This window comes from Intrasporangium sp. (assembly GCF_035688975.1).
Lineage (GTDB): Bacteria > Actinomycetota > Actinomycetes > Actinomycetales > Dermatophilaceae > CALMNV01.
This window is the reverse complement of sequence record NZ_DASSMH010000131.1, coordinates 1-51125: the sequence shown is the minus strand read 5'-3', so window position 1 is coordinate 51125 and position 51125 is coordinate 1. Positions and strand designations below refer to the sequence as shown.

Genomic DNA, 51125 nt, shown 5'->3' with positions numbered 1-51125 from the left:
CGAGCGCGGTCTCCAGCGCATCGACGGCAGGCGCGAGGGCGTCGTACATCGTCTTGTCGCCGGGCGCGGCCTTGCCTCGATCGACGACGCCACCGAGCCCGGCTCGCAGCGCCACTGCGACGTCGCGTGCCGAGACGGTTTCGGCGGCCGCTCCCAGGGAGGCGCCCACCCGCATGAAGAACGTCCCGAACAAGGGCCCGCTGGCCCCTCCGACCGTCGAGACCAGCGTCAACCCCACCTTGGTCAAGAGCGCTCCCGCAGCCGGCGGCCGGCTTTCATCGAGCGCGGCCACGGCAGCCTTCATGCCCCGGTCCATGTTCGACCCGTGGTCGGCATCGCCGATCGCCGCGTCGAGCTCGGTCAGGTGCTCGCGGTTCTGCTCGATGAGCGCGGCAAACCTGCGCACCCAGTGCTCGAAGACCGCCGTGGTCACGTTCTCGCTCATGTCAGGCGCCCCATCTCAACGCTGAAGTGTTGACAGGAGCGTCCCAGAGCGACAGCAGCTCGTCATCGACCCGCAGCAGCGTGATCGACACCCCCGCCATGTCGAGCGAGGTGATGTGCGAGCCCACGAGCGACCGTGCGATCTGTACGCCGTGCCCGCTCAGGACCTGCTGCACCTCGTTGAACATCACGTACAGCTCGATGAGGGGGGTGCCGCCGAGCCCGTTGACGAAGGCGATCACGGGGTCGCCCTTGGCGAACGGCAGGTCCGCCAGCACCGGCTCGAGGAGCAGTGAGGCGATCTCCCGAGCGGGCGCGAGCGGGATCCTTTCGCGGCCGGGCTCGCCATGGATCCCGACACCGAGCTCCATCTGGTCCTCACCGAGGTCGAACGTCGGGCGGCCTACCGCCGGCACCGTGCACGAGGTGAGGGCCAGGCCCATGCTGCGACCGTTCGCATTGACCTTGCGCGCGATCCTCGCGACCTCGTCGAGATCGCGACCCTGCTCGGCGGCCGCTCCGGCGATCTTCTCCAGAAGCACCGTGGTCCCGACGCCACGGCGCCCGGCTGTCCAGGTGCTGTCCTGCACCGCCACGTCGTCGTCCGTGACCACCGAGACGACCCGTGCTCCGGTCTCCGCCGCGGCCATCTCGGCCGCCATCTCGAAGTTCATGACGTCACCGGTGTAGTTCTTCACGATGTGCAGGATCCCTGCGCCGCCGTCGACGAGCTTGGTGGCCGCGAGGATCTGCCCCGGCACAGGGGACGTGAAGACATCACCGGCGCACGCGGCGTCCAGCATGCCGAACCCGACAAACCCGCCGTGGAGCGGTTCGTGGCCTGAGCCGCCGCCGGAGATTAGCCCGACCTTGTCCTTCTTCGGCGCATCGCCGCGGTAGATGACCTTGTTGTCGTGGTCGACCCGCAGCTCGGGATGCGCACCCTCGATGCCGCGCAGGGCCTCGACGACGACGTCGTTCGGGTCGTTGATGAGCTTCTTCATGACGGTCTCTTTCGCAGTCGGCTGGTGAGGGAGGCGTCAGACGCTGGTGGTCTGGCGGGTGCTGGTGGGCTCGAGGACCGGATCGCCCAGGTCCACGCCGGGAGCGGCAGCGGCCCGATCGGCCGGCGTGCGAGTGAGCACGCCGTAGAGGAGGGCGGCGACGACTCCGGCGAGCAGCTCAGCCACGAGGTAGACCGGGAGCTGGTTCCACTTCACCGCACCGCCCGCGAGCTGCTGGACGAGCATGGGACCCACGGTACGAGCAGGGTTGATCGAGGCACCCGTCGCCGGAGCGACAGGGATGATCGCCGCGAAGACGACCAGGCCGATCGCCACGCCGGCGAACCCCGCGGCCGCCTTGCGGTGGATGACGCCGAAGATCGTGAACACGAGGATGAACGTGCCCACGAACTCGGCGGTGAAGGCCTGCACCCAGCTGATGTCTCCGTAGGACGCGACGCCCAGGCCGACCTCGCTCGCCTTCCTCCCGAGGACGCCGAGGATTGTGGCCGCCCCGATGATGGCACCGACGACCTGCGCGCCGATGTATGCCGGCACCTGAGCCCACGGGAACTTGCGGGACACGGCAAGGCTGAGGGTGACTGCCGGGTTGATGTGGTTGCCGCCCACATGCCCCAAGGCGTAGACGGTGGCAACGACGACGGTGCCGAACGCCAGGGAGATGACCCCCAGGTCGGCCATTGTGAACGGCGCGTTGCCGTTGACGATGAGGGTGGCAGGGACGGACCCCACCCCGATGAACACCAGGAAAGCCGTTCCGATGACCTCAGCGCCCAGACGCTGGAGGAGGTTCGTCTCGTCAAGCATGCCCTTGCCCCTTTGCAAGTAATCTCGAAGATCATTCGATAATGTCGAATGTACTTTGGAGGCTACACGTGTGATTCACTAGAGAGCAAGGGTTTTCGTGAAGTGGGTCTCAGCGGAAGGGGCAGCCGTGATCCAGTCGGTCGACCGCGCCATCCGGGTACTCAGCGCACTGCAGGGCGCGCGGAGGATGAGCCTGTCGGAGCTCGCTGCCCGTCTCGAGCTCGCTCCCTCGACCACCCATGGCATCGTCCGCAGCCTGGTCGAGCACGGCATGGTGGTGCAGGAGCGCGGCTCCAGCCGCTATCAGCTCGGCCCTGCCGTGCTGCGGCTCGGCAACGTCTACCTCGACACCCTCGAACTGCGGTCGAAGGCCATCCCCTGGGCTGAGGACCTCGCCCGCCGGACCGGCCTGGCCGTCCGCACCGGGGTCCTGCTCGTTGACGACGTCGTGATCATCCACCACGAGCCACGGCCCGACGGCAGCCGTCAGATGCCCGAGGTCGGCATCGTCATTCCGGCCCATGCAAGCGCCCTGGGCAAGGCCCTGCTCGCCTTCCTCCCTGAGGACGAGAAGCGGGTGCTGACCTCCGGAGAGCTGCGGAGCATGACGGGCGAGACGATCACCTCCGCGGACCATCTTCGCGAGGTGCTGGAGGTGATCCGGTCGACCGGCATCGCCGTCGAGCAGGACGAGGCCGTGCTCGGCGAGAGCTCGCTGGCGAGCCCCATCTTTGACTCGTACGGCGAGGCCGTAGGGGCGGTCGGTGTCGTGATCCCCTCCGATGGGGACGTCCTCCGCCACGAGGCGCGCGACCTGGTTCGCGACACCGCGCGATCCGTGTCGCGAGAGCTGGGCGCCCAGGCGTGGCCTCCCCGCCCGCCTGGCGACAACCGAGCGCGGGACAGGCCGCTGGGCTGACACGCACCGACCTTTCCCGGGCACCGCGCCCCTGACGAACAGGGGCGCGCTACAGGGAACGCCGTCTCATGCCTGCCTGCTTTCGCTGGCTGCGCCTGCCAATGCCAAAGGCCCCGTCCCACCTGGGGAAAGGGCCTCTGACCTGCTTCTTCTTTGGTAGCGGGGGCAGGATTTGAACCTGCGACCTCCGGGTTATGAGCCCGGCGAGCTACCGAGCTGCTCCACCCCGCGTCGGTACAACCACAGGTTACGGGATTCCCCGGGCCAGTCCAAATCGGGCGCCGCGCCCGGGCCCGCCGGGTCCATGCGGTGCGGTCAGGGTCCGGTCGTGCTCCCTGGCGACGCGGCCACCGCGCGGCGCAGGGCGTCCCGCAGCTTGTCCTGGGCCGCGCCGTATGCCGCGAAGTCGCCGGACTTCAGCGCCGTCTGTCCCTCGGCATACGCGGCCTGCGCGTCGGCGAGCGCCTTGCGCAGGGCGGCCACGTCGGGCGTCGCGCTCGCCGTGGGCGCAGGCCGCACCCCGCTCGACGGGGTGGGGCTCGGCGTCGGCGTGGTGCCGGGCGTCGGGGTGGAGCCTGGAGTCGGGGTGTCCGGCGTGGCCGCCCCGGTGTCGCCGGCCTGCGCCCCCGAGGAGCCGCCGAAGAGGTCGTTGAGCGCGTCGTCGAGCGAGCCGGCCCAGGCGATCTTGTCCCCGAAGGCGACCGCCACAGCCGAGAGTCGCGGGTAGCCGCCGCTCGCCTTGGCCTGGACGTAGATGGGCTGCACGTAGAGCAACCCGCCGCCGACGGGCAGGGTGAGCTGGTTGCCGAAGGTGACGGTCGCGCCCTGCGACTGGGTCGTGCTGATGAACTGCGCGAGCGTCAGCGTGAGCTCCGGGTCCTTGGAGGACACGGGCGACGTGCGCATGTCGTTGTAGACCTGCCCCGGGCCGTTGACGGTGCCGCCAGTGGTCTCCAGCAGCCGCAGCGTCCCGTAGCCGGCGGCCTTCTTGCCGGACTCCGTGCCGGCGTCGCCGTCGACGGCGAGGAAGCCGGAGAGCACGTTGCGGTCACCGGTCGGCATGAAGGTCGAGGTGAGCGAGAAGGCCGGCTGCGACTGCCCCGGCATCGCGAGCGAGAGGTAGTACGGCGGCTGCACGAGCGGCGTCGTCTGCGTCGGGTCGGCGGGCACCTTCCAGAAGTTCTGGCCGCCGTAGAACGACGCCGCGGAGGTGTCGTGGTACTTCGTGAGCAGCTGCCGCTGCACCTTGAACAGGTCCTCGGGGTAGCGCAGGTGCGCCATGAGCGAGCCCTTGATGGCCGCCAGCGGCTTCACGGCGTCGGGGAAGACCTGCATCCACGCGCGCAGGATCGGGTCCTGCTCGTCCCACTGGTAGAGCGTCACGGTGCCGTCGTAGGCGTCGACCGTGGCCTTGACCGAGTTGCGGACGTAGTTGATCTGCCCCGCCTTGACCGCCTGGACGGACTCGCGGGTCTGGGTCACCGAGTCCTCGGTGGCGACGTCGAGGGTCGTCGTCTGCGAGTAGGGGTAGTTCGCCGTGGTCGTGTAGCCGTCGAGGATCCACAGGACCCGCCCGTCCACGACGGCCGGGTAGGCATTGCCGTCGAGCGTCAGCCACGGCGCGACCCTCTGGATCCGCTCGCGCGGCGTCCGGTGGTCGAGGATGCGGGACTGGTTGGTCACCGCGTCGGAGAGCAGGAAGTTGATCTCGCGGTACTTCAGCGCGTAGGCGAGCCGAGTCGCGGCGTTGAGCGCCACGCCGCCCGTGCCCGCATACGTGTAGTTGATCGCCCCGGTGCCGGCGGGGTCGGGGTAGTCGAACTCCTTGAGCGTGCTGCCGCCGACGACGGAGTACTCGGGCGAGGACTCGCCGAAGTAGAGCCGCGGCTCGTACTTGCCGAGGGCGCCGGTGCTGCCGATCTGCGACTCGAAGAAGGTGGGCCGGCCGTCGGCCTCCCGGGTGTTGCCCTTGGCCGCGACGACGCCGTAGCCGTGGGTGTAGACGGTGTGGTCGTTGAGCCAGTTGCGCTGCCCCTCCGGGACGCCGCTGAGGTCGAGCTCGCGGGCGGCGATGACGGTGTCCGTCAGCTCGCTCCCGAGCTTGTAGCGGTCGACGTCGAGCACGTCCGCGAACTGGTAGTAGCCCTTGGACGCCTCGAGCTGCTTGAACGTGGGGCTGACGATGTTGGGGTCGATGAGCCGGATGCCGGGCACGGTGTCGGCGTCGCCGCGCAGCTGGCCCGGGCTCGCCGTCGTCTTCGTGTCGTAGCGCTCGACGGAGATCTTGTCGAAGTCGTATGCCGCCCGCGTCGCGTTGATGTTGCGCTGGATGTACTCCACCTCGAGCGACTTCTCCGACGGCTTGACCTTGAGCGACTGGACGAGCGCGGGGTAGATGCCGCCGACCGCCACGACGCACACGGCGAGGGCGGCGACGCCCACGAGCGGCAGCCGCCACGAGCGGGTCCAGATGGAGCTGAGGAAGAGGCCGGCGCACATCACCGCGGCGACGGCGAGGAAGGCCTTGGTCGGGATGACGGCGTGCGCCTCGGTGTACTGGATGCCGGTCATGCGCGTGGACTGCGCAGTGGCCAGGTTGTAGCGGTCCATCCAGAAGGCCACCGCCCGCACGAGCACGAGCGCGGCGAGGATCGCCGTCAGGTGCACCCGCGCGGCCTGGGTCGAGCGCATCTTCGCGCCTGCGACGATGCCGCCGTAGAGGTAGTGCGTGAAGGCAGCGGCCACGAGCCCGAGGACGAGCACCATCGTCAGGAAGGCGATGACGAAGTTGATCCACGGCAGGTCGAAGACGAAGAACGCGATGTCGATGCCGAACTCGGGGTCCTTCGCGCCGAAGGGCGAGCCGTTGAGCCAGAGCAGGAGGGTGTCCCACTGGGTCGCCGCGCTGAGACCGGCGAAGAGCCCGAGCGCGAGCGGCGCCGCGATGGTCGCCGTGCGGCGCATCGGCTCGACGAGCTGGCGGTAGTGCTCCATCGCCTGGGTCTCGGGGGACGGCGCGTAGATCGGGCGGCTGCGGTAGGCGAAGTGGATGCTCGACCACACGACCGCCGCGGTGACGAGGCCGCCGAGGACGCCGAGGATGAGCTTGGTCAGCAGCTGGGTGGAGAAGACGCCGGCGAAGTCGACGGACTGGTACCACAGCACCTCGGTCCAGAACTGGGCGGCGATCGACACGACGATGACGAGGGCCCCCGCGATGACCAGGCTGGTCACGAGCGGGCTGCGAGACGCCGTCAGCCGGCGCGCTCCCCCGGGGCCCCGCCGACCGCCGGCGGCACCGCTTGCGCCCCCGTCGCCGAAGTTGCCCCTGCCGGGCCCGAATGGGTGGTCGCTCACGTGTGGTCGCCCTCAGTCGCTGGTGCTGGCCGTATGCCGCAACCATAACCCCGGGCACGGACAGCCCAGGTGGGCGGCATACGGCACGATGAGGCCGTGGACGCGAAGCCCGTCATCGACCCTCTCGCCATCGCCGCGCTCGACGCGGAGCGGCACGTCGCGGCGGCCGGGTGGGACCAGCCGGCACGGCTCTTCGCGCTCGTGCGCACGGCCGACCTGCTCGCGCGCGAGCCCCACCTGCGGGCCCAGCTGGGCCCGGCCGACCTCGCCGACGACGCTCTGACCGCGGTCGAGCAGGAGGGGCTGCCGGCGACGAGCTCGCTCGAGACGCTCCTCGGGCGGATCGCGTGGCCCGACGAGGTGGACGGCTGCGCCCTGGCGGTCGAGCGCCTCGTCGTGCCGCCGGAGGCCGAGCGGGACCTGCCCGACCGTCCCGCGGACGCCGTGGAGGCGCTGGCGGCCCACCCGGACCGCAAGGACGTGCGGCTGCTCGTCGCGGTCCTGCGCGACGGCTCCTCAATGTGTCTGCTGCGCCAGCGCGAGCACGACTCCGACGACGCGGTCGCGGTGGGCAAGGACCTCGCGCCCGGGCTCGTGCAGGCGTTGCGGGCCACGCTCGAGGCGTGACCCGGCCCGGTCCCCTCAGCAGCGCGGCAGGGACGCCGTCTGGCCCTTGGCGATGCCTTCGACCGCGGCCCGGGCGTCGGCGAAGCTCGCCACCTTGTAGACCTCGATGCCCGCGGGGACGTTGCCGATCACCTGCGCACAGTTGGCCGCCGGCGCGAGGAAGTAGTCGGCGCCGCTGGCCCGCGCGCCCACGAGCTTCTGCTTGATGCCGCCGATCGGCCCGACCGCGCCCGTGTCGTCGATGGTCCCGGTGCCGGCGATGTCATGGTTGCCGGTGAGCGAGCCGGCCGTGATCTTGTCGAAGATGCCGAGCGCGAACATGAGGCCGGCCGAGGGGCCCCCGACGTCTCCCGCGCTGACGGTGACGGTGACCGGGAAGTCGTGGTCGAGACCCAGCAGCACCCCGAGGGCGGTGCGGCCGCCGGACCCCTCGATGGTCTGCACGGTGACCGTGACCGGCCTGCCGGCGCGGGTCACGTCGACCGGGACGGAGGCACCCGGGCGGACACGCTGCAGGGCGCCGCGCACCGCCTCCGCCGACGTGGCCGCCACGCCGCCGACCCGCACCAGGCGGTCACCGGCGCGCAGCAGCCCCTTCGCCTTGGACGTGTCGAGGACGCGCGCCACGACGATGGACGTCGGCACCCCGTAGCCCGCGGCGCGCAGCGCCACCGCGGTGGCCTCCTGCTGGGAGCCCTTCATCTCGATGGCGTTCTCCTCCTCGACCTGCTGGGAGGTCGCCCGCGGGTCGAAGACCTCGTCGACCGGCAGGACGTCCTGCGCCGGGTCCACCCAGGCGCCGAGGACCTTCCACAGGTCGACCGGGTAGCCGGGGCCGCCGGAGACGGACACGGTCGTGAAGCGCAGCGCGCCGTCGGTCGGATACGTCTTCGCGCCCGCGACCGTGAGGATGGGCGTCCGCGCACCTCGGCTCACCCGGTCGCCCAGCGTGTCGATGGCGGCACCGGGGCTCATGACGGCATACGGCAGGTGGACGACCGAGCCGCCGACAGCCACCACGAGCACGAGGATGAACAGGACGAGGGCGACGAGCCTGCCGCGCGACGCAGGCCCGTCGTGCGGCCCGGCGCCCCGGAGTGGGGTCGGCGCGGCGACGTCCGGCGCGGCCCGGCGCATCGTCCTCACGGCAGCCCGACCCACTCGTCCCGGCCGTCGCCGAAGTGCTGGTGCTTCCAGATCGGGATCGTGGCCTTGAACTCGTCGATGAGCTCACGGCACACCTCGAACGCCTCGCCGCGGTGCTCCGCGCTCACCCCCACGACGACGGCGATGTCACCGACCTCGAGGTGGCCGACCCGGTGCACGACGGCGATCCGCACGCTGCGGCCGTCGCCGGCCAGGCGCTGCGCGAGGGCGCGTGCGGTGTCCGCCGCCTGCGGGTGGGCGCTGTAGTCGAGGTCCGCGACGGCCGAGCCGTGGTCGTGGTCGCGCACGGTGCCGATGAACAGGCAGATGCCGCCGGCCCGCGGGTCGGTGACGCACCCGAGGACCTCGTCGACCGACAGGGGTGTCTCGCGGATCTCGGCCAGGGTCACGGTCACGCAGGCATGGTATGCCGCGCCGCTGGCTCCCACGTGCGCGCCCGACGGGCGGCCGGGAACCAACGCGACGGATTCGTGGTTGTCTTGGGGTAGTCCGAACGAACGAGGGAGCACCATGTCCGACGACCGCGACCCGACCCCGTGGAGCGGCGGGGAGGAGCCGTTCCGCCTCCCGGAGAACGTCGACCCGAGCGACCTCGGCGCGATGCTCGAGCACATCCTCGGTGAGACGGCGAGCAACCCCGAGCTCGCGGAGGCGATGCGCAGCATGGGGGTCGACCCCGCGGACCCCGCCACGCGAGCCGCGATGAAGGCGCAGCTGGGCACCTTCCTCGCCGCGCAGGAGACGCCCACCGGCGCGCGCGACCTCGCCACGGACGTCGCACGCAAGCACGTGATGGCCGCGGAGGGCAACGACCTCCACGACGCGGCGGCAGGTCGGGCCGTGGCCGACGCCGTTGCCGTCGCCACCCTGTGGCTGGACGAGCACACCGCCCTCGCGACCCCGGCGTGGCGCGCGGCCGGACTCAGCCGGGCCGAGTGGGTCGAGGCGACCATGCCCCGGTGGTTCGAGCTCATCGAGCCGGTGTCGAGCGGCGTCACCGCCGCGACGACCGCCGCGCTGCGCAAGCAGCTCGGCGAGCTGGGGCCGGAGGCCCTCGGCGACGCGCTGCCCGCGGGCCTTCCGGAGGGCTTCGACCCGGCCTCCATGGTGGAGCAGTGGGCGCCGATGCTGGGCAAGCTCAGTCGGCAGATGTTCGCGGCACAGCTCGGCCAGGCCGTGGGTGCCCTCGCCACCGAGATCGTCACCGCCACCGAGGTGGGCCTGCCGCTCACCGAGCCCGGCCTCGTGGCGCTGCTGCCCGGCAACGTGACGTCGCTCTCGACGGCCCTGGAGATCGACGAGCCGCAGGTGCGGCTCTACCTCGCAGTGCGGGAGTCGGCCCGGGTGCGGCTCTTCGCCGAGGTGCCGTGGCTCGGTCCCCAGCTGCTCAGCGCCGTGTCGGACTATGCGCGCAACATCACCATCGACACCGACGCCATCGAGTCGGCCCTGACGACGATCGACCCGACGGATCCGGAGGCCCTGCGGGAGGCGTTGCAGGGCAACCTGTTCACGCCCCAGCCCACCCCGGCCCAGCGCTCGGCGCTCGAGCGCCTCGAGACCCTGCTCGCGCTCGCGGAGGGCTGGGTCGACCACGTCACGGACCGCGCGACCGCCCGGCACCTGCCGGCGTCGGCGGCCCTGGGCGAGACGATCCGCCGCCGCCGGGTCGGGGGCGCCGCGCAGAAGACCTTCGCCGGCCTCGTGGGGCTCGAGCTGCGTCCGCGGCGGCTGCGCGACGCGGCCAACCTCTGGGCGGCGCTCGAGGACGCCGGTCGGGCCGAGCTGCGGGACTCCCGCTGGGCCCACCCCGATCTCGCACCCACGTCCGCCGACCTCGACGACATCATCGGCTACGTCGAGAAGTCGACCGCTGCCCGCGCCCTCGAGACCGGCACGGGACCCGAGCCGCTCGGCACCGACCTCGACGCGGTCCTGCGCACGATCCTCGACGACGCGGAGGGCGGGCCGGGCCGCGGGCCCGGCGCCGAGCCGGACGCCGAGCCGGGCGCCGAGCCGGACGCGGGCACGTCGCGGTAATGACACCTGCCGAGGCCCCGCGGGCCGCGGGCTGCGGGCGGGTGGACGAGGCTGCGGCATACGCCCGTCTGCACGCCGACGCGCGGGCGCTGCTCGAGGCGTGGGGCGCCCCGGGACCCCGCCAGGCGGCGCTGCGCGACGGGATGCTGGCCCACCTGGCGAGCCATCCGGACGCCATGGCGAAGACCGGCCCGCCGGCGCACTTCACCGGCAGCGTCCTGGTCCTCGACCACACCCTCGCAGCCGTGCTGCTGACGCACCACCGGCGTGCCCGGGCGTGGTTCCAGTTCGGCGGCCACTACGAGCCCGGGGACAGCTCGGTCTGGGCGGCGGCCCGCCGCGAGGGCCGCGAGGAGAGCGGCATACCCGACCTCGCGGTCCGGCCGGAGATCGTCCATCTGGACCGGCACCGGCTCGTCGGTGACTTCGGCCGGTGCCGCGAGCACCTGGACATCCGCTTCGCGGCGGTCGCGCCGGACGGCGTGGACCCGTCGGTGAGCGACGAGTCGATCGACGTGCGGTGGTGGCCTGTCGACGGTCTGCCGGAGGATACGCGGGACGAGCTGCTGCCACTGGTCACGGCCGCCCGCTCGGCGCTCGCCGGCTGAGCCGCCACGTCGACACGGCCCGGCGAAGCGGCCTGGCTGGGCTCGCCACGCACGGGAGAAGCGAGGATTCGTGCGGAGGGTGCTCTAGGGTTGAACGAGTCCAGCACCCGGTGGTGGGTGCCAGCAACGAGGAGACACCGATGGCTGACGAGACCTACAAGGGCGAGTTCTACTGCGTGAAGTGCAAGGAGAAGCGGGAGGCCGAGGGCAAGGTCGTCGTGTCGGACAACGGCCGGCGCATGGCCAAGGGGCAGTGCCCCGTGTGCGGGACCAACCTCAACCGCATCCTCGGCAAGGCCTGACCGGGGTCACCTTCGGCAAGGCCTGACCGGGGTCTCTCGGCACGGCCTCACCGGGTGCCCCCACGGGCGCAGGCGCATGAGCAGGGGCGCACCCGAGCAGGGGCGCCCCTGCCGCCGTTCGGGCTGCTGTGGATGAGCCGCCACGGGCCGGGCTGCTGCTGGGAGGCTGGAGGGGCGACCTCCAGGCCACCCGCCCAGCCGAGAAGGAGCCTCCCGTGCACCGCCGTCCCCGCATCAAGCCCTGGCTGCCTCCGATGCGGCGCCGGCACGGCGAGGTGCAGTTCGGGGTGGCGCCCGGCGGGGTGATCCTCTCCGGCGTGACCAGCGCGGAGGCCAGGCTCCTGGCCAGGCTCGACGGGTCGCTCTCCCGGGAGGCGTCGTTCGTCGAGGCGACGAAGGCCGGGGTGACGGTGGCCCGGTGGCGCGAGCTGTTGGCCCTGCTGGCCGAGCTCGACCTGCTCGAGCCGCTGGGCCGGGGGCACCCGGCCGCCGCGGAGTCCTCGGGCCACGTGCTCGTCGAGGGCGCCGAGCCGCTGTCGTTCGACATCGCCACGCTCCTGCGCCGGTGCGGCGTCGCCCGGGTCAGTCACGGCCGGCCAGCGGTCGACGTCGTCCTGGCCGACCCCTCCGGTCAGCGTCCCGCCGTGGCGGTCCTCGTCGGCACCGGCGCGCTGGACCCCCGACGCGGCGACGTGTGGCTGAGGCACGGCATACCGGCCCTTCCCGTCGTGCCGGTCGGGCCGCGGGTCAGCGTCGGCCCGGTCGTCGGCGCGGGCCCCACCACTCCGTGCCTGTGGTGCCTCGACCTGCACCGCACCGACCGCGACACCGAGTGGCCCACGGTGCTGGCGCAGCTCTGCCCCGGCGACCAGCCGCTCGTGCCCGTGGCCCCCGAGGTGGCCCTGGTGCAGCCTGCCCTCGCCTCCGTGGTCGCCGGCACCGTGGCGCTGCTCGCGCTGCGCCTCGTCGTGGGCGACCCCGCCCCCGAGGGGGTGTCCGTGGAGGTCGGCGCGCCGTGGCCACGCATGGACCACCGCCGCTGGGCCCGTCATCCCCGCTGCCAGCGGCACGAGTCGTGCGGCGCGGCCGCCAGCCGACCGGCGTGACACAGGCGCACTCCTGCGGCCGGCGGGTCTCGTCGGGCGTGCCCGCCCGGGAGGGCATGTCGGGCACCGGCGCGGGGTAACCGTGGCGCGGCACGCGATCCCACGACGGATGGATGGAGCACGATGATGAGAGCAGTACAGGCAACCCGGCCCGGCGGCGACTTCGAGGTTGTGGAGCGCGACGTCCCCCAGCCGGGGCAGTGGCAGGTGCTCGTGCGCGTCGGTGCCTGCGGCGTGTGCCACAGCGACGCGATGGCCCGGCACGGCATGGCAAGCGACTACCCCCGCGTTCCGGGCCACGAGATCGCGGGCACCGTAGAGACGGTGGGCGACGGCGTGACCCAGTGGCGGGTTGGTGAGCGGGTCGGCGTCGGCTGGTTCGGCGGCGCCTGCTTCACCTGCACGCCATGCCGGCGCGGCGACTTCATCTCGTGCGTGGAGGGTCGCGTCACCGGCCTGACCCGGGACGGTGGCTACGCCGAGCTCGTGCTGGCCCCGGCCGACGCGCTCGCCGCTGTCCCCGACGAGCTCACCGATGCCGAGGCGGCGCCGTTGATGTGCGCCGGCGTGACCTGCTTCCACGCGTTGCGCGAGAGCGGCGCACGCGCCGGCGACCTCGTAGGCGTCGTCGGCCTCGGCGGCCTGGGACATCTGGGCGTCCAGTTCGCCAACAAGATGGGCTTCGAGGTCGTCGCGATCGCCCGAGGCGCCGAGAAGGGTGAGTTCGCGCGCAGGCTGGGCGCACACCACTACGTCGACAGCACCAGCCAGGACGTGGCCGCCGAGCTCACCCGGCTCGGCGGTGCGACGACCGTGCTGTCCACGGTCACCGACTCGGCCGCCACGACCGCGGTGATCGGTGGGCTCGCTCCGCGCGGGAGGTTGGTCGTCGTGGGCGTGCCCGAGGAGGCGCTCCAGACGCCCGCCGTCGACCTCATCCTCGCCAGCCGGCTCGTGGCCGGGCATCCCTCGGGCACGGCGAAGGACAGCGAGGACGCCCTCCGGTTCGCGGCCTTGACCGGCATCCGGCCGTTGGTCGAGGAGATGCCGCTGGCGCAGGCGAACCGCGCCTACGACACGATGATGGCTGGCAAGGCGCGCTTCCGGATGGTGCTGCGGCCCTGAGCAGGCATGCACCGCGGGCTACAGTCGAGCCGAGAGCCGACGCCGATGCGGACCGAGAGGAGCGGCACGTGACGGATCTGCCGCGCAAGGCGGTCGTGCGCACGGCCAAGCTGGCCACCGTGCCGCTGGGCTTCGCCGGCCGCACGGCGCTCGGCCTCGGCAAGCGGCTGGGCGGCCGCCCGGCCGAGATCGTCGCGGCCGAGCTGCAGGCCCGCACGGCCGAGCAGCTTTTCCAGGTGCTCGGCGAGCTCAAGGGCGGCGCGATGAAGTTCGGGCAGGCGCTGTCCATCTTCGAGGCCGCCTTTCCCGAGGAGCTGGCCACGCCCTACCGGGCCATGCTGACCAAGCTGCAGGACAGCGCCCCGCCCATGCCGACCGCGTCGGTGCACGCGGTGCTGCGGACCGAGCTCGGCCCGCGCTGGCATGCTCGCTTCCGGTCCTTCGAGGACCGGCCCGTCGCGTCCGCGTCCATCGGGCAGGTGCACCGGGGGGTGTGGAAGGACGGACGCGACGTCGCGGTGAAGATCCAGTACCCCGGGGCGGGCGACGCGCTGATGAGCGACATCAGGCAGATCTCCCGCGTCGCGCGGGTGACGGCCGGCTGGATCCCGGGCATGGACCTCGGCCCGATCCTCGACGAGCTGCGCGACCGGATGGCCGAGGAGCTCGACTACCGCCTCGAGGCCAGCGCTCAGGGCCGCTTCGCGAAGGCGTTCGCCGGGGACCCCACGTTCGCCGTCCCGCAGGTGCTCAAGGGCACCGTGCACGTCATCGTCTCGGAGTGGATGGACGGCACGCCTCTGTCGCAGATCATCGCCAACGGCACTGTGGCGCAGCGGAACTCGGCCTCCCAGCTCTACCTCGAGTTCCTCCTGGCCGGACCCGCTCGGGCGCGGCTGCTCCACGCCGACCCGCACCCCGGCAACTTCCGGATGACGCCCGACGGCCGCCTCGGCGTCATCGACTTCGGCGCGGTCAAGCACCTGCCCCTCGGTATGCCGCCCGAGATCGGCCCGCTGCTCGTGGCCGGTCTCGACGGGGGCGCCGAAGCGGTGCTGGACGGGCTGCGCAGGATCGGCTTCGTCAAGTCCTCGATCGACATCGACCCGCGGCGGTTGCTCGCCTACCTCGAGCCGTTCCTCGCCCCCCTGCGGACCGAGGAGTTCACCTTCAGCCGCGCGTGGCTGCGTGGGGTGTTCGCGCACATCAACGACCCACGCCAGCCCAACTACGGAGTGGGCTTCAAGCTCAACCTTCCTCCGGAGTATCTGCTCATCCACCGGGTGTGGGGCGGCGGCATCGGCGTGCTCAGCCAGCTCGGCGGCACCGTGCGCGGGCGGGCCGCGATCCGGGCGTTGCTGCCGGGCGCGGACCTGCCGTACCTGGCCTGACCAGCAAGCCTGGACGACAGGCCGTCACCACCACGACTGGTCGAGCTTTCCCTCGATGGAGCGCACGTGGTCGCGGCTGCACTGCGCGCACACCCACGAGGCTCGACCGCCCTGCGTGCCGCGGCTCCAGGTGAGCCGCGCCGTCGCTGCCTCCTCGGCGCTGGGCATCCGGCCGCAGACCGAGCACATGGGCTCCGTGGCCGCCTCGTTCTCCATCCCGCCCCCCGCGCCAGTCCCCGTCCCGTCCCCGGCATCCATGGTGACCTCCGTCTCGCTGGGCCGTCGCCGTGCCTCAAACCACGTCAGGCCGCGGTCCCTCCCGCACGTCAGGCCGCGGCCCCTTCTCCACACTAGGCGCACCATCAACTGGCGGATCAACTGGCGGACGGTGTCGCCCTGACAGCACCATCCGCCAGCTGATCCGCCAGCTGATCCGCCTGCTGATCCGCCGTGAGGCGCGAAACGCGCCGGACCGCGGGTGACGTCTCGTCACCCGCGGTCCAGGACCTCGTGGTCGCGGCGGTGGCGTGGTCGCCATGGTCGCGGCGCCCGTGGCGGTCGCGGCCGGTCACCGCATCTCGTGCCGCCGGGCGGCGCGGATCTCCTGGGCGATGACTCGGGCGCCCCGACGCATGCCGGTGACGTCCCGATGGCGCAACCGCTGCCGCATCCGCTCCCGGGCCAGCATCTCCAGCTGGTTCATGATGCCCTCCCTCCTTCGTGTCGTGGCTTTCGGGTCTCTGTCTTCATGGACCCTCTGTGGTCGTGGGCCCTCGTCGCATGGGTGGTGCTCAGGCCGCCACGGGGTGCTTCCGCGGACGGCCCCGAGGTCGCTTGCGGGCGACGACCGCGCCGTGGACGAGCAGCTGCCCGCCCCACACGCCCCAGGGCTCCTCGCGCTCGAGGGCCCCGGCCAGGCACTGCGCCCGCGCGGGGCACGGGCCGCAGAGCGCCTTGGCGAACTCGACGTCCTCCGGCCGCTCGGCGAACCACAGCTCCGGGTCGTAGTCGCGGCAGGGGATGGTCTTCCCCAGCCGCGAGGCGTCGGCGCCGAGCTCCAGCAGCTCGCGCAGCTCCATCGTCCCCACCTCCGGGTCCGGTCTCGTCGTGTCGGGCGTCCTCAGGTCCGCGCCGGTGCCACCGGTCTCGGTCCTGCTCGGCATTCGGGGGGTCATGGTGGTCCCGTCTCTGTCGGGCGCCTGCCGGCGCCTGTCTGCTGAGGCGATGTGCTGGGCCTGCGGGAGCCTTCGGCCGGGACTCGTCCCGGGAAACGCGAAGGCCGCAAACCCGGTGATGTCGGGTTCGCGGCCTGGATTGGAGGGCCTCAGGTCTGCGGGTCAGACGGGAGGCCTCCCCTGGCGGGAGCGAACGACATCTGTGGTCGGGTAGTTCGGGCCGGCGAGCGCCGCGGTCCACGTGATCGGGGCACCGACCGCCGCGAGGGCGGGGCCGAACGAGGCGTCGGCGGACACAGTGGTCCCCCGGAACGGCGCGTGGCTGACCGCGACACGGACGGGGCTGGCCATCCGCGGACGCGCGGACGCGACGCAGCGAACTGCGTTGTGGGTCATCGTCGTGATGCTCATTCGGCCAACCCTCCTTCACGGGTCGCGTTCCCCAGCCGGTCGCGAAACCACTGGGCCTGACAAGAGACGAGGCTACTGGCCAGCCTCCGGCTGGAACAACTGGTTTTTCGGAGTTTTCGCAGGCCTTTTCTCGCGCGGGGCCTCAGGGCGCCGATTCGACTGTGGCAGAGGGCCCTCGCACGACAACTTCCGGCTCCTCGCTCGCCAGCACGGACAGCACGTCGGCCCCGTAGAGGGCGAGCTTGCGGGCACCCACGCCGCTGATGGTGGAGAGCTCGCCCTCGTCCGCCGGGGCCCGCTCGGCGATGACGGTGAGCGTGGCGTCCGTGAAGACGACGTATGCCGGCACGCCCTGCTCGTGGGCGACCGCGAGCCGCCACGCCCGCAGCCGCTCGAAGGTCGCCTCGTCATACGTGGGAGGGCAGTCGTCGCACCGGCCGGTCTTGCGCTGGCTGGCCGTCGACAGCGGCGTGCCGCACCCCCGGCAGGCCACGAGTCGGGCCGCCTTGGGACTCGAGCGCCGCGCCCCGGACGGCCGGGCCTCCGCCCGGACGCCCTGGCCGAGCAGCTGCGCGGCAGGGGCGAGGAACCGCGAGGGACGCCGGCTCTGGCGTCCCCCGGGGTTGCGTGCCGCGGCCCAGGAGAGGAAGAGCTGGCGGCGGGCCCGCGTCAGCCCCACGTAGAGCAGCCGGCGCTCCTCCTCGATGGACTCCGCGCCCTCGGCCACCGAGATCGGCAGCAGCCCGTCGGAGCACCCGACGAGGAAGACGGTGTCCCACTCGAGGCCCTTCGCTGCGTGCAGGCTGGCGAGGGTGACGCCCTGCACCGTCGGTGCGTGCTGCTCGGTGGCCCGACGGTCGAGCTCGGCGACGAGTTCGGGCAGCCTGGCCGCCGGCACGGTGGCCGCCAGGTCGTCGGCGAGGGCGGTGAGCGCGCTCAGGGACTCCCACCGCTCCCGGACCGCGCCGCCGCTCGACGGGGGCTCCGGCGCCCACCCAGCGCCGGTGATGACGTCTCGGACCAGGTCACCGAGCGGCTTGTCGCCGTCGTCGCTGCGGGCCGCGCCCCGCAGGAGCAGGATCGCGTCGCGGACCTCCTTGCGCGCGAAGAACCGCTCCCCGCCGCGGACGAGGTAGGGCACGTCGGCGTCGGCAAGCGCCGACTCGTAGGCCTGCGACTGGGCGTTGGTCCTGAAGAGCACGGCCACCTCGGCGGCCGGGTGCCCGCTGTCGACGAGCGCCTTGATCCGCGCGGCGACGGCAGCCGCCTCGGCCGGGTCGTCGGGTTGGCTCGTCAGGGTGGGCTCGGGGCCCGCCGCCCCTTGGGCGACGAGGCGGGTCGGGCCTCGACGAGCCGCCTCGACGCCGCTCGAGACGATGGTGTTGGCGAGGGCCACGATCTGCGGTGAGGACCGGTAGTTGCGCACGAGCCGCACGACCTTGGCCCCCGGGTGACGGCGCGGGAAGTCGAGCAGGTGCCGGGAGCTGGCGCCGGTGAAGGAGTAGATCGTCTGGGCGGGGTCGCCGACCACCGTGACGTCGTCGCGCTCCCCGAGCCACAGGTCGAGCAGTCGCTGCTGGAGTGCGTTGACGTCCTGGTACTCGTCGACGACGAAGTGCCGGTACTGCCCCCGCACCTGGCGGGCGATGTCCTCGCGGTCCTCGAGGATGCCGACGGTGAGCAGCAGCACGTCCTCGAAGTCGATGACGCCGCGGGTCTGCTTGACGTCGTCATACGCCTCGAACAGCCGGGCCATGGCGGTGACGTCCACGCCGGCCGGGTCACGGCCGGCCGTTCGCGCCGCGGCGGCGTAGCTCTGGGGAGTGAGCAGGTTGACCTTGGCCCACTCGATCTCCGAGGCGAGGTCGCGGATCGCAGTCCGGTCGAACTCCATCCTGAGGCGACCGGCCGCCTCGGCCACCGCTGGCGCCTTGTGGCTCATGATCTCCGGCGCGGCGCCGCCGACCGCCGCGGGCCAGAAGTAGTGCAGCTGCCGCAGCGCGGCCGCGTGGAAGGTCCGGGCCTGCACGCCGCGCACCCCCAGACCGCGCAGCCGGGTGCGCATCTCGCCCGCGGCGCGGGCGGTGAAGGTCACCGCGAGGACGCGTTGCGGCTGGTGCAGGCCGGAGGCGACGGCATACGCCACCCGGTGCGTGATGGCTCGCGTCTTGCCCGTGCCCGCACCCGCGAGGACGCAGAGCGGGCCCGGCGGGGCGGTGGCCACCTCGCGCTGCTCCGGGTCGAGACCCGAGAGGATCTCGTCGGGCCCGCTCAGGACGGGCCCCCGCGCCGCTGCCGCGCCATGAGCTCGCCGGCATGGTCGGGCACGTAGGTCTGGGTCTCCATGGGCGGACGGACGTAGCCGCGGGCCGGCGGGCGGTCCGGAATCGGTGGCACGGACGGCTCGATGGCCTCGTGCGGGATGGACGCGAGCAGGTGGTGCATGACGTTGATGCGCGAGGCGCGCTTGTCGTCGGACTCGACAACGAACCACGGCGCCCAGGGCTTGTCGGTGGCCTGCATCATGCGGTCTTTGGCCTCCGAGTAGTCCTCCCACCGGGTGATGGACTCCAGGTCCATCGGGGAGAGCTTCCACCGCCGCATCGGGTCCTTGGCCCGGGAGCGGAACCGCTTCTGCTGCTCGACGTCCGAGACCGAGAACCAGTACTTGCGCAGGAGGATGCCGTCGTCGACGAGCATCCGCTCGAAGAGCGGCGCCTGCACCAGGAAGCGGTCGTACTCGGCATCTGTGCAAAAGCCCATGACCCGCTCGACACCGGCCCGGTTGTACCACGAGCGGTCGAACAGCACGATCTCACCGGCCGACGGCAGGTGCTCGATGTAGCGCTGGAAGTACCACTGGGTCTTCTGCCGTTCGCTGGGGGCGGGCAGCGCCGCGATCCGGGCCCAGCGGGGGTTGAGGTACTCCGAGATGCGCTTGATGGCCGAGCCCTTGCCGGCGGCGTCGCGGCCCTCGAAGACGACGACGACGCGCTGGCCGGTCGCGCGGCCATACTCCTGCAGGACCACGAGCTGCGCCTGCAGGCGGCGCAGCTCCGCCTCGTAGAGCGCGGCGTCCATGCGGTGCCGGCCGGTCGCCGTGTGCTTGCCCATGCGACCATCTTGGCATCGCCCCCTCTCGGCCTCGCCCAAGGAGCACGCACATGACGGACGCCACCCCGCAGCGCGGATCGGTCGTGATGTTCACGACCAGCTGGTGCGGCTACTGCTCCCGGCTCAAGAGCCAGCTGGCCCGTGACGGGGTGCCCTTCACCGAGATCGACCTCGACGCGAGCCCGGAGCACGTGGACCTCGTCGAACGGCTCAACGGCGGCAACCGGACGGTCCCGACGGTCCTTTTCCCCGACGGTTCCGCGGCCACCAACCCGTCCCTCGCCCTGGTGCGTGAGCGCCTCGCGAGCTGACCCCTCGCGGTCCGAGACCACCGCGAGGCCAGCGCCCGAGGCCACCGCCCGAGGCCACGCTGCGGGCGCGTCACGCCCGGGCGCTCTCAGGCCTCGGGGGCGACGGAGTCGACGGGCCGGCCGAGCCAGTGCTCGATGATCCGACGCGCGATGGAGATGCCTGACGGCACTCGAATCGCCCCACGTCGCAACAGGCCCACGTAGTCGTCCCGGGTCACCCACCGCGCCTCGGCGATCTCCGTGGGGTCGAGGCGCAGCTCGGTCTGCCGGGTCCGCGTCTCGTATCCGATCATGACGGACGAGGGGAAGGGCCAGGGCTGGTTGCCGAGGTAGCGCATGTCCTCGAGGGCGAGGCCGACCTCCTCCGCAACCTCGCGCGCCACGGCGGCCTCGAAGGACTCGCCGGGCTCGACGAAGCCGGCGAGGACGGAGAACTGGCCCTCGGGCCAGTGCGGTGACCGTCCGAGGAGCAGCCGGTCGTCGGGGTCGAGCACCGACATGATGACGGCGGGATCGGTGCGCGGATAGTGCTCGCTCTCGTCCGCCGGGCACTGGCGGACCCAGCCGGCCTGCGTCGGCAGCGTCGGCTCCCCGCACCGGGGGCAGCGCGGGTGCGCGGCGTGCCAGTTCGCCAGCGCCACCGCGGTCGTGCAGATGCCGGCGTCGCGGTCGCCGAGGGCCGGGCCGAGCTGACGGAGGGTGAGCCAGTGCGGGGGGCCGAGGGACTCGTCGCTCGGGCCGATGGCCGCCACGTATGCCGTGCCCTCCTCGTCGCGCCCAAGGTGCACCACGAGGCGGTCCGCATCGCGCTCGTCCGGGGGGCGCAGCACCAGCGCGGGACCGTCGCTCACCGCGGCCACGGGAAGGAGCGCGCCCCGCACGTCGAGGACCCGCGTGGCCGGGTCGCGGAGCAGGTGGGGCACGATCTGCGGCTCGCGTCGCTCGTGGCCGACCCGGTCGAGGGTTCCCCGCGAGAGAGCCAGGTCCCCGAGAATCTCGTGCGTCGTCGCCACCGTCCCACCCTAGGGGGGCCACTCCGCCTACGGTGGACGGGTGACCCGCAGCCCCCTCTTCCTGGCCGCCCTCGCGAGCTCGGCGGTGCCGGGCCTCGATCCCGCCTTCGTCGCCGGAGTCCCCGTCGGGCCGGCCGACCTCTACGAGGTCGCCCACATCAAGGACAGCCAGGACCGGCGCTGGGTCATCAAGGCGCCCCGCACCCAGGCCGCCGGCGCCATGCTGGAGGGCATCACGGCGCTGTCGACGCTCGTCGGCCGCCGCCTCGACGTGGCCATCCCCATGGTGCGGGGACACGTCGTCGTCCCCGAGGGCCGGGCCGTGGTCTACCTCCGGGTGCCGGGGCGTCCCCTCGACTTCGCCCGGCTCCCGCAGGGCCCGGGCCTCGCCGGCGAGGTGGGCCGCACCCTCGCCCACGTGCACAACGTCGACATCACGCTCATGGAGGAGGCGGACCGGCCCGTCTACGACGCCGAGACCCATCGCTCACGTCGGCTCACCGAGCTCGATCGGGCCGCGGCGACCGGACACGTGCCGACGGGGCTGCTCGCCCGGTGGGAACGCTCGCTCGAGGACGTGTCGCTGTGGCGGTTCGCGCCGACGACGGTGCACGGCACCTTCACCGGGGACAACGTGCTCGCCACGTTCGACGACGACTCGGATGCCTCGACGGGTCGCGTGCGCGGACTGCTGGCATGGGAGCAGTCCCGGGTGGCCGATCCCGCTGACGACCTCGCCGCGCTCGTCACGCAGGCCACCCCCGCCGCCCTCGATGCGGTGCTCGAGGCCTACGCCCAGTCGCGGGTCGAGCGCCCCGACCCCAACCTGCTCACCCGCGGCCGCCTGGCGGCCGAGATGTCCCTCGTCACCCGCCTCCTTAGCGCCCTGTCGGCGGGTGAGCTGACCGTCGTGGAGCGGGTCGCGGACCAGCTTCGGGCGCTCGACGAGCGGACCTACGTCGAGGAGGAGCGTCGGGCCCGGGACGTGGCCGCCAGGCGGGCCCGCGAGGCAGCCGACCGCGCGCGGCGCGGGGCCGGGGCGGACCAGCACCCGGAGCCGGACCGGCAGGCGGAGCCTGACGGGCAGGCGGTGCCTGCCGGGCAGGCGGAGCCTGCCGGACAGGCGGACGGACAGGCGGGCCGGCAGCCGGCGCCCGTCACCAGCGTCGTGGCCGCCGTCCCCACGCCAGCCGACGACGCCACCCAGCCGCACGAGCCGTTCCCGAGCCGGCGGCCGGAGCCGGAGTCCGGGGATGCCGACCCGGGTGGGACGGTGCCGTCCGTCGAGAGGGGCGCCGCGGTGCCAGCCGGCGAGAGCGACGACGCCGTCGAGTCCGGCGAGACCGTCGACACGGCCCCGACCGTCGACACGGCTCCGACAGGGCCGGCGCCGGTGGAGTTCGAGGAGGGCGACGACTCCCTCGAGCAGGCGGAGCCCGGAGCCACGAACGGAGTCGTCGACCTGCACGAGGGCGCCTCGGTCTTCGTGCCCGTGACGCCGCCGCCGGGCGGAGCCGCTCGAGGAGCGTGAGGGCTCCTCGGGCCGGCGCTCCGGGAGCCGCGTCAGCCGGGAGCCGCGTCAGCCGGGCACCGCTCCGAGCAGCTGGACGAGCTGCTCCTCGTCCGGCACCGGCGGCCGCACCGTGACGCCGTCGGCGGCGTAGTAGAACGCCGCGTCCACCCGGCCCGGGTCGACGCCACGCAAGCGGGCGTAGGCGACGGCATACGCCCCCAGCTGCAGGGCGCGGACGGCAGCCTCCCGCCCGGTCGGGGGGGCGCCGGTCTTCCAGTCGACGACGGTCCACCCTCCGTCGTCGCGGGGGAAGACGGCGTCGATCCGTCCGCGGACCGCGATGCCGTCGACGACCGTCTCGACGGCGAGCTCGATCTCCTCGGGCACGCGGTCGGCCCACTCACTCGCGAGGAAGAGACGCTTCATTTGCGTCAGGGCCGAGGCACCGGCGGGCTCCTCGTCGGCGCTTCCCGGCAGCTCGAGGAGGTCCACGATCGAGGCCCGCGCGTAGTGCTCCTCAACCCAGGCGTGGAAGGCGGTCCCCTGCCGGGCGGCGACGCCCGGCGGACTCGGCATGGGCCGACGCAGGCCCATGGCGAAGACCTCGGCGTCCCGCGCCAGGGCCACGACCGAGGAAGCCGACAGGTGTCGCGGCACGTGGACCACGGGCACAGCGGGGGTCCGCCGTGCCGCCCGCTCGGCGAGGAGGAGGCGCAGGTCGTCGTGGCGCGGGTCGCCCGGTCGTGACGGTGACCCACCCGCCGCGGCCCGCTCCACGAGCCGGTCGACAGCCTCCTGCAGCCGGACCCGTCGGCTCGCCATCGGGTCGTGCGGCCACGACGCGCAGACCGGCTCGGCGAGGAAGGGGTTGCTCGGCGCGACGAGCTTGCCCTTCGGGCCCGCCACCGGGTCGGGGCGGTCGGCCCACGCGGACTGCGTCACGCGCTCGGCCAGCGCGTGGACCAGCTCGGTGAGGAACCGCGACGGTGCGCAGAGGCTCTTGCGCGTGGCGCCCCAGAAATGGGTCGACAGGAGCAGCTCGGACCGCGCCCGGGTGAAGGCGACGTAGGCCAGGCGTCGCTCCTCCGCGATGGCGTGTGCTCCGCCCGCGGCTGCGAACGCCTCGATCTGCCGGCCGAGCGCCTTGCGGTCCGCGGCCCCACGCCAGTCGAGGAAGGGCAGCCCGTCGCGGTCCCCGCGAAGGTCGTAGGGGACCGCGTCGATCCCGGTCAGCCACCCCTTGTCGGTGGGCGTGCCGGTCAGCTGCCACTCGTCGTCGACGAGGCCCACCGCCGACGCGGAGTGGTCGGGGAACACCGACTCGACGAGGGCCGGGACCGCGACGACGTCCCACTCCAGGCCCTTGGCCGCGTGGACCGTGAGGACCTGCACGGCGTCGCTGTCCGTCTCGACGTGGCCGACGTCGAGCCCGCGCTCCTGCTCCCGGGCGGCGTCGAGCCAGGAGAGGAAGCCCGCGAGCGTGGGCCGGTCGGCGCTCGCGGCATAGCGCGACGCGACGTCGGCGAACGCGTCGAGGTGCACTCGAGCCGTGGAGTCGGTGTGCTCCGGCCGGGACAGCACCTCCACGTCGAGCCCCAGGGCCCGCTCAGCCTCCGCCACGAGATCCACCAGCGGCAGGGCGGTGAGGTGCCGCAGGGAGCGCACGACCGCGGCGAGTGCGGCGAGCCGGTCGCGCGCCGTGGGACTGAGCCGAGCCCCCGACCGGGCCACCCAGCCCGGCGGTGGCAGCTCGTCGAGCGCCTCGACGAGCGTCGCCTCGTCGACGCTGTCCGCCGCGAGGTCCTCGACCGGTCGCGGCGTGTACACGAGGTGGGCGCCCTCGGACGGCGCGGCGTCGGCGCCCACGTCGAGCGGCAGGGCCTCCTGCGTGGGGCGCGGCCGCCCGTCGCGCCACGGACGGCTGTGCAGCTCGCGAGCCCAGGCCCACAGGCCGTCGAGGTCGGCCGGTCCCAGCCGGGCCACCGGACCGGCGAGCAGGCGCAGCAGGCGGTCGCCGCGGCTCGGGTCCTGCACGACCCAGAGCGCGGACACGAGGTCGCCCACCTCCGGGGTCAGGAGCAACCCGCCGAGTCCGACCACCTCGATGGGCAGGCCCTGCTCCCGCAGAGCCTCGATGGCGAGCGGGAAGTGGGCACGTCGCCGGCAGAGGAGCGCCGCCGAACGGCCGGTGCGGCGCCCGCTCGGGCTGCGCCATCGCGCGGCGATCCACTGGGCGGCGTGGCGCATCTCGTCCTCGACGGACAGGGCCCGGGCGACGGTGAGGGCGCCCCGACCGGCCCCGGGCCGGGCGGTCAGCGGCTCGACGTGGGCCGCCCGAAGGGGGCCCACCGTGACGTTGGCCGCGTCGAGGATGACCTCGTCGTTGCGCCAGCTCGTGGACAGGGGCAGGACGTCGGCCGGGCCGGCCGCGTCGGTGAACTCGTCGGGGAAGCGGGCCAGCGTCGTCGCGCTCGCCCCTCGCCAGCCGTAGATCGACTGGTTGGGATCGCCGACTGCCGTGAGCGTGACGGCGTCGGCGCCGCCGCCGAAGAGGGACCGCAGCAGCACGAGCTGGGCCTCGGAGGTGTCCTGGAACTCGTCGAGCAGGACGGCGCGGAACCGCTGCCGCTCGACGGCGCCGACGTGTGGCGTGGCGGCGGCGAGCCGGGCGGCGAGGGCCATCTGGTCGGCGAAGTCCAGGGAGTCGCGCGACCGCTTCAGCTCGAGGTAGCGCCGGACGATGGGCAGGACCGCCCGCCGCTCCCCCAGCGCCTGCAGGAGGTCTCGCACCGGCGTGAGCGAGCCCGTGCCCTCCCCGTCGGGCAGGGCGGCGACCGTGCCGAGGACCTCGTCGAGGTATGCCGTGACGTCGTCCGGGGTGAGCAGGTGCTCGGCCATCTCGCCGGCCAACGACATGACGCCACCGATGACCGTCGACTCCGCCTTGACGACCCCGCCCATCGGCCCGTCGTAACGGGCGACCGCCTCGGCCGCCAGCTGCCACGCCCCCGCCTCCGTGAGCAGCCGGAACTCGGGCTCGATGCCGAGCCGGAGCGCGTGCTCGCGCACGAGGCGGCCGGCATACGCGTGGTAGGTCGACACGGTCGGGGTGCCGCCGAGCACCTCGGCACCGGTGCCGTCGTCGGTCGGTGGGGTCCACAGGCCGACCCGGACCAGGCTGCGCAGCCGCTGCGCGATGCGTTGCGCGAGCTCGGACGCCGCCTTGCGGGTGAAGGTGAGGCCAAGGACCTGGTCGGGCTCGACGAACCCGTTGGCCACCAGCCAGATGACGCGGGCGGCCATGGTCTCGGTCTTGCCGGAGCCGGCACCCGCGACGACGAGCAGTGGTCGGGGGCCGGCCTCGATGACCGCCTGCTGCTCCGCGGTGGGGGCGGGTTTGCCGAGCGCGCGGGCGATGTCGAGCGCCGAGAAGCGGGGGCTCACAGCGCGTCCCCCTCGCGCTGCAGCGGGCAGCAGCCCTTGACGGCACAGGTCGCGCACCAGCTGCCGGACGCGGCCCGGAAGGTCGCCGCTCCCATCCCGTCCGCGGTGGCCTCAACGAGCCGACGAGCCCAGTCGGGGTCGTCCGAGCCCTTCAGCGCAGGCTGTTCCTGGACCGCAGCCCTTCGACCGGTCAGGCCGGCTCCCCGGCCGATCTGGGCCAGGGCCGCGCCGGCCGAGCCGGTGCCGAGGTCGGGAAACGCACCGGACTCCACGGCGACCTGGTAGGCGCCGAGCTGCCCGTGCTCGCCGATGTCGGCCGCCGCTGGCTTGCCGGCGCCGGTCTTGAGGTCGACGACCCGGAGGCGGCCGGCGGCGTCGCGCTCGATGCGATCGACCCGCCCGGCCAGGCGGGCCCGGCCCACCGGCGCCTCGAAGTCCACCTCGACCGCGGCCAGCTCCCACCCGTCGGCACGTGCCTGGCATCGGTAGTCGACGAACCGGGCGACCATGTCGTGCGCCTCGGCGCGTTTGCGCTCCGTCACCCAGCCGGGCGGCAGGCCGAGCTGTCCCCACCTCCGGTCGACCTCCGCGGTCAGCGTCTCGAGGTCGGCGTCGGGGTGCTCGGCGACGACGTCGTGGACCATGGTGCCGATGCTGGCCGGTCCCAGCGACGGACCGCCGCCGCCCACGGCCGTGAGAAACCACGACAGCGAGCACTGCGAGAACCGCTCCACCTTGGACGGCGAGACCGTGACGGACTCGCCGTCCGGCCGGACCGGTCGCTCGTCGGACAGCTGTCGCAGGGCCCACCACGAGGCGGGGTCCGCCCCCGCCACTCCGGCCCGCGCCGCTACCGCGAGCAGCTCCACAGCCGCTCGCGAGACCGTCGGGTCGGGGCTCACGGCCTCGCGGCGGAGCCGGCCCACCAGCCCGGGCAGGGTCATCGGGCTGCCGACCTCGGTGTGCGGCCGCACTTCCTCGGCCACACCGCCGTCGGCGTCGGAGGGCGGATCGACGAGGTCCAGGTAGACGGAGGGCTGCTCGTCCTCGTTGCCCACGGCCGTCACGACCAGCCGCTCGGTGCTCCTGGTCACGGCGACGTGGAAGAGCCGCGTCTCGTCGTAGCGCACGGCCGCCTGGGCCGCCCGCAGGCTCCGCGGGCGCCCGGTCACGACGTCGACGAGCTCCTCCGAGCCGAGGACGGAGCCACGCAGCCGCAGGTCCGGCCACACGCCCTCCTGGACGCCGGCCACGACGACGACCCGCCACTGACGTCCCGCGGCGCTCTGTGGGGTGAGCAGCTCGACGCGGGGCCCGCTCTGGGACCGGGCGAGGAGCGTGTCACCGGGCACGTCCTGCCCGGTCACGTGGTCGAGGAACTGGTCGGGGCCCGCCTGCGGCAGGCGGTCGACGAACGCCGCCGCGGCGTCGAAGAGGCCGAGGACGGCGTCGAGGTCGCGGTCGGCGCGCTCGGCTCCAGGACCGCCCGCGAGCGCGGTGCGCCGCCAGGGCTCCGCGACGCCGGCCGCATCCCAGATCGCCCACAGCACCACCTCGGCGGTGACGCCTGCGCACCACGTGCCGTTCTCGGTGAGCCCGGCCGCCTGCACGCCTGCCTCGAGGGCGGTGGCGACCCGGGCGGCGGCGCGTCCGCAGCTCCCGAGCAGCCGCGCGCGCTGGGGCTGGCGCAGCAGCTCGGCGAGCAGCTCGTCGCTCGAGCGGTGGCCTCCGGACTCGAGCTCCTCGCGGCGCAGCAGCCGTCGGAGTCGTCGCAGCGACACGGCATCCGCGCCGCCGACCGGTGAGACGAGCAGGTCCGCGGCGCGGACGGGGTCGATGAGGTGGCGCCGGCCGGTGAACTCGGCTCGGGCGATGACGAGGGCCTCCTCGAACAGCGCGACCAGTGGCCGCACGGCGGGCTCGTCACGGACCGGCGTCTCCGTGGTCGCGCTGGCGACGGGCACTCCGGCGTTGACGAGCAGCCGCCGCAGCGTCGTGGCCCGCCCCGAGCCACGGACGATGACGGCCATGTCGTCCCACGGCACCCCGTCGACCAGCGCGGCCCGCCGCAGGAGCGAGCCGATGGCGCCGGCCTCCTGCGCCGCCGAACGGAAGAGGCCGACGTCGACGACGCCGCCCTCCCGGACGGCCGTCGCACCGCGCTGTGCGCCACCGCCGAGCGCGCCGATGTGCCGCGCCACGCGGTGCCCCACGTCGGCGATCCGGGACGGCAGCCGGTGGCTGCTGTCGAGCACGACCGTGGGCCCGGGCCCGAGGGCGGACCACCCGTGGGCGAGGAAGCCCGGGTCGGCGCCGCGAAAGGTCTGCACGGCGCTGTCGGGGTCCCCCAGGAGGACCACCCGCAGGCCGGCCGCCGCCACGACGCGCAGCAGCCGGGCCGCCGCGGAGGTCAGCTCCTGGGCGTCGTCGACGACGACGAGGCGCAGCCGGTCGCGCAGGCGGTCCAGCGCGGCCGGGTCGTCCTCGAGACGGTCGGCGGTGGCGGTGAGCACCCAGGCCGGGTCGTAGGAGCCGTGCCGCGAGAAGGCCGTGACCGCGTCGTACTCCCGGAGCACGTGCGCGGCGGCCACCCACTCGGGTCGCCCGTGCCCGAGCCCGAGGGCCGCGAGCTCGTCGGGCCCCTGGCCGTGCTCGACGGCGCGCATGAGCAGGTCGCGCAGCTCGTTGCGGAAGCCACGGGTGCCGAGCGCGGCCCGCACCGGCTCGGGCCACTCGGGCCCGGGCGCGTCGCCCGCGGCATGGCCGGCGAGCAGGTCGCGCAGGATGAGGTCCTGCTCGGGTCCGCCCACCAGGCGCGGGAGCGGCTCGCCGGCCAGCGCCGCCTCCGCCCGGAGCACGCCGAAGCCGAACGCCTGCCACGTGCGGGCGAGCGGCTGCGTCGACGTCGCGGCCAGCCGGGCGGTGACCCGCTCGCGCTGCCGGGCCGCCTCGGCGCGGGTGGACGCGAGGAGCAGGCACGCGTCGGCCCGCGCACCTCGCCGGACCGCCTCGGCCACGAGCTCGACCGCCAGCGTCGACTTGCCGGTCCCCGGTCCGCCGAGGACACGCAGGAGCGGCCCGTCGGCGTCGACCGCGGCCCGCTGGGCGGCGGTGAGCTCGACCGGTGCGCCCACCCGGGCTGGTGCACGTCGGAGGATGACCACGCGCCGATTCCATCACGGGGCGCCGACACCGCCCCGCACCCGGCGCCCCTCGTCACCCGGCCACGAGCTCGACCTCGAAGCCCTCCCCGCTCTCGAGGTAGGCCGCCCAGCGACCCGGCCCACCGGCATACGGATGCTGCTCGGGGAACATCAGGGTCCACCCGTGCTCCGCGCACTCCTCGACGAGCTGCGTGACGGCCTGCCGGGAGCCACCGTGGAACGCGAGGTGGTTGACGCCGGCGCGGCGCCGCTCGTGGCGGCCGGGCAGGACGTCGGGACCCGCCTCGAGGACCACGTAGAGGCTGCCCAGCTCCCACGCCTGCCCATGCCCCCAGTCGTCGCCCAGCCGGTATCCCAGCCGGCCGAGCAGCCACCCCCACTCGCGACCGGCCGTGGCGATGTCCTCGACCCATACCTCGACGTGGTGCAGCGTTCCCGGCACGGCCTCGGCGTCGCCGCCGGTCGCCTCGCCCGACCACCGCGCCCTCGCCATGTCCGCACGACTGCCGTCGACGAGCCCGCGCGCGAGCGGCGTGCCCTCGGCGCGCCAGTGCTCGACCGCCTCACGCTCGAGTCCCGGCGGTGGCCTGCCGTCGGCGCGGATGACCCGCCACCACGGGGCGCCCGAGCCGTATCGGCGAAGGACCGTCCCGACCATGCGCGCACCGCCCTCCCCCAGCCGTCGCGCCACGTCCCCGTAGGCGAGCACGCGCCCGGGAGGGATGAGCCGGACGAGGTCGAGGACGCGCTCGGCATACTCCTCCGACGGCATTCAGTACTCGGACTGTGAGGGGTCGATCTCCCGGATCCAGGCGAGGACGCCGCCGTCGACGCTGGCGACGTCGGTGAAGCCCGCTGCCAGGGCGAGGCGCGTCGCCTCGGCGGAACGACCACCGACCTTGCAGTGGATGAGGATCCGACGGTTGCGTGGCAGGGCGGCGAAGGCGGCGCCGGACCGGAAGTCGTCGAGGTGGATCGGCACCGCCCCCGGGATCCGCGCGATCCGCCGCTCCTCCTCCCCCCGGACGTCCACGAGCAGGGGCGGCTCGCCCGACGACATGGCTGCGGCGGTCTCCTGCACCGTGGCGGTGGGGACTGCGTCGGCGTCCGCGGCGGACCGGCTTGGTATGCCGCAGAACTCGAGGTAGTCGACCAGCTCGGTGATGGTGCGGTCCGCGCCGCAGACCGGGCAGGCGGGGTCCGCTCGGACCGTGAGCGTGTCCCACGTCTGGCGCAGCGCGTCGTGCACGAGGAGCCGACCGGTCAGCGGCTCACCGATGCCGAGCAGCAGCTTGATGGCCTCGGTCGACTGCACTGATCCGATTGCGGCGCAGAGGACCCCGAGGACCCCACCCTCGGCGCAGCTCGGCACCGACCCCGGCGGTGGGGGGTCGGGGAAGACGCAGCGGTAGCACGGTCCGTGCCCGGCCCACCACACCGACACCTGTCCGTCGAAGCGGAGGATCGACCCCCACACGTGCGGTTTGCCGAGCAGCACGCAGGCGTCGTTGAGCAGGTAGCGCGTGGGGAAGTTGTCGGTGCCGTCGACGACGACGTCGTAGCCGCCGAGGACGTCGAGGGCGTTCGTGGAGTCGAGCCGGATGTCGTGGCGCACGACCGTCACGTGCGGGTTGACCCGGCGCACCGCCTCCTCAGCCGACTCCGTCTTGGGCCTGCCGATGTCGGCGTCGGTGTGGATGACCTGACGGTGCAGGTTGGTCAGCTCGACAACGTCCGCGTCCACCACGCCGATCGTGCCGATCCCCGCGGCGGCGAGGTAGAGCAGGGCCGGTGAGCCGAGCCCCCCGGCCCCGACCACGAGCACCCGCGCGGCGGCCAGGCGCTCCTGCCCCTCGAGCCCCACCCCGGGGATGAGGACGTGGCGCGCGTAGCGGGTCACCTCCTCGCGGCTGAGCGACCGGCGCTCGGTGACGAGTGCGCTCGAGGGCATGGCCCCACCGTACTGCTCGGTAGAGTGACGGGGACACCTCGGGCCCAGCGACGAGGCCGGCCCGACGCGGAAGGATGCGCATGCCCGACGACACCATCGCCCCGGCTCGCGGCCAGCGGCTGCCGCGCCCGGAGCGCCGTGCGCAGCTGCTCGAGGCGGCCCTCGCCGTCTTCGTCGAGAACGGCTACCACCAGGCCGCCATGGACGACATCGCGGCCCGTGCCGGCGTCTCCAAACCCGTTCTCTACCAGCACTTTCCGGGCAAGCTCGAGCTCTACCTCGCGCTCATCGACCGGCATGCCGGCGAGCTGGAGCAGCTCGTCCGCGACGCGCTGTCGCTCGCGGACGACAAGACGCGGGTCAGCACCATGGTGCGCGCCTACTTCGACTTCGTCGCCCGCGACGGCGCGGCCTTCCGGCTCATCTTCGAGTCCGACCTCGCCAACGAGCCGGCCGTCCGGCGCCGGCTCGACCAGATCGTCCTCACGTGCGCCGAGGCGATGGCCGACATCATCCGGAGCCAGACGTCGCTGAACCAGCAGGAGGCGGTGCTCGTGGCGGTCGGGTTCGTCGGACTCGCGCAGACCTCGGCCCGCCACTGGCTGGCCGCCGGGTCGGGCATCTCCAAGGAGACGGCCACCCGGATCACGGGGGCGCTCATCCGCCGGGGCATCGGCGCCTTTCCCGCCCTCGAGCGGGAGGCACACGGCGGCGCGGACCGTGAGTCCGTCGTCACCGGCGCCGGTTAGGGTGGCGTCGAGTTCACCATTTCGAGGAGAGGAAACCCCGTGGAGGTCCGCATCGGCGTGCAGCACGTGGCACGCGAGATCAGCTTCGAGACGACGCTCTCGGCGGACGAGGTGGTCGAGGCGGTCCGCGCCGCTCGCGCCTCCGACGTGCTCGAGCTGCGCGACGAGCGCGGGGGACGGGTGATCGTCCCGAGCGGGTCCATCGGCTACGTCACGACAGGGTCCGAGAAGAAGGGCGGCGTGGGGTTCGGGGCGGTGTGACGGGCAGACTCCGAGCGGGCTCACAAAGCGGGCGATTGTTGCGGTTTCGTCACACCGGTCCCATGGGTTACCCGCTCGCCTGACGGGGTACGGGGGAGGTGGACGAGGACCGGCCCGAGCCGGTCCACCAGCGCCCGACCCCGGGCTCAAAGGAGGAGCACCCCCCATGGTTCAGACCATCCTCATGGCTCTCGTGGCCGGAGCCATCGTCGGCCCACTCGCTCGGCTCGTCCTTCCGGGCCGCCAGTCGATCAGCTTGGCGATGACGGTCATCCTCGGCGCCATCGGCTCGCTCATCGGCGCCTACCTCTACAAGCTCGCCACCGGCACGACGGACACGAAGGGCATCGACTGGATCGCGGGACTCATCGGAGTCCTCGTGGCGGCCGCCCTCATCCTCATCTACGGGGCGATGACCGGCCGCCGCCAGACCTGACCCCCCAAGATTGCCGTCCCACCGAGCGGGGCTCGACCGTCCAACGGTCGGGCCCTGCTCTTGTCCCGGCGGCATACGGGCTGATCCGTGGCCGTATGCCGCCGGGCTCGGTCAGGAGGCCAGTCCCAGCCGCTCCATGCGGCGGGTGTGCTCGTCCGTCAGTCGAACGAACATCCGGCCGAGCTCCGCGAGGTCGGCGCCGGCCCGGCCGGGCGTCCCGACGAGCAGGCCCGCGAGCGCGTCCCGCTCGACGCCCACCCGCTGCGCTTGGGTGATCGCCTCGCCGACGAGCCGCCGCCCCCACAGCGCAAGTCGCCCCGCGATGCGGGGGTCGGCCTCGATCGCCTCCCTCACGACGCCCACGACGAAGTCCGCCTGGCCGTTGTCCTCGAGCACCCGGTGGACGAGCTCTCGGGTGTCCGCGTCGACATAGGCGGCGACCTCCCGGTAGAAGTCCTGGGCGATGCCCTCACCGACGTAGGCCTTGACGAGGCTCTCGAGCCAGGTCGAGGCGGTCGTGCGTTCGTGGAAGCCGTCCACCGCGGCGACGAACGGCTGCATCGCGTCCTCCGGCTCCACCCCGAGGGAGCGGAGCCGCTCGGCCAGCGCCGTGTAGCGGCCCAGCTCGTGCGCGGCGAGCCGAGCAAGCTCGGAGCGGTGCCGCAGCGTCGGCGCGAGCTCCGAGTCACGGGCCAGCTGGCTGAAGGCCCGCAGCTGCCCGTAGGCGAGGCCCCCGAGCAGCTCGGTGACCGCCTCGAGGTATGCCGGGTCGCTCGGCCCGTCGGTAGCCTCGCGCTGCTCGGCCGCGTGGGGCGTCTCAGTCATGCCGCCAATGTAGCGGCGACCGCCACGGCCTCGGCCCGCCCTGCCCGGGAGCCGCGTTGGACGGTCGGTAGGCCGGCAGCGGGTAGACTCGGGCTGACAACCCGGTGCCCGGTCGGCACGATGGTTCTTCCCGGGGCTCCCAGCGGGCCCGGTGGCGGACGTGGTCAGCGCAAACCCTCTCACGACACCTCCCGATCGGCCCGCAACGAGACACTGAGCTCCCGCGACGGCGGGGTGCTCGTGCTGATCGAGAGATGCCCATGACGCAGACCACCACCGAAGCCGACGCCCAGCCAGCGACCCAGGCGCCGGCACTCGCCTTCGCCGACTTCGACATCCATCCCGAGATCGTCGCCTCCCTGGGCGACGCCGGCATCGTGTCGCCCTTCCCCATCCAGGCCATGACGCTCCCCGTGGCGCTCGCCGGTCACGACATCATCGGGCAGGCCAAGACCGGCACGGGCAAGACGCTCGGCTTCGGCGTGCCGATGCTGCACCGCACCGTCGCCCCCGGCGACCCGGCATACGAGACCCTGCCGAAGCCCGGCAAGCCCCAGGCCCTCGCCGTCGCGCCGACCCGCGAGCTCGCGGTCCAGGTGTCCACCGACCTCCAGCGTGCCGGCAAGCGCCGCGGCATCCGCGTCCTCACCGTCTATGGGGGTCGCGCTTACGAGCCCCAGATCGAGGCGCTGCGAACCGGTGTCGAGGTCGTCGTCGGCACGCCCGGGCGGCTTCTCGACCTGGCCAAGCAGGGGCACCTCGACCTGTCGGCGGCCACGACCGTCGTGCTCGACGAGGCCGACGAGATGCTCGACCTCGGCTTCCTGCCCGACGTCGAGAAGCTCATGTCGCTCACGTCGCCGACCCGTCAGACGATGCTCTTCTCGGCCACCATGCCGGGCGCCATCGTCGCGCTCGCCCGGCGCTACATGCGGCAGCCCACGCACATCCGCGCCATGGGCGAGGACAACGAGAACGCCCACACGGTCAAGGCGGTCGAGCAGTTCGTCTACCGCGCCCACGCCATGGACAAGGTCGAGATGCTCGCCCGCATCCTCCAGGCGAGCGGCCGGGGCCTCACGATCATCTTCAGCCGCACGAAGCGGACCGCCGCGAAGGTGGCCGACGATCTGACCGCCCGTGGCTTCGCGGCCGCCGCCATCCACGGTGACCTCGGGCAGGGCGCCCGGGAGCAGGCGCTGCGTGCCTTCCGCAACGGCAAGATCGACGTCCTCGTCGCCACCGACGTCGCGGCCCGCGGCATCGACGTCGAGAACGTCACCCACGTGATCAACTTCCAGTGCCCCGAGGACGAGAAGACCTACGTGCACCGGATCGGGCGCACGGCCCGGGCCGGTAACACGGGCGTGGCCATCACCTTCGTCGACTGGGACGACCTGCACCGGTGGGCCATGGTCAACAAGGCGCTCGACCTCGGCATCCCCGAGCCGCTCGAGACCTACTCCTCGTCGGAGCACCTCTACACCGACCTCGACATCCCGGCCGACGTCACCGGCGTGCTGGCCAGGTCCGAGCGCACCCGCGAGGGGCTCGGCGCCGAGGAGATCGAGGACCTCGGCGAGACCGGCAAGCGGGTCAGCCGCACGCCCGACCGCTCGGGTCGGCGTGTGGGCGGCGGGCACGCGGCTCGTGGGCAGGACCGGGCCGAGACTTCGGGCGCGGACGCCGGGACCGGCGACGTGCGGCCCCGGCGCAGCCGCAACCGCCGACGCACCCGTGGCGGAGCGGAGCTTTCCACCGCCACCGAGGAGGCCGGCGCGATGGCTGACACTGCGCCCGCCGGCGGGTCTCCGACGCCGCGACGCCGACGGCGGCGCAGCCCCGCCGCACCGACCGCAGACTGACCTAACCCCCGCACCCCCAGGTCGAGTGGCCACTTCCGCACGCCGGCACCCCCACCCCCCCGGTCGAGTGGCCACTTCCGCACGCCGGCACCCGCACCAAACTGGCCACTCGACCGGGGGAAACGCACAGCCGGCGGGGCCTCAGAGCCGGGCGAGGAGCGAGTCGGCCACGTCCCGGTAGGCCTGGGCCCCCTTGGAGCTGCGCGCCGTGGTGAGGATCGACCGCCCCACGGCCGGTGCCTCGGCGAAGCGGACCGTCTTTGGGATCGGCGGGGACAGGACAGGCAGGCCGTAGCGGTCCCCGACGTCGGCGAGGACCTCGCGGGCGTGCGTGCTGCGGCCGTCGTACAGCGTGGGCAGGATTCCCCACACCTCGAGGCCGGGGTTGAGGATCTTCTGCACGTCGGCGACCGTGTCGAGCAGCTGCCCGACGCCGCGGTGGCTGAGCATCTCGCACGGCATCGGGATGAGCAGCGCCGACGCGGCCGTGAGCGCGTTGAGCGTGAGCACGCCGAGGCTCGGTGAGCAGTCGACCAGCACGAGGTCGTATGCCGCGAGCACCGGCTCGAGCGCGGAACGCAGGACGAACTCGCGCCCCGGCCGTGGCATGAGCATCGCCTCGGTGCCGGCCAGCTCGATGGCCGAGGGGACGAGGTCGACCCCCTCGTCGCAGTGCAGCACGACCGACTCGAGGTCCGCCCGGCCGGTGAGCACCTCGTGGATGGAGGATTCGACGGTGTCGGGGTCGACGCCGAGCGAGAAGGTCAGGCACGCCTGCGCGTCGAGGTCCACGAGGAGCACCCGCTTGCCCCGGGCGGCGAAGGCGGCCCCGAGGGAGGCCACGGACGTCGTCTTGGCGACGCCACCCTTCTGGTTGGCGACGGCCAGGACGCGCGCCGGACTCCGGGCCGCCTGCTGCGTGGTCTTCCGTGCCATGGCAGACAGTCTCTCAGGTGGGGGCCGCGGTCAGGACGGGCCCGCCGCCGTGCCGGTCGCTGGGCCCGGGAGGGGCTCCAGACCCGCCCAGTCCGCCTGCGCCGGCCCGACCTGCCGCCCCTCCGGGCAGTGGTCGCGGTAGTCGCACCACCCGCAGAGCGCCGACGGGCGGGCCGGGAACCGGTCGGAGTCCGGCCCGTGCTCGCGGAAGTCGGCGTCGGCCCGGCGCAGGTCGGCGGCGATCGACTCGGCCTCGGCCACCTTGCGCGCCAGCGACTCACCGGTGTGCTCGTGACCGACGACCGTGCCGGACGGCACGTGGTGCAGCTCGACCCGTGTGCAGGGTCGGCGCAGCACCGAGCCGGCGGCGACGGCATACAGCGCGAGGGGCAGCGACGTGCGCGCGTCGTCAGGCGTCGGCACCCGTCGGCCCGTCTTGTAGTCGACGACGACCACGGCGTCACCACGCTCGTCGAGGCGGTCGACCCGCCCCGTCACCGCGAGGGTGGCGGTCTTCACCGAGACGCTGCGCTCGACGCCGACAGGGTGCCGCTCCCGGTCGATGCCGCGCAGGTAGTCGGTGACGCGCTCGCGCACCCGGTCCCGCCACGCCCGCGACTGGTCCCCGTCGCGGAACCCGACGTCGATCCACGACGTGCGCACCAGCTCGGCCACCCCCGCCGGGTTTCGTCGCTCCGGCGGCAGGTCCCAGAAGTCGCGCAGCACGTTGTGGGTCGCGATGCCGACCGACGTGTGGGCCCGCTGGCCGCGCGGTCTCGGGCGCGGCCGGTCGAGGTAGTGCATCCGGTAGCGGCGGGGACAGTCGAGCCAGGCGAGCAGCCGGCTCGGCGACGCGACGTAGAGCGGCGTCGGCATCCCGGGGAAGGTCGGCTGGGTCACGCCACACACGCTACGAGCCGCCGCCGACAGCGCCGGCCCGCACGAAGGTGCGCACGGAGTCGGCGACCATCTGGACGGCGATCGCGGACAGGAGCAGGCCGGCGATGCGGGTGAGCAGCATGGTGCCGCTCTCGCGCAGCAGCGACCGCACGCGGCCGGCGAAGCGGAGGAAGAGGAAGACGACGAACAGGGCCGCCACGAGCGCGGCGGCCACTCCGAGGTAGCCGGCCACGCCCTCCGCGCGCTGCACCGCGAGCATGGTGGCCACGATCGCGCCCGGCCCCGCCAGGAGCGGGGTGCCGAGCGGGACGAGCGCCACGTTGACCCCGGCGTCGGCGAGCGAGTCCGACTCCCGGCCGGTGAGCAGCTGCAGGGCGACGAGGAGCAGCAGGAGCCCACCGGCGCCCTGCAGGGCCGCGATGGAGATGTGCAGGTAGCGCAGGATCTCCTGCCCGAAGACCGCGAACATGCCGATGACCAGCATGGCCACGAGGGAGGCCCGCCGGGCGGCGACGTTGCGCTGGGGCCGGGTCAGCGAGGCCGTCAGGGCCAGGAAGATCGGCACCGCCCCCGGCGGGTCGAGGATGACGACGAGCGTGATGAACGTGCTGAGGAAGACCGTCACGTCGAACAGCGTCACGGGCGCACGACCTGCGTCACGCCGCTCGAGCGCTCCTCGATCTGCGCGAGGACCTCGGCCCGGGTCGTGTGCTCCGCGAGCCGGTTGCGCTTGCCCGTCCCGTGGTAGTCGCTGGAGCCGGTGACGAGCAGGCCGAGCGCGCGCGCGAGGTCCCCGGCCCGGCGACGCTCGTCCGCACCGTGGTCGCGATGGTCCACCTCGAGCCCCGCGAGCCCGGCCGCGGCCATCTCCTCGACGAGCTCGTCGGGGGCGACGCGGGCGCGGGTCCGCGTGAAGGGGTGCGCGTGCACCGCCACTCCCCCGGCCTCGCGCACGAGCCGGACCGCCTCGACAGGGTCCAGCGAGTAGTGGTGGACGTAGAACTCGGAGCCGTCGTGCAGCCACGACGCGAACGCCTCGTCGCGGTGCGTGATCGTCCCGTTGGCGATGAGGGCGTCGGCGATGTGCGGCCGACCTGGCGTGGCCCCCGGGGCGACCTGGGCCAGGACCTCGGCATACGTCAGCGGTATGCCGGCCTCGGCCATCTTGCACACCATCCGCTCGAGCCGGGTCGTGCGCGACTCGCGGGCGCGCGCGAGCTCGGTCATGAGGTCCGGGGACGCAGGGTCGGTGAGGTAGCCGAGGAGGTGGATCGACCTGCCGTCGCGCTTGCACGAGATCTCGATGCCGCGCACGAGGCCGATCCCCAGGCGCAGGGCGGCCCCGGTCGACTCGTCCCAGCCGGCCACCGTGTCGTGGTCGGTGATCGCCAGCACGTCAACGCCCGCGGCCACGGCCGACTCGACGAGCGCGGTGGGGCTGTCGGTCCCGTCGCTCGCGGTGGAGTGCGTGTGCAGGTCGATGACCGGCGCGGACGGCGTCACCCGCTCAGCGTAGAGGCTCGCTCACGCGGGACCGTGCCGGTGGGGTCGCGGGCGCGGGCGGCATACGGCATCGCCTCCGCCCCCGAGATCAGGTCCGATCGCGCACCGGCGCGGGCCGGCCGGGCTGCTCGCCCCCGCGAGAGGCGAGGTAGCTCTCCTTGGGCACCATGACCTTGCGGCGGAAGGTGCACACCACGGTCCCGTGCTGGTTGTAGCCGATCGTCTCGACCGACACGATGCCGCGGTCGTCCTTGGAACCCGACTCCCGTTTGTCGAGCACGGTCGTCTCGCCGTAGATCGTGTCGCCGTGGAAGGTCGGCGCGACGTGCCGCAAGGACTCGACCTCGAGGTTGGCGATGGCCTTGCCGGACACGTCCGGCACCGACATGCCGAGCAGCAGCGAGTAGACGTAGTTGCCGACGACGACGTTCCTGCCGAACTGGGTCGTCCCCTCGGCGTAGTTGGCGTCGAGGTGCAGCGGGTGGTGGTTCATCGTCAGCAGGCAGAACAGGTGGTCGTCGTACTCGGTCACCGTCTTGCCGGGCCAGTGCCGGTAGACGGCCCCGACCTCGAACTCCTCGTAGCTGCGTCCGAACTGCATTGCGCCTCCTCGGCCCCGACCGTCGGTCATCGCCACGATCCTGCCGGACCGCACGGCATACGGACATGCCGTATGCCGTGTGCTTGCTCACGATGTACCTTTCCTCGGGTGAGCGCTGACACCACGAACGAGGCGGGCCAGACGGACCACGCCGACCAGCCGGCCAGCCGGAGCACGCAGGAGGCGATCATCGCCGAGCTCGGTGTGCGGGCCGACTTCGACCCGGCCCAGGAGGTCGAGCGCAGGGTGGAGTTCCTCGCCAACTACCTGCGGGGCACCGACATGCGCGGCTACGTGCTGGGGATCAGCGGCGGGGTCGACTCGAGCACGGCTGGCCGGCTGGCGCAGCTCGCCGTCGAGCGGGTGCGCGAGGGCGGCCAGGAGGCGTCGTTCGTCGCGATGCGCCTGCCCTACGGAGTGCAGGCCGACGAGTCCGACGCCCAGCGGGCGCTGGACTTCATCCGGCCCGACGAGGTGCTCGTCGTCAACGTCAAGCCGGCCACCGACGCGCTCTTCGACGCCGTCGACGAGGCGGGCGTCGACTTCGCCCACGCCGACCACTCCCACTTCGTGCGGGGCAACGTCAAGGCACGCGAGCGGATGGTGGCCCAGTACACCGTGGCGGGGGCCCGCCGGATGCTCGTGCTCGGCACCGACCACGCCGCCGAGGCGGTCGTCGGCTTCTTCACGAAGTTCGGCGACGGCGCCTGCGACCTCATCCCCCTGTCCGGGCTCACCAAGCGCCGGGTCCGCGCGGTGGCCGCGCACCTCGGCGCCCCCGACGCGCTCGTGGCGAAGGTCCCGACGGCCGACCTCGAGGACCACAAGCCGCTCAACCCCGACGAGGTCGTGCTCGGCGTCGGCTACGACGTCATCGACGACTACCTCGAGGGCAAGCCGGTGAGTGAGGCCGACCGCCTGGTCATCGAGGGCTGGTACGCGCGCACCGCGCACAAGCGGGCGCTGCCCATCGCCCCCAGCGACGTCTGACAGGCCCGGGCACCCCCGCGGCAGTCACGGCGAGGGGGTGCGGACGGGGGCTGGGGTGGGGGTGCGGGCGCCGGGGCGCCCCGCACCCGAGTCCTGCCACATGAGCCAGGCCCACCACAGCTGCGCGCCCCCGAAGAGGACGGCGGCAAGGGCGCCCGCCACCGGCACGAACGGCCCGGCCAGCGCGACGAAGAGGATCGCGCTCACGGCGAGCACCACCCCCGGCCACCGCCCGAAGCGGCGCGATCGGGCCGCGGCTGCGCCGAGGAGCGCCAACCCGACCGGCCACCCGAGGGCCACCACGCCGGCCCCGAGCAGCACCGGCAGGCCCAGCAGCGGCCCACCCAGGTCGAGCAGCCGGGGGTCCCGGTCGGCGAGCACCGGGAAGGTGACCGCCTCCAGACCGACGAGCACGGCCGTCGAGACGGATCCCACGAGCGTGACGAGCAGGGCCGTCAGCCCGAGGCGTCCAAGGTCGTCGTCGTGCGCCGCGACGACGCCCGCGGCACCCACCACCGCGAGGACGACGACGGCGACCGCGAGCAGGTGGAGCAGCTGCCACGCCCCGAAGTGGCGCACGACGTCGTCGACCGGCCGCTCGAAGATGCTGGGGTGCCACGGGGTGCCGGCCGCGACGGCCAGTCCGCTGAGGCCCAGGCAGAGCGCCGCCGGTCGCACCGGCAACCACAGGTGGCCCACGACACCAGACTCCTCCGCGAGCCACCGCCCCACAACTGGCCGGCCCACACCCGGCCGGTCCTCGATGAGGCGGCCTGGGCGGGGCCGAGCGGGTCAGCCCTGACGACCGGATCGCACGGGGATCCCCGCGCCGCCGACGGGGCGGTCGCCGGACCACCTGGCGGCCAGCAGACCGCCGAAGTAGGTGCCGAGCGAGACCCCCGCCGCGAGCCCGAGCCCGATGCCGAAGGCTCCCGCGAGGGTCGGCAGCCCCACGCCGAGGCCGAGACCGGCCGGTTGGGAGACCATCTGGGAGATGCCCTGGTAGGCCGCGCGGCCCGGCAGCAGGGGGACGATGGCCGCGGTCGTCACGGCGAGTGCCGACATCCGGGCCGGCCGGGCGAGCAGGCGCGCGGTGGAGCCGATGACGAGGGCGGCGGCCGCCGAGGCACTGGCCGGGCCGAGATCGAGCCGCTCCGCCACCGCGAGCACGACCCAGCCGAGGCCCCCGGCGGCGCCGGCCACGACGACGGCGCGGCCGCTCGCGTAGGACTGGACCGCGAAGGCCACCGAGATGATGACGGCACAGACGACCTGCACGACGACGTTGTCGCTGAGGATGGCGCTCGACGTGATCGCGATCGGGTAGCCGAGGCGCTGACCGACGGCCAGGACCACTGTGATCCCGATGGCGATGCCGAGGGACAGCACGACGACCTGGTAGGCGCGCGCACCGGCGGTGACGTAGTAGCCCGCGAGGGCGTCCTCGGCGGCCCCGACGATGGACAGGCCGGACAGGAGCAGGACGATCCCGGACTCGACGACGAGCGACGGCGAGACGTCGCCGAGGAGCGCGGCGCCGTGCGACTGCGCGACGACGACGAGGGTCGCGACGGCGGTCGGGATGGCCGAGCCCACGCACTGGGCGAAGAAGGCGGCCACTCCGGCCTTGCCGAGCCGGTCGAGCACCCGGCTGACGACCGCCGCCGTGAGGAAGCTCAGCACGACGATCGAGGGCCCCGCTCCGAGGAGCCCGGCGACGCCTGCGGCAAGCGCGGACGAGGCCACCGTGACGAGCCAGCGACGATAGGGGTGCGGCGCCGTGATGACCGCGTCGAAGCGGACGCGGGCCTCCTCGACGTCGACCGGGTCGTCGCTCAAGGAGAAGATGAGCTCGCGGAGGCGCTCCAGCCGCGTGTAGTCCTGCACGCGGTAGCGCACGATGCGCATGACCGTCATCGGGTCGGCGTCCGGTCCGCGGTGGTAGGAGACGGTGATCGACGTGTAGGTCACGTCGACGTGGACCGACTGCAGCCCATAGGCGCTCGTGAGCAGCAGCACGGTCGCGTTGACGTCCGCGGCCGCCGCCCCCGTCGCGAGCATGGCCACCCCGGCGCGCATGGCGAGGTCGATGACCGCCTGGGCCGTCTTGCGCTCCACCCCGTCGGGCGCCCGCCACAGCGGGATCTCGTCGGTCGGAGGGCCGCTCGGGCGCATCGCCCGCCGCGTCCTCGTGCGCAGGGAGGGTGCCGCCAGCCGGGTGCTCCTCGGCCGGGAGGGTCGGTCGCTGCGGGCCACGACAGCACAGTATGCCGATCGCCAAGGACCGACGGACGCCGGCTCGGGCGCGTGCGACGATGGCGTCGTGACGAGCGAAGAGCAGCAGAAGAGCGACAACCGGGCCCGTCCCACGACCGACGAGTTCCGCGAGTTCGTCGCCCGCGGCTGGGCGCCGCGCAGCACGGTGCGGCCACCGCGGGCTGCAGTCGCCGACTTCGCCGCCCGGCGCCGGGCCGCCGTGAGCGAGCGCTTCCCCTGTGAGCGGCTCGTCGTCCCGGCCGGTGGCCTCAAGGTGCGCAGCAACGACACCGACTACGTCTTCCGCCCGCACAGTGCCTTCGCCCACCTCACGGGGCTCGGCAGCGACCGGGAGCCGGACGCCGTGCTCGTCCTCGAGCCCGTCGACGGCGGTCACGAGGCGGTCCTCTACTTCCGCCCGCTCGCGGACCGCGACACCGAGGAGTTCTTCGCCGACGCCCGCTACGGCGAGTTCTGGGTCGGCGCGCGGCCGACGATCGAGGACGTGGAGGCCGAGCTGGGGCTCACCGCCCGCCACGTCGCCGAGTTCGAGGACGCGATCGCCAAGGACGCAGGCACGGTCGCCATCCGGGTCGTGCGCGACGCGGACTTCGACGTCACGGCCGAGGTCGACCGGGTGCGCGCCGACGCGGCGGCGGCCACCGAGGATGCGGCGCAGTCCGGCACCGAGGCCGACGAGGAGCTCGCGGCATACCTGTCCACGCTGCGCTTGATCAAGGACGAGTGGGAGGTCGCGCAGCTGCGTGACGCCGTGGCGGGGACCCACCGGGCCTTTGAGGCGGTCATCGCCAGCCTTCCGGAGGCGGTGCGCCGCGGCCGCGGGGAACGCTGGGTCGAGGGCGTCTTCGGCCTGCACGCGCGCCATCACGGCAACGGGGTCGGCTACGACTCGATCTGCGCCAGCGGCGACCACGCCAACACCCTGCACTGGATCAAGAACACCGGCGAGATCCGCGAGGGCGACCTGCTCCTCATCGACGCCGGCGTCGAGGTCGACTCGCTCTTCACCGCGGACATCACGCGGACCCTGCCGGTGAGCGGCACCTTCACCGAGGCGCAGCGCCGGATCTACGACGCCGTGTATGCCGCGCAGGAGGCCGGGATGGCCGCTGCCCGGCCCGGCAACAAGTTCTCCGACGTCCACGCCGCCGCGATCCGCGTCATCGCCGAGCACCTGCACGACTGGGGCCTGCTTCCGGAGGGGGTCGACGTCGAGGGCACGCTCGACCCCGAGCACGGGCAGTACCACCGCCGCTGGATGGTCCACGGCACGTCGCACCACCTCGGCATCGACGTGCACGACTGCGCCCTCGCGACGCGGGAGCAGTACATGGACGCGGAGCTGCGCCCCGGCATGGTGCTCACGGTCGAGCCCGGCCTCTACTTCAAGGCTGACGACGAGCTCGTCCCCGCGGAGCTGCGCGGCAACGGCGTGCGCATCGAGGACGACATCCTCATCACCGAGGACGGCTGCGAGAACCTCTCGGCAGCGATGCCTCGCGCGAGCGCCGACGTGGAGCGCTGGATCGCCGGCATCTGGGGCCGCACCACCCCCTGACTCCCCCCTCTCGTCGAGTGGCCACTTCCGCACACCCAGACCCGCGCACAACTGGCCACTCGACATCGGCACGCCCCCCTCTCGTCGAGTGGCCACTTCCGCACACACCCCACCCCCACCCCGTCGAGTGGCCACTTCCGCACCACCCAGCCCCGCGCACAACTGGCCACTCGAGCTAGGGAGTGCTCACCGCACCGTCGGAGGACACCGAGCCGTCCGGGTCGGGACCCGGCACCGGAGGCGAGGAGCGCTCGACCAGGGACGCAAGACCAGTGACGTCATCGGCCTCGAGGCCGCCGGAGAGCAGCGGGGGCCGGCACCCCAGGCTCACGGAGATGCCCACGGCCGGGCCCACGGCATACGTCAGCACGATGCGGAAGTCGCGGTCGTAGCGGGAGTCCGCGCGCTCGCACGTGCTGCCCGTCGGCCGCACCGGCAGGGCTCGCAGCGCGGCCACGACCTGACGGCCCCGATCGGGCCGCAGCGCGTCCGCCTGGACGCCGCCCGAGCGCACGAGACGGCACACCGTCACCTGCGGGTCCCCCTCCGGAGCCAGCGACCGCTCGTCGCCGAGCCGCCCCTGCGTGCGGTCGGCGCATGGGCCGGCGGGCGGGCCGGCGGTCGCGCGGCGCGCCGGTGGGCTCGTCGCCCCGCGCACGACGTCCTCGATGACCCGGCCGAGCGAGGCCCGCGAGACGAAGTCGCCGTTGGTGGCCATCGCGCAGTCGTTGGGGTCGCTCTTGGCCGCCACCCACACGACACCGTCGCCGTATGCCGCGCCCACGAGCTGGACCGCCTCGTCGCCACCGATCGCGGTGCAGGCGCGGGCCGTTCCCGTGAAACGCGGAGCCCAGGCCAGCTCGTCGACGAGCCGCCGACGCGCGTCGACCGGCAGCACGCTGCGTCGCGCCAGCGCGAACGGCGGTCGCAGCCCGGGGCTGCGCAGCTCGAGGACCGGATAGCGGCATACCACGACCGACGCGGGCTCCCGCGTCGGCAGGAGCCGCTCGGTGCCGTCGACGCCCTGCGGCGGCGCCGGCACCGTGCTGCCCTCGCCGTCCGTGAGGCTCGCGGGGCAGGCAAGCGCCCCGTCGGCGGCGATGCGTTGAGGCGTCACCGGGCGCACCGTCGAGGTCGTCGCACCGGTCTGCGGCGCGGCTGTCGTCCCGCACGCCGCGAGGGCGAGGGCGGCAAGGATGACCGGCACGCAGCCACACCGGCAACCGATCCATCCCCCACGGGGGCCCACACCAGCCCACATCTGCGCACCTCCCGACGTCGACGGCGCCGTCCAGTGGAAGGACACCCGGGCAGGGGCGGATCGTTGCGTGCCCAGGCCGGGTCGCCGGGCCCTACTCCGCCGGTCGGTCCTCTGACTCACGCGGGGGCACGGGGCCGGCGGGTGGGACCGTGGGGGTGCCGGTCGGCGCGGTGACTGGCGAGGACGAGAAGGAGGGGGTCGACACCGCGTGACCGCCGGAGGTGTAGATGCCCGCCTCGGCGAGGATCTCCCGGCCCTGCTGGGCGAACTTGTGCTCGACGAAGACCTCGTACTTCGTCGCGACGACCTGGCTCACCGACTGGAAGTCCCGCGCCCCGCGGGTGAACGCGTAGCCGACGAGGGACCAGACGAGGCCGAACAAGGCACCGTAGAGCGCGGTCGAGAGCAGCAGCGCCATGGCGCTCTCCTGCTGGTTGAACAGCGCGAAGATGAGCCCGACGAAGAGCCCCAGCCACAGCCCGGACAGGATGCCGCCGAGCGCGACGCGACCCCAGGTCAGCCGGGCCGTGACGCGCTCGAGCTGCTTGAGGTCGGTCCCGACGATGAGGCAGTTCTGCACCGGGAACTGCTTGTCCGACAGGGTGTCGACAGCCCGCTGGGCGTCCTCGTACTTGTCGAACGTCCCGAGCGACAGCGGGTACTCCAGGGACAGGGTGGGGAAGCCCGGACGCTGGCCCGGCCCCTTGGGCTGCATGCTCATGTGCCCATCCTCGCATCTCCTCCGGGGGCGCAGGTGGGCCAGCCCGGCCGACGGGCTCAGCCCTTGAGCGCGTAGTCCTCGACGAGCCGTCGGCCGATGATCATCCGCTGGATGTCCGCGGTGCCCTCCCCGATGAGCAGCATCGGCGCCTCCCGGTAGAGCCGCTCGATCTCGTACTCCTTGGAGTAGCCGTAGCCGCCGTGGATCCGGAAGGAGTCCTCGACGACCTGCGAGCAGTACTCGGAGGCGAGGTACTTCGCCATGCCCGCCTCGAGGTCGTTGCGCTGCCCCGCGTCCTTCTTGCGGGCGGCCTTGACCATCATCTCGTGGGCCGCCTCCACCTTGACGGCCATGTCGGCGAGGCGGAAGAGCACCGCCTGGTGGTCGACGATCTTCTTGCCGAACGTCTCCCGCTGCTGGGCGTAGGCAATCCCGAGCTCGAAGGCCCGCCGCGCCACGCCGCAGCCGCGGGCCGCGACGTTGACGCGGCCCACCTCGACGCCGTCCATCATCTGGTAGAAGCCGCGCCCGGGCTCGCCACCGAGGATCTGCGCGGAGGTCGTGCGGTGACCGTCGAGGACGAGCTCAGTCGTGTCGACGCCCTTGTAGCCCATCTTGTCGATCTTGCCCGGCACGGTGACGCCCTGCGCCGTCTCACCGAACCCCGCCTCCTTGTCGATGAGGAAGGTCGTCATGTTGCGGTACACCGACTCATGCGGAGGCTGGCCCGTGTCCGACTTCACGAGCACGGCGACGAGGTTGGCCGAGCCGCCGTTCGTCAGCCACATCTTCTGGCCGTTGATGGTCCATTCGCCCTCGGCTCCCCGCACGGCCTTGGTCTTGATCGCCGACACGTCGGAGCCACACCCCGGCTCGGACATCGAGAAGGCGCCTCGCACCTCGCCGGTGGCCATCCGTGGCAGGTACCTGCGCTTCTGCTCCTCGGTGCCGTGCTGGAGGATCATGTAGGCCACGATGAAGTGGGTGTTGATGATGCCGCTGACGCTCATCCAGCCCCGCGCGATCTCCTCGACGCACAGGGCGTAGGTGAGCAGCGACTCGCCCAGCCCGCCGTACTCCTCCGGGATCATCAGCCCGAAGATCCCCATCTCCTTCATCCCGTCGACGATGGCCTGCGGGTACTCGTCGCGGTGCTCGAGCTGCGTCGCCACGGGCATGATCTGCTCCTCGACGAACTGCCGCACGAGCAGGACGAGCTCGCGCTGCTCGTCGCTGAGGCCTTCGGTCTGCTGGAGACGGGACATGCGGTGGCCACCTGGGTTCCGTATCGGGGCTGGGATCGCCTCAGCGTATGCCGCTCCGCCCCCCACGCGGACCGGCGCGAGGGTGTGAGTCCTGCCACCCGCGCTGCTGCGCCGGCGGCCGGTTCGAGGTATTCCACGACCCCAGGAGGTCGCCGGATACCTCGAACCGCGGGGCGGGCGAGACGCGAGGGAAAACCGGTTGCGCCCCGGACCCTGTCGGCGCACGCTGGTCCGCAGCGCGACGGCATACGGCCGTTGCCTGGACCCAAGGAGGACGAGATGTCGACGACGGCCCCGGGCATGTCCGCCCACACTTCTTCTTCCTTGGAGTTCCCTTGTCCCGCAATGCTTTCCCCGAGCACGACGCTTCTCTGACCTTCGCAGTCGACTCCCATCCCGACGCCCCACCCGAGGGCGAGCGCTGGTCCACCTGGGACGGCGCGACCCACGGTCCCCGGCCCCGGCCGGACTGGGTCATCACCGAGCTCGGCGCGGTCGAGGCCGACCTCGGCATCCTCAAGACCGGCAAGGAGGCCGACGTCCACCTCGTCCGCCGGTGGCTGCCGGGCGACCCGTCGCGAGACACGCTCCTGGCGGCCAAGCGCTATCGCTCCGGCGAGCACCGGCTCTTCCACCGGGACGCCGGCTACCTCGAGGGCCGGCGGGTGCGCAAGTCGCGCGAGATGCGGGCCATGCGCACGCGAACCGAGTTCGGCAAGCAGCTGATCAGCGGGATGTGGGCGTTCGCGGAGTTCGGCACGCTCGCCGACCTGTGGGAGCGCGGGCTGCCGGTCCCCTACCCCGTGCAGCTCACGGAATCAGAGATGCTCATGGAGTTCATCGGCACCCCCGACGGGGTGGCTGCGCCACGCCTGGTGCAGAGCCGGCCGACGGCCGACCTCCTCCCCGAGCTCTTCGAGCAGCTGCGGGCCGCGATGCTCACGCTCGCCGAGCTCGGGTGGGCGCACGGCGACCTGTCGCCCTACAACGTCCTGCTCGACGGGACGCGGCTCGTCCTCATCGACTGGCCGCAGGTCGTCGACGTCATCGGCAACCCGCACGGACCCGAGTTCCTCGAGCGGGACACGCACCACATGTGCGAGTGGTTCACCCGCCGCGGGTATGCCGTCGACGAGGGGGAGCTCTTCGGCGACCTCATCGCCGCGGCGACCTCCCGGTGGTGAGGATCGTGGCCGGGGATCGCGTCACACGCCCCGCTCGTCACCGGCCACCTCTGCGCCCGGTCGCCGGTGTCTCGGGATCGTCGCGGCCCCTGGCGAACGTGCCATCGAGGGAGGTTTCCCGGCGTCTCCTGCCGGGAAACCTACTGCGACAGTAGGTCGGCCGGACGGCTGCGACGTGTCCGGCTCGGTATGCCGGTCGGAGCGGTCGTGCGGCGGGCCCTCCCTGTCAGTAGGCCCGTCCGACGAGCGCGACGACCTCCGGGTCCTCCTCCGAGTCGGGCACGGACCCGTCGGGCAGGGTGAGGCAGCGCACCGACACCCCGGCCTCCGCGAGCTCGGCCTCGCCCCGCGGCCCGAGCCTCGACCACGGCAGCTGGGCCCAGCCGGTCCGCGCCGCCTCGGCGGCCTCTGCGGCGCTCTCGACCGGGACCGTGCGTTCCTCGCACCGGGCCAGCGCCTCGGCATACAACGCGGCGTGGTCCGCGTCGAGCGCCGCCACCACCTCGGCCACGACGCCTCCGAGGGGCACCACGGTCTTGCCGCCCGCGACGCGGCGGACCAGGGTCACCGCGCCCGTGCCGAGGTCGCGCGGGCCCACCTCGACCCGGACGGGGATGCCCTTGAGCTCGGCGTCGACGGCGCGGCGACCGAAAGGCGTCTCCACCCGTGCGTCGAGTTCGCCCCGAACCCCTTGTGCCGCAAGCTCCCCCACCAGCCCATGGGCTGCCTCGAGCACTCCCTCGCCTTCCTTCACGACGGTCACGAGGGCCTGCGTCGGGGCGAGCCGCGGCGGAAGCCGCAACCCGGAGTCGTCACCGTGCACCATGATCAGGCCGCCCACCATCCGCGTCGACGTGCCCCACGACGTCGTCCACGCCAGCTCCTGCCGACCCGCCCGGGACAGGTAGGTGATGTCGAAGGCGCGGGCGAAGTTCTGCCCCAGCTCGTGCGACGTGCCGAGCTGGAGTGCCTTGCCGTCCCGCATCATCCCCTCGAGGGTGAGCGTGTTGACCGCCCCCGCGAAGCGCTCCCGGGCCGTCTTGCGGCCGAGGACGACGGGGATGGCGAGCGTGTCGCGGAGGAACGCGGCATACACCTCCTCGTGGATGCGCCTGGCGAAGGCCCGGGCGTCCTCCTCGGTCGCGTGCGCGGTATGGCCCTCCTGCCAAAGGAATTCGCTCGTGCGCAGGAAGAGGCGCGGTCTCAGCTCCCAGCGCACGACGTTGGCCCACTGGTTGAGCAGCAGCGGCAGGTCCCGGTAGGACTGCGTCCACTTGGCGAGGTACTCCCCGATCACCGTCTCGCTCGTCGGGCGCACGACGACGGGCTCCTCGAGCTCCTTGCCGCCGGCATGCGTGACGACGGCGAGCTCGGGGCTGAACCCCTCGACGTGCTCCGCCTCCCGGGTGAGGTGGGACTGCGGGATGAAGAGGGGGAAGTAGGCGTTGCGGGCCCCCGTCGCCTTGATCCGCGCGTCGAGATCGGCCTGCATGCGCTCCCAGATGGCGTAGCCATGGGGCCGGATGACCATCGTGCCGCGGACGGGGCCGTTGTCCGCCAGCTCGGCCTTGGCGATGACGTCCTGGTACCACCGCGGGAAGTCCTCGGCCTGCGGAGTCAGCACCTGCCTGGGCATGCGCTCGATCCTACGGTCAGCCCACGGTAGGTTGCCGCGGGGGCGGCGTCCGGGTGCCACCCGCGGCGGCTGGGGAGGAGGCGAGACATGGCGAGCGAGGACGCACGCTCGGGCCGGCCCCCAGACAACTGGGAGGCTGGATATCGCCAGGACGCTCCCCCGCCCCCCAGACAACTGGGAGGCTGGATATCGCCATAGCGACACCCAGCCCCGCAGACAACTGAGGTTGTAGCCTGCTGCACGGGGGCACCTCACCAGGCTCACACGTCAGGCGCGCAGCGCCTCGATCGCCCGGGCCGTCGCGAGGACCTTGCGCGCCGTGTCGACGTGCAGCTGCTCGACGAGCCGTCCGTCGAGCGTCGCGACGCCCCGGCCCTCGCTCTTGGCCGCCTCGAAGGCGGCGATGACCGCCTCCGCGTCGCGGACCTGCTCGGCGCTCGGGGCGAACACCTCGTTGCACACCTGCACCTGCCCGGGATGGATGAGCGTCTTGCCGTCGAAACCGAGCTGCCGGCCCTGCAGGCACTCGGCGCGGAAGCCGTCAGCGTCCTTGACGTCGTTGAAGACACCGTCGAGGATCGCGACACCTGCCGCCCGGGCCGCGAGCAGGGCGAGCTGGAGCGACGTCTGGATCGCCGCACGGCCCGGAGCGAAGGCGGCTCCGAGCTCCTTGTAGAGGTCGTTGGTGCCGAGGACCAAGACGGTGAGCCGGTCCGACGCGTCGGCGATCTCCTCGGCGTGCAGGATGCCGACGGGGGTCTCGACCATCGCCCAGAGCTCCGTCCTCTCCGGGGCGCCCGCCGCCTCCATCGCGGCCACGAGCCGACCCACGTCCTCGGCGGAGCTCACCTTGGGCACCACGATCGCGTCCGGGCCTGCGGGACAGACGGATTCGAGGTCTGCGTCGTGCCACCGGGTGCCGATGCCGTTGAGGCGGATCGCCAGCTCCCGTCGGCCATAGCCGCCGGAAGTCGCTGCGGCGCAGGCGTTCTGCCGGGCCGACTCCTTGGCGTCCGGCGCGACGGCGTCCTCCAGGTCGAGGATGAGAGCGTCGACCGGGATGGTCTTGGCCTTTTCCAGCGCCCGCTCGTTGGAGGCCGGCAGGTAGAGGACGGACCGAAGCGGCCGGAACTCCGCGCTCAT

Annotated in this window: 47 protein-coding genes and 1 tRNA gene; 17 read left to right on the top strand and 31 right to left on the bottom strand. The window is 73.1% G+C overall.

The window, feature by feature from the left end; translation table 11 throughout:
• The 3 genes from dhaL to VFJ94_RS14015 form a co-directional block, all read right to left on the bottom strand.
• A partial coding sequence (dhaL, locus tag VFJ94_RS14025; protein WP_325004837.1) for a dihydroxyacetone kinase subunit DhaL occupies positions 1-433 on the bottom strand: 433 nt, incomplete at its 3' end.
• 13 nt (positions 434-446) lie between these two features.
• The gene (gene dhaK / locus VFJ94_RS14020; protein WP_325004836.1) at positions 447-1448 is read right to left on the bottom strand and encodes a dihydroxyacetone kinase subunit DhaK; all 1002 of its coding nucleotides are present in this window, start codon (positions 1446-1448) and stop codon (positions 447-449) included.
• 36 nt (positions 1449-1484) lie between these two features.
• The gene (locus tag VFJ94_RS14015; protein ID WP_325004835.1) at positions 1485-2276 is read right to left on the bottom strand and encodes an MIP/aquaporin family protein; all 792 of its coding nucleotides are present in this window, start codon (positions 2274-2276) and stop codon (positions 1485-1487) included.
• Positions 2277-2403: 127 nt separating this feature from the next.
• Between VFJ94_RS14015 and VFJ94_RS14010 the strand changes: the two genes are divergently transcribed.
• On the top strand, positions 2404-3195 hold the full coding sequence (locus VFJ94_RS14010) for an IclR family transcriptional regulator (RefSeq protein WP_325004834.1): 792 nt from the start codon (positions 2404-2406) through the stop codon (positions 3193-3195).
• Positions 3196-3349: 154 nt separating this feature from the next.
• On the opposite strand, the gene VFJ94_RS14005 is transcribed toward VFJ94_RS14010, so the two are convergent.
• Positions 3350-3426 (bottom strand) — tRNA-Met (locus tag VFJ94_RS14005).
• An 84-nt stretch (positions 3427-3510) separates the two neighbouring features.
• Positions 3511-6552, bottom strand: coding sequence for a UPF0182 family protein (locus VFJ94_RS14000; RefSeq protein WP_325004833.1), 3042 nt, complete (start codon positions 6550-6552; stop codon positions 3511-3513).
• 96 nt (positions 6553-6648) lie between these two features.
• Between VFJ94_RS14000 and VFJ94_RS13995 the strand changes: the two genes are divergently transcribed.
• The gene (locus VFJ94_RS13995) at positions 6649-7179 is read left to right on the top strand and encodes a PPA1309 family protein (protein WP_325004832.1); all 531 of its coding nucleotides are present in this window, start codon (positions 6649-6651) and stop codon (positions 7177-7179) included.
• A gap of 15 nt (positions 7180-7194) precedes the next feature.
• On the opposite strand, the gene VFJ94_RS13990 is transcribed toward VFJ94_RS13995, so the two are convergent.
• Both VFJ94_RS13990 and VFJ94_RS13985 read right to left on the bottom strand, forming a co-directional pair.
• Positions 7195-8316, bottom strand: coding sequence for a YlbL family protein (locus VFJ94_RS13990; protein WP_325004840.1), 1122 nt, complete (start codon positions 8314-8316; stop codon positions 7195-7197).
• A gap of 5 nt (positions 8317-8321) precedes the next feature.
• On the bottom strand, positions 8322-8741 hold the full coding sequence (locus VFJ94_RS13985; RefSeq protein ID WP_325004831.1) for a molybdenum cofactor biosynthesis protein MoaE: 420 nt from the start codon (positions 8739-8741) through the stop codon (positions 8322-8324).
• Positions 8742-8856: 115 nt separating this feature from the next.
• Between VFJ94_RS13985 and VFJ94_RS13980 the strand changes: the two genes are divergently transcribed.
• From VFJ94_RS13980 to VFJ94_RS13955, 6 genes are all read left to right on the top strand, one after another.
• Positions 8857-10386 (top strand): zinc-dependent metalloprotease, encoded by a 1530-nt coding sequence (locus VFJ94_RS13980; RefSeq protein ID WP_325004830.1) that lies wholly within the window; start codon positions 8857-8859, stop codon positions 10384-10386.
• The gene (locus tag VFJ94_RS13975) at positions 10386-10994 is read left to right on the top strand and encodes an NUDIX hydrolase (RefSeq protein WP_325004829.1); all 609 of its coding nucleotides are present in this window, start codon (positions 10386-10388) and stop codon (positions 10992-10994) included. The genes VFJ94_RS13980 and VFJ94_RS13975 overlap by 1 nt, the downstream gene beginning before the upstream one ends.
• 140 nt (positions 10995-11134) lie before the next feature.
• Complete coding sequence (locus tag VFJ94_RS13970) at positions 11135-11296, top strand: DUF5679 domain-containing protein (RefSeq protein ID WP_020143053.1); 162 nt, start codon at positions 11135-11137, stop codon at positions 11294-11296.
• A 215-nt stretch (positions 11297-11511) separates the two neighbouring features.
• The gene (locus tag VFJ94_RS13965; RefSeq protein WP_325004828.1) at positions 11512-12402 is read left to right on the top strand and encodes a hypothetical protein; all 891 of its coding nucleotides are present in this window, start codon (positions 11512-11514) and stop codon (positions 12400-12402) included.
• A 126-nt stretch (positions 12403-12528) separates the two neighbouring features.
• On the top strand, positions 12529-13527 hold the full coding sequence (locus VFJ94_RS13960; RefSeq protein ID WP_325004827.1) for an alcohol dehydrogenase catalytic domain-containing protein: 999 nt from the start codon (positions 12529-12531) through the stop codon (positions 13525-13527).
• 68 nt (positions 13528-13595) lie between these two features.
• Positions 13596-14918, top strand: coding sequence for an AarF/ABC1/UbiB kinase family protein (locus VFJ94_RS13955; protein ID WP_325004826.1), 1323 nt, complete (start codon positions 13596-13598; stop codon positions 14916-14918).
• Positions 14919-14942: 24 nt separating this feature from the next.
• Here VFJ94_RS13955 and VFJ94_RS13950 read toward each other — a convergent pair whose 3' ends face one another.
• From VFJ94_RS13950 to ppk2, 6 genes are all read right to left on the bottom strand, one after another.
• The gene (locus VFJ94_RS13950) at positions 14943-15176 is read right to left on the bottom strand and encodes a hypothetical protein (RefSeq protein WP_325004825.1); all 234 of its coding nucleotides are present in this window, start codon (positions 15174-15176) and stop codon (positions 14943-14945) included.
• Between the two features lie 310 nt (positions 15177-15486).
• The gene (locus tag VFJ94_RS13945; protein WP_325004824.1) at positions 15487-15621 is read right to left on the bottom strand and encodes a hypothetical protein; all 135 of its coding nucleotides are present in this window, start codon (positions 15619-15621) and stop codon (positions 15487-15489) included.
• Between the two features lie 88 nt (positions 15622-15709).
• A complete protein-coding gene (locus VFJ94_RS13940) occupies positions 15710-15997 on the bottom strand; it encodes a WhiB family transcriptional regulator (RefSeq protein ID WP_325004839.1) in 288 nt (95 codons plus the stop codon).
• A 258-nt stretch (positions 15998-16255) separates the two neighbouring features.
• Positions 16256-16504 carry a hypothetical protein gene (locus VFJ94_RS13935; protein ID WP_325004823.1) on the bottom strand — a complete coding sequence of 83 codons (249 nt, stop codon included), beginning with the start codon at positions 16502-16504 and terminating at the stop codon, positions 16256-16258.
• Between the two features lie 142 nt (positions 16505-16646).
• Positions 16647-18728, bottom strand: a complete 2082-nt coding sequence (locus VFJ94_RS13930) for an ATP-dependent DNA helicase UvrD2 (protein WP_414654618.1) — start codon at positions 18726-18728, stop codon at positions 16647-16649.
• Positions 18729-18775: 47 nt separating this feature from the next.
• Positions 18776-19618, bottom strand: a complete 843-nt coding sequence (ppk2, locus tag VFJ94_RS13925; RefSeq protein ID WP_325004822.1) for a polyphosphate kinase 2 — start codon at positions 19616-19618, stop codon at positions 18776-18778.
• A gap of 50 nt (positions 19619-19668) precedes the next feature.
• On the opposite strand from ppk2, the gene VFJ94_RS13920 reads away from it, so the two are divergent.
• Positions 19669-19929 carry a glutaredoxin domain-containing protein gene (locus VFJ94_RS13920; protein WP_325004821.1) on the top strand — a complete coding sequence of 87 codons (261 nt, stop codon included), beginning with the start codon at positions 19669-19671 and terminating at the stop codon, positions 19927-19929.
• Between the two features lie 86 nt (positions 19930-20015).
• On the opposite strand, the gene nudC is transcribed toward VFJ94_RS13920, so the two are convergent.
• A complete protein-coding gene (gene nudC, locus VFJ94_RS13915) occupies positions 20016-20942 on the bottom strand; it encodes an NAD(+) diphosphatase (protein ID WP_325004820.1) in 927 nt (308 codons plus the stop codon).
• A gap of 40 nt (positions 20943-20982) precedes the next feature.
• Here nudC and VFJ94_RS13910 point away from each other — a divergent pair, with 40 nt between their 5' ends.
• Positions 20983-22473: a phosphotransferase gene (locus VFJ94_RS13910; protein ID WP_325004819.1), complete on the top strand. Its 1491-nt coding sequence runs from the start codon at positions 20983-20985 to the stop codon at positions 22471-22473.
• A gap of 48 nt (positions 22474-22521) precedes the next feature.
• On the opposite strand, the gene VFJ94_RS13905 is transcribed toward VFJ94_RS13910, so the two are convergent.
• The 4 genes from VFJ94_RS13905 to moeB are packed head-to-tail and all read right to left on the bottom strand — an operon-like array spanning position 22522 to position 31014.
• A complete protein-coding gene (locus VFJ94_RS13905; protein WP_325004818.1) occupies positions 22522-25899 on the bottom strand; it encodes an ATP-dependent DNA helicase in 3378 nt (1125 codons plus the stop codon).
• Complete coding sequence (locus tag VFJ94_RS13900) at positions 25896-29063, bottom strand: ATP-dependent DNA helicase (RefSeq protein ID WP_325004817.1); 3168 nt, start codon at positions 29061-29063, stop codon at positions 25896-25898. Before VFJ94_RS13900 ends, VFJ94_RS13905 begins: the two co-directional genes overlap by 4 nt.
• Before the next feature lie 52 nt (positions 29064-29115).
• Positions 29116-29835, bottom strand: coding sequence for an MGMT family protein (locus tag VFJ94_RS13895; RefSeq protein ID WP_325004816.1), 720 nt, complete (start codon positions 29833-29835; stop codon positions 29116-29118).
• On the bottom strand, positions 29836-31014 hold the full coding sequence (gene moeB / locus VFJ94_RS13890) for a molybdopterin-synthase adenylyltransferase MoeB (RefSeq protein WP_325004815.1): 1179 nt from the start codon (positions 31012-31014) through the stop codon (positions 29836-29838).
• 80 nt (positions 31015-31094) lie between these two features.
• On the opposite strand from moeB, the gene VFJ94_RS13885 reads away from it, so the two are divergent.
• From VFJ94_RS13885 to VFJ94_RS13875, 3 genes are all read left to right on the top strand, one after another.
• The gene (locus VFJ94_RS13885) at positions 31095-31763 is read left to right on the top strand and encodes a TetR/AcrR family transcriptional regulator (protein WP_325004814.1); all 669 of its coding nucleotides are present in this window, start codon (positions 31095-31097) and stop codon (positions 31761-31763) included.
• A 39-nt stretch (positions 31764-31802) separates the two neighbouring features.
• Positions 31803-32024: a DUF3107 domain-containing protein gene (locus VFJ94_RS13880; protein ID WP_325004813.1), complete on the top strand. Its 222-nt coding sequence runs from the start codon at positions 31803-31805 to the stop codon at positions 32022-32024.
• 166 nt (positions 32025-32190) lie between these two features.
• Complete coding sequence (locus VFJ94_RS13875) at positions 32191-32460, top strand: GlsB/YeaQ/YmgE family stress response membrane protein (RefSeq protein ID WP_325004812.1); 270 nt, start codon at positions 32191-32193, stop codon at positions 32458-32460.
• A gap of 111 nt (positions 32461-32571) precedes the next feature.
• Here the strand turns inward: VFJ94_RS13875 and VFJ94_RS13870 are convergent, their stop codons facing one another.
• Positions 32572-33285 (bottom strand): ferritin-like fold-containing protein, encoded by a 714-nt coding sequence (locus VFJ94_RS13870; protein ID WP_325004811.1) that lies wholly within the window; start codon positions 33283-33285, stop codon positions 32572-32574.
• A 260-nt stretch (positions 33286-33545) separates the two neighbouring features.
• Between VFJ94_RS13870 and VFJ94_RS13865 the strand changes: the two genes are divergently transcribed.
• Complete coding sequence (locus VFJ94_RS13865) at positions 33546-35150, top strand: DEAD/DEAH box helicase (RefSeq protein ID WP_325004810.1); 1605 nt, start codon at positions 33546-33548, stop codon at positions 35148-35150.
• Positions 35151-35291: 141 nt separating this feature from the next.
• On the opposite strand, the gene VFJ94_RS13860 is transcribed toward VFJ94_RS13865, so the two are convergent.
• From VFJ94_RS13860 to VFJ94_RS13840, 5 genes are all read right to left on the bottom strand, one after another.
• The gene (locus VFJ94_RS13860) at positions 35292-36086 is read right to left on the bottom strand and encodes a ParA family protein (protein ID WP_325004809.1); all 795 of its coding nucleotides are present in this window, start codon (positions 36084-36086) and stop codon (positions 35292-35294) included.
• Positions 36087-36116: 30 nt separating this feature from the next.
• The gene (locus VFJ94_RS13855; protein WP_325004808.1) at positions 36117-36986 is read right to left on the bottom strand and encodes a PD-(D/E)XK nuclease family protein; all 870 of its coding nucleotides are present in this window, start codon (positions 36984-36986) and stop codon (positions 36117-36119) included.
• A 10-nt stretch (positions 36987-36996) separates the two neighbouring features.
• Positions 36997-37626: a MarC family protein gene (locus VFJ94_RS13850; protein ID WP_325004807.1), complete on the bottom strand. Its 630-nt coding sequence runs from the start codon at positions 37624-37626 to the stop codon at positions 36997-36999.
• A complete protein-coding gene (locus tag VFJ94_RS13845; protein WP_325004806.1) occupies positions 37623-38489 on the bottom strand; it encodes a PHP domain-containing protein in 867 nt (288 codons plus the stop codon). Before VFJ94_RS13845 ends, VFJ94_RS13850 begins: the two co-directional genes overlap by 4 nt.
• An 88-nt stretch (positions 38490-38577) precedes the next feature.
• A complete protein-coding gene (locus VFJ94_RS13840) occupies positions 38578-39090 on the bottom strand; it encodes a MaoC family dehydratase (RefSeq protein ID WP_325004805.1) in 513 nt (170 codons plus the stop codon).
• Positions 39091-39198: 108 nt separating this feature from the next.
• Between VFJ94_RS13840 and nadE the strand changes: the two genes are divergently transcribed.
• On the top strand, positions 39199-40080 hold the full coding sequence (gene nadE, locus VFJ94_RS13835) for an ammonia-dependent NAD(+) synthetase (protein WP_325004804.1): 882 nt from the start codon (positions 39199-39201) through the stop codon (positions 40078-40080).
• 24 nt (positions 40081-40104) lie between these two features.
• Here nadE and VFJ94_RS13830 read toward each other — a convergent pair whose 3' ends face one another.
• Entirely contained in the window at positions 40105-40779 is a 675-nt protein-coding gene (locus VFJ94_RS13830) for a hypothetical protein (protein ID WP_325004803.1), read from the bottom strand.
• Between the two features lie 93 nt (positions 40780-40872).
• Positions 40873-42336: a threonine/serine ThrE exporter family protein gene (locus VFJ94_RS13825; RefSeq protein WP_325004802.1), complete on the bottom strand. Its 1464-nt coding sequence runs from the start codon at positions 42334-42336 to the stop codon at positions 40873-40875.
• Positions 42337-42403: 67 nt separating this feature from the next.
• Here VFJ94_RS13825 and VFJ94_RS13820 point away from each other — a divergent pair, with 67 nt between their 5' ends.
• A complete protein-coding gene (locus VFJ94_RS13820) occupies positions 42404-43915 on the top strand; it encodes an aminopeptidase P family protein (RefSeq protein ID WP_325004801.1) in 1512 nt (503 codons plus the stop codon).
• A 175-nt stretch (positions 43916-44090) separates the two neighbouring features.
• Here the strand turns inward: VFJ94_RS13820 and VFJ94_RS13815 are convergent, their stop codons facing one another.
• The 3 genes from VFJ94_RS13815 to VFJ94_RS13805 all read right to left on the bottom strand — a co-directional run bounded on the left by VFJ94_RS13815 (position 44091) and on the right by VFJ94_RS13805 (position 47162).
• Positions 44091-45122, bottom strand: coding sequence for a hypothetical protein (locus VFJ94_RS13815; RefSeq protein WP_325004800.1), 1032 nt, complete (start codon positions 45120-45122; stop codon positions 44091-44093).
• Positions 45123-45267: 145 nt separating this feature from the next.
• A complete protein-coding gene (locus tag VFJ94_RS13810) occupies positions 45268-45897 on the bottom strand; it encodes a general stress protein (RefSeq protein WP_325004799.1) in 630 nt (209 codons plus the stop codon).
• Positions 45898-45953: 56 nt separating this feature from the next.
• Positions 45954-47162 (bottom strand): acyl-CoA dehydrogenase family protein, encoded by a 1209-nt coding sequence (locus tag VFJ94_RS13805; RefSeq protein WP_325004798.1) that lies wholly within the window; start codon positions 47160-47162, stop codon positions 45954-45956.
• A 335-nt stretch (positions 47163-47497) separates the two neighbouring features.
• On the opposite strand from VFJ94_RS13805, the gene VFJ94_RS13800 reads away from it, so the two are divergent.
• Complete coding sequence (locus VFJ94_RS13800) at positions 47498-48346, top strand: serine protein kinase RIO (RefSeq protein WP_325004797.1); 849 nt, start codon at positions 47498-47500, stop codon at positions 48344-48346.
• A 226-nt stretch (positions 48347-48572) separates the two neighbouring features.
• On the opposite strand, the gene proS is transcribed toward VFJ94_RS13800, so the two are convergent.
• On the bottom strand, positions 48573-49982 hold the full coding sequence (gene proS / locus VFJ94_RS13795) for a proline--tRNA ligase (RefSeq protein WP_325004796.1): 1410 nt from the start codon (positions 49980-49982) through the stop codon (positions 48573-48575).
• 267 nt (positions 49983-50249) lie between these two features.
• Positions 50250-51125, bottom strand: a complete 876-nt coding sequence (locus VFJ94_RS13790; protein WP_325004795.1) for a CoA ester lyase — start codon at positions 51123-51125, stop codon at positions 50250-50252.

Coding starts and splice junctions, on each gene's coding strand:
- dhaK (WP_325004836.1), bottom strand. CDS start 1,448: ATGAAGAAGCTCATCAACGACCCGAACGACGTCGTCGTCGAGGCCCTG.
- VFJ94_RS14015 (WP_325004835.1), bottom strand. CDS start 2,276: ATGCTTGACGAGACGAACCTCCTCCAGCGTCTGGGCGCTGAGGTCATC.
- VFJ94_RS13990 (WP_325004840.1), bottom strand. CDS start 8,316: ATGCGCCGGGCCGCGCCGGACGTCGCCGCGCCGACCCCACTCCGGGGC.
- VFJ94_RS13980 (WP_325004830.1), top strand. CDS start 8,857: ATGTCCGACGACCGCGACCCGACCCCGTGGAGCGGCGGGGAGGAGCCG.
- VFJ94_RS13975 (WP_325004829.1), top strand. CDS start 10,386: ATGACACCTGCCGAGGCCCCGCGGGCCGCGGGCTGCGGGCGGGTGGAC.
- VFJ94_RS13970 (WP_020143053.1), top strand. CDS start 11,135: ATGGCTGACGAGACCTACAAGGGCGAGTTCTACTGCGTGAAGTGCAAG.
- VFJ94_RS13960 (WP_325004827.1), top strand. CDS start 12,529: ATGAGAGCAGTACAGGCAACCCGGCCCGGCGGCGACTTCGAGGTTGTG.
- VFJ94_RS13950 (WP_325004825.1), bottom strand. CDS start 15,176: ATGGATGCCGGGGACGGGACGGGGACTGGCGCGGGGGGCGGGATGGAG.
- VFJ94_RS13945 (WP_325004824.1), bottom strand. CDS start 15,621: ATGAACCAGCTGGAGATGCTGGCCCGGGAGCGGATGCGGCAGCGGTTG.
- VFJ94_RS13940 (WP_325004839.1), bottom strand. CDS start 15,997: ATGGAGCTGCGCGAGCTGCTGGAGCTCGGCGCCGACGCCTCGCGGCTG.
- VFJ94_RS13935 (WP_325004823.1), bottom strand. CDS start 16,504: ATGAGCATCACGACGATGACCCACAACGCAGTTCGCTGCGTCGCGTCC.
- ppk2 (WP_325004822.1), bottom strand. CDS start 19,618: ATGGGCAAGCACACGGCGACCGGCCGGCACCGCATGGACGCCGCGCTC.
- VFJ94_RS13920 (WP_325004821.1), top strand. CDS start 19,669: ATGACGGACGCCACCCCGCAGCGCGGATCGGTCGTGATGTTCACGACC.
- VFJ94_RS13895 (WP_325004816.1), bottom strand. CDS start 29,835: ATGCCGTCGGAGGAGTATGCCGAGCGCGTCCTCGACCTCGTCCGGCTC.
- moeB (WP_325004815.1), bottom strand. CDS start 31,014: ATGCCCTCGAGCGCACTCGTCACCGAGCGCCGGTCGCTCAGCCGCGAG.
- VFJ94_RS13885 (WP_325004814.1), top strand. CDS start 31,095: ATGCCCGACGACACCATCGCCCCGGCTCGCGGCCAGCGGCTGCCGCGC.
- VFJ94_RS13875 (WP_325004812.1), top strand. CDS start 32,191: ATGGTTCAGACCATCCTCATGGCTCTCGTGGCCGGAGCCATCGTCGGC.
- VFJ94_RS13870 (WP_325004811.1), bottom strand. CDS start 33,285: ATGACTGAGACGCCCCACGCGGCCGAGCAGCGCGAGGCTACCGACGGG.
- VFJ94_RS13865 (WP_325004810.1), top strand. CDS start 33,546: ATGACGCAGACCACCACCGAAGCCGACGCCCAGCCAGCGACCCAGGCG.
- VFJ94_RS13860 (WP_325004809.1), bottom strand. CDS start 36,086: ATGGCACGGAAGACCACGCAGCAGGCGGCCCGGAGTCCGGCGCGCGTC.
- VFJ94_RS13840 (WP_325004805.1), bottom strand. CDS start 39,090: ATGCAGTTCGGACGCAGCTACGAGGAGTTCGAGGTCGGGGCCGTCTAC.
- VFJ94_RS13810 (WP_325004799.1), bottom strand. CDS start 45,897: ATGAGCATGCAGCCCAAGGGGCCGGGCCAGCGTCCGGGCTTCCCCACC.
- VFJ94_RS13805 (WP_325004798.1), bottom strand. CDS start 47,162: ATGTCCCGTCTCCAGCAGACCGAAGGCCTCAGCGACGAGCAGCGCGAG.
- proS (WP_325004796.1), bottom strand. CDS start 49,982: ATGCCCAGGCAGGTGCTGACTCCGCAGGCCGAGGACTTCCCGCGGTGG.
- VFJ94_RS13790 (WP_325004795.1), bottom strand. CDS start 51,125: ATGAGCGCGGAGTTCCGGCCGCTTCGGTCCGTCCTCTACCTGCCGGCC.